57 protein-coding genes (2 of these 57 only partly in view) are annotated in these 57,671 nt (G+C 32.8%); 7 read left to right on the top strand and 50 right to left on the bottom strand.

The window, feature by feature from the left end; genetic code table 11:
- The 8 genes from DM444_RS08425 to DM444_RS08390 form a co-directional block, all read right to left on the bottom strand.
- Positions 1 to 2,480 carry the 5' portion of a PAS domain S-box protein gene (locus DM444_RS08425; protein WP_111285572.1) on the bottom strand. It extends 1,573 nt beyond the left edge of the window, so 2,480 of the gene's 4,053 nt are visible here — the first part of the coding sequence; its start codon is at positions 2,478 to 2,480; its stop codon lies off the left edge, out of view.
- 89 nt (positions 2,481 to 2,569) lie between these two features.
- Positions 2,570 to 3,367, bottom strand: a complete 798-nt coding sequence (locus DM444_RS08420) for a hypothetical protein (protein WP_111285570.1) — start codon at positions 3,365 to 3,367, stop codon at positions 2,570 to 2,572.
- A 120-nt stretch (positions 3,368 to 3,487) separates the two neighbouring features.
- Positions 3,488 to 4,816: an aldehyde dehydrogenase gene (locus DM444_RS08415; RefSeq protein ID WP_111285568.1), complete on the bottom strand. Its 1,329-nt coding sequence runs from the start codon at positions 4,814 to 4,816 to the stop codon at positions 3,488 to 3,490.
- A gap of 76 nt (positions 4,817 to 4,892) precedes the next feature.
- Positions 4,893 to 5,582 (bottom strand): RluA family pseudouridine synthase, encoded by a 690-nt coding sequence (locus tag DM444_RS08410; RefSeq protein ID WP_111285566.1) that lies wholly within the window; start codon positions 5,580 to 5,582, stop codon positions 4,893 to 4,895.
- A gap of 62 nt (positions 5,583 to 5,644) precedes the next feature.
- Complete coding sequence (locus DM444_RS08405) at positions 5,645 to 5,995, bottom strand: four helix bundle protein (RefSeq protein WP_111285564.1); 351 nt, start codon at positions 5,993 to 5,995, stop codon at positions 5,645 to 5,647.
- A 131-nt stretch (positions 5,996 to 6,126) separates the two neighbouring features.
- Positions 6,127 to 6,945, bottom strand: a complete 819-nt coding sequence (panB, locus tag DM444_RS08400; protein ID WP_111285562.1) for a 3-methyl-2-oxobutanoate hydroxymethyltransferase — start codon at positions 6,943 to 6,945, stop codon at positions 6,127 to 6,129.
- A 51-nt stretch (positions 6,946 to 6,996) separates the two neighbouring features.
- Complete coding sequence (locus DM444_RS08395; protein WP_111285560.1) at positions 6,997 to 8,190, bottom strand: SH3 domain-containing protein; 1,194 nt, start codon at positions 8,188 to 8,190, stop codon at positions 6,997 to 6,999.
- A gap of 143 nt (positions 8,191 to 8,333) precedes the next feature.
- A complete protein-coding gene (locus DM444_RS08390; RefSeq protein ID WP_111285558.1) occupies positions 8,334 to 9,761 on the bottom strand; it encodes an L-serine ammonia-lyase in 1,428 nt (475 codons plus the stop codon).
- Positions 9,762 to 10,053: 292 nt separating this feature from the next.
- On the opposite strand from DM444_RS08390, the gene DM444_RS08385 reads away from it, so the two are divergent.
- From DM444_RS08385 to DM444_RS08375, 3 genes are read left to right on the top strand one after another with little or no spacing between them, the layout of a single operon-like run.
- Entirely contained in the window at positions 10,054 to 12,201 is a 2,148-nt protein-coding gene (locus DM444_RS08385) for a cation:proton antiporter (RefSeq protein WP_111285556.1), read from the top strand.
- 12 nt (positions 12,202 to 12,213) lie between these two features.
- Positions 12,214 to 12,663 carry a DUF4348 domain-containing protein gene (locus tag DM444_RS08380; protein ID WP_111285554.1) on the top strand — a complete coding sequence of 150 codons (450 nt, stop codon included), beginning with the start codon at positions 12,214 to 12,216 and terminating at the stop codon, positions 12,661 to 12,663.
- 4 nt (positions 12,664 to 12,667) lie between these two features.
- On the top strand, positions 12,668 to 13,030 hold the full coding sequence (locus tag DM444_RS08375; RefSeq protein WP_111285552.1) for a VOC family protein: 363 nt from the start codon (positions 12,668 to 12,670) through the stop codon (positions 13,028 to 13,030).
- A 109-nt stretch (positions 13,031 to 13,139) separates the two neighbouring features.
- Here the strand turns inward: DM444_RS08375 and DM444_RS08370 are convergent, their stop codons facing one another.
- From DM444_RS08370 to DM444_RS08345, 6 genes are all read right to left on the bottom strand, one after another.
- A complete protein-coding gene (locus tag DM444_RS08370; protein ID WP_111285550.1) occupies positions 13,140 to 13,826 on the bottom strand; it encodes a 2'-5' RNA ligase family protein in 687 nt (228 codons plus the stop codon).
- Positions 13,827 to 13,835: 9 nt separating this feature from the next.
- Positions 13,836 to 14,735: a TlpA family protein disulfide reductase gene (locus DM444_RS08365; protein WP_111285548.1), complete on the bottom strand. Its 900-nt coding sequence runs from the start codon at positions 14,733 to 14,735 to the stop codon at positions 13,836 to 13,838.
- A gap of 44 nt (positions 14,736 to 14,779) precedes the next feature.
- Positions 14,780 to 15,148, bottom strand: coding sequence for an iron chaperone (locus DM444_RS08360; RefSeq protein ID WP_111285546.1), 369 nt, complete (start codon positions 15,146 to 15,148; stop codon positions 14,780 to 14,782).
- 210 nt (positions 15,149 to 15,358) lie between these two features.
- Entirely contained in the window at positions 15,359 to 15,826 is a 468-nt protein-coding gene (locus DM444_RS08355; RefSeq protein WP_111285544.1) for an SRPBCC family protein, read from the bottom strand.
- 189 nt (positions 15,827 to 16,015) lie between these two features.
- On the bottom strand, positions 16,016 to 16,966 hold the full coding sequence (locus tag DM444_RS08350) for a polysaccharide deacetylase family protein (RefSeq protein ID WP_111285542.1): 951 nt from the start codon (positions 16,964 to 16,966) through the stop codon (positions 16,016 to 16,018).
- Between the two features lie 5 nt (positions 16,967 to 16,971).
- Positions 16,972 to 17,364, bottom strand: coding sequence for a DoxX family protein (locus DM444_RS08345; RefSeq protein WP_111285540.1), 393 nt, complete (start codon positions 17,362 to 17,364; stop codon positions 16,972 to 16,974).
- 85 nt (positions 17,365 to 17,449) lie between these two features.
- Here DM444_RS08345 and DM444_RS08340 point away from each other — a divergent pair, with 85 nt between their 5' ends.
- Positions 17,450 to 18,295, top strand: a complete 846-nt coding sequence (locus DM444_RS08340) for a helix-turn-helix domain-containing protein (RefSeq protein ID WP_111285538.1) — start codon at positions 17,450 to 17,452, stop codon at positions 18,293 to 18,295.
- 8 nt (positions 18,296 to 18,303) lie between these two features.
- Here the strand turns inward: DM444_RS08340 and DM444_RS08335 are convergent, their stop codons facing one another.
- The 29 genes from DM444_RS08335 to truA all read right to left on the bottom strand — a co-directional run bounded on the left by DM444_RS08335 (position 18,304) and on the right by truA (position 47,285).
- The gene (locus DM444_RS08335) at positions 18,304 to 18,885 is read right to left on the bottom strand and encodes an LOG family protein (RefSeq protein WP_111285536.1); all 582 of its coding nucleotides are present in this window, start codon (positions 18,883 to 18,885) and stop codon (positions 18,304 to 18,306) included.
- Between the two features lie 73 nt (positions 18,886 to 18,958).
- Complete coding sequence (locus tag DM444_RS08330) at positions 18,959 to 19,480, bottom strand: GNAT family N-acetyltransferase (protein WP_111285534.1); 522 nt, start codon at positions 19,478 to 19,480, stop codon at positions 18,959 to 18,961.
- 22 nt (positions 19,481 to 19,502) lie between these two features.
- Positions 19,503 to 20,627 carry a lactonase family protein gene (locus DM444_RS08325; RefSeq protein WP_111285532.1) on the bottom strand — a complete coding sequence of 375 codons (1,125 nt, stop codon included), beginning with the start codon at positions 20,625 to 20,627 and terminating at the stop codon, positions 19,503 to 19,505.
- A 187-nt stretch (positions 20,628 to 20,814) separates the two neighbouring features.
- Positions 20,815 to 21,918 (bottom strand): MBL fold metallo-hydrolase, encoded by a 1,104-nt coding sequence (locus DM444_RS08320; protein WP_111285530.1) that lies wholly within the window; start codon positions 21,916 to 21,918, stop codon positions 20,815 to 20,817.
- Between the two features lies 1 nt (position 21,919).
- Positions 21,920 to 22,342: a DUF1801 domain-containing protein gene (locus DM444_RS08315; protein ID WP_111285528.1), complete on the bottom strand. Its 423-nt coding sequence runs from the start codon at positions 22,340 to 22,342 to the stop codon at positions 21,920 to 21,922.
- Between the two features lie 5 nt (positions 22,343 to 22,347).
- A complete protein-coding gene (locus DM444_RS08310) occupies positions 22,348 to 23,385 on the bottom strand; it encodes a serine hydrolase domain-containing protein (RefSeq protein ID WP_111285526.1) in 1,038 nt (345 codons plus the stop codon).
- A 121-nt stretch (positions 23,386 to 23,506) separates the two neighbouring features.
- Positions 23,507 to 23,875 carry a nuclear transport factor 2 family protein gene (locus DM444_RS08305; protein ID WP_111285524.1) on the bottom strand — a complete coding sequence of 123 codons (369 nt, stop codon included), beginning with the start codon at positions 23,873 to 23,875 and terminating at the stop codon, positions 23,507 to 23,509.
- A gap of 47 nt (positions 23,876 to 23,922) precedes the next feature.
- On the bottom strand, positions 23,923 to 24,621 hold the full coding sequence (locus tag DM444_RS08300) for a hypothetical protein (protein ID WP_111285522.1): 699 nt from the start codon (positions 24,619 to 24,621) through the stop codon (positions 23,923 to 23,925).
- A gap of 38 nt (positions 24,622 to 24,659) precedes the next feature.
- Positions 24,660 to 25,073 carry a hypothetical protein gene (locus tag DM444_RS08295; protein ID WP_111285520.1) on the bottom strand — a complete coding sequence of 138 codons (414 nt, stop codon included), beginning with the start codon at positions 25,071 to 25,073 and terminating at the stop codon, positions 24,660 to 24,662.
- Positions 25,074 to 25,110: 37 nt separating this feature from the next.
- A complete protein-coding gene (locus DM444_RS08290; protein ID WP_111285518.1) occupies positions 25,111 to 25,599 on the bottom strand; it encodes an SRPBCC family protein in 489 nt (162 codons plus the stop codon).
- Between the two features lie 111 nt (positions 25,600 to 25,710).
- A complete protein-coding gene (locus DM444_RS08285) occupies positions 25,711 to 26,151 on the bottom strand; it encodes a hypothetical protein (RefSeq protein WP_111285516.1) in 441 nt (146 codons plus the stop codon).
- 24 nt (positions 26,152 to 26,175) lie between these two features.
- Positions 26,176 to 26,769, bottom strand: coding sequence for an NAD(P)H-dependent oxidoreductase (locus DM444_RS08280; protein ID WP_111285514.1), 594 nt, complete (start codon positions 26,767 to 26,769; stop codon positions 26,176 to 26,178).
- A gap of 79 nt (positions 26,770 to 26,848) precedes the next feature.
- Positions 26,849 to 27,055 (bottom strand): helix-turn-helix domain-containing protein, encoded by a 207-nt coding sequence (locus tag DM444_RS08275; RefSeq protein ID WP_057116634.1) that lies wholly within the window; start codon positions 27,053 to 27,055, stop codon positions 26,849 to 26,851.
- A 10-nt stretch (positions 27,056 to 27,065) separates the two neighbouring features.
- Positions 27,066 to 27,608 (bottom strand): DUF2975 domain-containing protein, encoded by a 543-nt coding sequence (locus DM444_RS08270; protein ID WP_111285512.1) that lies wholly within the window; start codon positions 27,606 to 27,608, stop codon positions 27,066 to 27,068.
- A gap of 132 nt (positions 27,609 to 27,740) precedes the next feature.
- Positions 27,741 to 28,421 (bottom strand): DUF4919 domain-containing protein, encoded by a 681-nt coding sequence (locus DM444_RS08265; protein ID WP_111285510.1) that lies wholly within the window; start codon positions 28,419 to 28,421, stop codon positions 27,741 to 27,743.
- Positions 28,422 to 28,639: 218 nt separating this feature from the next.
- Complete coding sequence (locus tag DM444_RS08260) at positions 28,640 to 29,311, bottom strand: DUF2625 domain-containing protein (RefSeq protein WP_111285508.1); 672 nt, start codon at positions 29,309 to 29,311, stop codon at positions 28,640 to 28,642.
- 94 nt (positions 29,312 to 29,405) lie between these two features.
- Positions 29,406 to 29,795: a DUF1801 domain-containing protein gene (locus DM444_RS08255; protein ID WP_111285507.1), complete on the bottom strand. Its 390-nt coding sequence runs from the start codon at positions 29,793 to 29,795 to the stop codon at positions 29,406 to 29,408.
- A 63-nt stretch (positions 29,796 to 29,858) separates the two neighbouring features.
- Complete coding sequence (locus DM444_RS08250; RefSeq protein WP_111285505.1) at positions 29,859 to 30,197, bottom strand: n-acetylglutamate synthase; 339 nt, start codon at positions 30,195 to 30,197, stop codon at positions 29,859 to 29,861.
- Between the two features lie 101 nt (positions 30,198 to 30,298).
- On the bottom strand, positions 30,299 to 30,790 hold the full coding sequence (locus tag DM444_RS08245; protein ID WP_111285503.1) for a TPM domain-containing protein: 492 nt from the start codon (positions 30,788 to 30,790) through the stop codon (positions 30,299 to 30,301).
- Positions 30,791 to 30,930: 140 nt separating this feature from the next.
- The gene (locus DM444_RS08240; protein ID WP_111285501.1) at positions 30,931 to 31,680 is read right to left on the bottom strand and encodes a DUF2314 domain-containing protein; all 750 of its coding nucleotides are present in this window, start codon (positions 31,678 to 31,680) and stop codon (positions 30,931 to 30,933) included.
- A gap of 350 nt (positions 31,681 to 32,030) precedes the next feature.
- Positions 32,031 to 33,419 carry a dihydrolipoyl dehydrogenase gene (gene lpdA, locus DM444_RS08235; protein WP_073416603.1) on the bottom strand — a complete coding sequence of 463 codons (1,389 nt, stop codon included), beginning with the start codon at positions 33,417 to 33,419 and terminating at the stop codon, positions 32,031 to 32,033.
- 556 nt (positions 33,420 to 33,975) lie between these two features.
- Positions 33,976 to 34,560, bottom strand: coding sequence for an NUMOD4 domain-containing protein (locus DM444_RS08230; RefSeq protein WP_111285499.1), 585 nt, complete (start codon positions 34,558 to 34,560; stop codon positions 33,976 to 33,978).
- Positions 34,561 to 34,785: 225 nt separating this feature from the next.
- Positions 34,786 to 35,550, bottom strand: coding sequence for a LytR/AlgR family response regulator transcription factor (locus DM444_RS08225; RefSeq protein ID WP_111285497.1), 765 nt, complete (start codon positions 35,548 to 35,550; stop codon positions 34,786 to 34,788).
- 153 nt (positions 35,551 to 35,703) lie between these two features.
- Positions 35,704 to 37,023 (bottom strand): RagB/SusD family nutrient uptake outer membrane protein, encoded by a 1,320-nt coding sequence (locus DM444_RS08220; RefSeq protein WP_111285495.1) that lies wholly within the window; start codon positions 37,021 to 37,023, stop codon positions 35,704 to 35,706.
- A gap of 11 nt (positions 37,024 to 37,034) precedes the next feature.
- Positions 37,035 to 40,373, bottom strand: coding sequence for a SusC/RagA family TonB-linked outer membrane protein (locus DM444_RS08215; RefSeq protein WP_111285493.1), 3,339 nt, complete (start codon positions 40,371 to 40,373; stop codon positions 37,035 to 37,037).
- 15 nt (positions 40,374 to 40,388) lie between these two features.
- Entirely contained in the window at positions 40,389 to 42,986 is a 2,598-nt protein-coding gene (locus DM444_RS08210; protein ID WP_111285491.1) for a zinc-dependent metalloprotease, read from the bottom strand.
- Between the two features lie 85 nt (positions 42,987 to 43,071).
- A complete protein-coding gene (locus DM444_RS08205) occupies positions 43,072 to 44,640 on the bottom strand; it encodes a histidine kinase (RefSeq protein WP_111285489.1) in 1,569 nt (522 codons plus the stop codon).
- A 16-nt stretch (positions 44,641 to 44,656) separates the two neighbouring features.
- Entirely contained in the window at positions 44,657 to 46,411 is a 1,755-nt protein-coding gene (locus DM444_RS08200; RefSeq protein ID WP_111285487.1) for an ABC transporter ATP-binding protein, read from the bottom strand.
- Positions 46,412 to 46,550: 139 nt separating this feature from the next.
- The gene (gene truA / locus DM444_RS08195; protein WP_111285485.1) at positions 46,551 to 47,285 is read right to left on the bottom strand and encodes a tRNA pseudouridine(38-40) synthase TruA; all 735 of its coding nucleotides are present in this window, start codon (positions 47,283 to 47,285) and stop codon (positions 46,551 to 46,553) included.
- Between the two features lie 500 nt (positions 47,286 to 47,785).
- Between truA and DM444_RS08190 the strand changes: the two genes are divergently transcribed.
- Positions 47,786 to 49,702 (top strand): SPFH domain-containing protein, encoded by a 1,917-nt coding sequence (locus DM444_RS08190; RefSeq protein ID WP_111285483.1) that lies wholly within the window; start codon positions 47,786 to 47,788, stop codon positions 49,700 to 49,702.
- 177 nt (positions 49,703 to 49,879) lie between these two features.
- Positions 49,880 to 50,374 carry a metallophosphoesterase family protein gene (locus DM444_RS08185; protein WP_111285481.1) on the top strand — a complete coding sequence of 165 codons (495 nt, stop codon included), beginning with the start codon at positions 49,880 to 49,882 and terminating at the stop codon, positions 50,372 to 50,374.
- On the opposite strand, the gene DM444_RS08180 is transcribed toward DM444_RS08185, so the two are convergent.
- From DM444_RS08180 to DM444_RS08170, 3 genes are all read right to left on the bottom strand, one after another.
- Positions 50,375 to 51,289 (bottom strand): sensor histidine kinase, encoded by a 915-nt coding sequence (locus DM444_RS08180; RefSeq protein ID WP_111285479.1) that lies wholly within the window; start codon positions 51,287 to 51,289, stop codon positions 50,375 to 50,377.
- An 11-nt stretch (positions 51,290 to 51,300) separates the two neighbouring features.
- On the bottom strand, positions 51,301 to 51,960 hold the full coding sequence (locus tag DM444_RS08175) for a response regulator (RefSeq protein WP_111285477.1): 660 nt from the start codon (positions 51,958 to 51,960) through the stop codon (positions 51,301 to 51,303).
- A 146-nt stretch (positions 51,961 to 52,106) separates the two neighbouring features.
- Positions 52,107 to 52,517: a DUF4293 domain-containing protein gene (locus DM444_RS08170; protein WP_008468670.1), complete on the bottom strand. Its 411-nt coding sequence runs from the start codon at positions 52,515 to 52,517 to the stop codon at positions 52,107 to 52,109.
- Positions 52,518 to 52,698: 181 nt separating this feature from the next.
- Here DM444_RS08170 and rho point away from each other — a divergent pair, with 181 nt between their 5' ends.
- Positions 52,699 to 54,552, top strand: coding sequence for a transcription termination factor Rho (gene rho / locus DM444_RS08165; protein WP_111285475.1), 1,854 nt, complete (start codon positions 52,699 to 52,701; stop codon positions 54,550 to 54,552).
- Positions 54,553 to 54,728: 176 nt separating this feature from the next.
- Here the strand turns inward: rho and DM444_RS08160 are convergent, their stop codons facing one another.
- From DM444_RS08160 to DM444_RS08145, 4 genes are all read right to left on the bottom strand, one after another.
- A complete protein-coding gene (locus tag DM444_RS08160) occupies positions 54,729 to 55,745 on the bottom strand; it encodes a M28 family peptidase (RefSeq protein WP_111285473.1) in 1,017 nt (338 codons plus the stop codon).
- 8 nt (positions 55,746 to 55,753) lie between these two features.
- Positions 55,754 to 56,722, bottom strand: coding sequence for a DUF3667 domain-containing protein (locus DM444_RS08155; protein WP_111285471.1), 969 nt, complete (start codon positions 56,720 to 56,722; stop codon positions 55,754 to 55,756).
- A 48-nt stretch (positions 56,723 to 56,770) separates the two neighbouring features.
- The gene (locus DM444_RS08150) at positions 56,771 to 57,544 is read right to left on the bottom strand and encodes a dienelactone hydrolase family protein (RefSeq protein WP_111285469.1); all 774 of its coding nucleotides are present in this window, start codon (positions 57,542 to 57,544) and stop codon (positions 56,771 to 56,773) included.
- A gap of 107 nt (positions 57,545 to 57,651) precedes the next feature.
- Positions 57,652 to 57,671 carry the end of an Lrp/AsnC family transcriptional regulator gene (locus tag DM444_RS08145; protein WP_111285467.1) on the bottom strand. Its footprint extends 433 nt past the window's final position, so the window shows 20 of its 453 coding nt (coding positions 434-453); the start codon falls outside the window, past its right edge — the gene reads right to left on this strand; the stop codon is at positions 57,652 to 57,654.

Here is a 57,671-nt window from a genome sequence, read left to right as displayed (position 1 = left end):
TTACTTTCATTTCGATTTCTTTCTAAGGCAGAAGAAATGTTATTGGCTAATACCTGAAAAATATTGATTTCATCTTCAGACCATTTTTTCTCTTTCGTACAATCGTCAAAACCAATAAAACCAGTAAAAATATCGTTGATGTAAAGCGGTAAAATTAAAATTGATTTGATTTCATTGTCAATTAAAAGTGTTTTGAAAAAGCCTTCTTTTAAATTTTTAGTTAATGTATTTAAGATTTTTTTCTGTGATGCCGCGTCGTAAATTTCCTTTAAATTTTCTTCAGTCATATGTCGCAGCGGCGTGATTTGATGAGTAACACCTTCACGAGACCATTTGTATTTTTGACTGACCGTATTATAAATTGGGTCTTTTTCGTAATAATACATATGATCCACTTTTGCAGCTTTTCCAATGATATTATACGTTTCCTGAAACATTTGATGCGTTGTTTTGCTCAACAGGAATTTTTCAGTACAAGATGAAAGTGCAGATAAAAGCTGACTTTTAAATTCTAATTTTCTTTCTGCTTCCAAACGCATTTGAGACGAAATGGCAAGCGAAATAACATCTGAAATAGTTCTCGCATAATTGATGTCTTCATTATCCCATTCGCGTTTTTGCTCGGTGCTTTCAAAACAAACTACTCCAGCCAATTGTCCGCTCAAGAAAATTGGAACATCTAGCATTGACTTAATATTATTTTTTGTAAAGTAAAGCTTTTGAAATTCAGATGTTTCTAATTTATTGAATACATCTGGTGCATTGATAATGGCTTTGTTGCTTAACGTTTCAAAATAAATAGGATAAGATTCTTTATTTAAAATGTTTTTATCGCTTAAGTTTTGATTGTCAAGACTAAAAAGGTTTTTACAGGTGATTAAATCTTTGTGATATTTCCAGAAACTTACGCGGTTGGCATGACTAATTATAGAAGCTTCTTTAAGAATTAAATCAATTACAGTATTAAGTTTGTCGTATCTGCTGAAATCGGTCGTTGATAATTTTTTGGTCGAATTATTATAAGCTTCGATTTTTTTGAGACGTCTTTTTTTCTCGTTTTCAATATTTTTCTTTTCAGTAATATCCCTTGCAATTCCAGAGAATCCTGCTGTTAATCCTGAATCATTTTTACGAACAATAATCTTTTGTGAAACCCATATTTCTTCTCCGTTTTTCTTTAAAATAGGAATTTCAATTATTGGATAATTGTTTTCATTAAGTACCAGATTTTCGTAGAAATCAACAGCGCTTTTGATGTAATGTTCGTGAATAAAATTAGAATAATGTTTTCCGATAATTTCATTTTCTGCGTAACCAAGAATTGCGATTCCAAATTCATTTATGAATGTAAAATGGCCTTCAGCATCAATTTCGAAAATGATATCGGTTGCAGTTTGAATTAGATTTTTGTATTGATCCTGAACAAGGATTTGTTCTGTAACATCTTGCCCGATACTGATAATTAAATCATCTGAAAATTTTTTGTCTTTCCATTGAATGTATTTGTAATCACCATTTACGGTTTTTAATTTTCTAATGTAAAGCTTATTTTCGTGATTTTTGACAGGATTTAATTTTTTTGCAAATTCAGAATCTTGTGTCAGTTCCCAAAATTTTAATCCCATAACTTGTTCGGGCTGATAACCTAAGATGGGAATTATGGTTTCACTGCAAAACAGTATTTCTCCTTTTTGATTGGATGCAATTGTTAACGAATTTCCTTTATGAACAATTTCACTTGCAAACCTAAAATTGTCTCGATTGTTTAATAAAACGGCATATTTTACCTGATTTATAATGAAAATAAGAATGCAGAAGTTTATCAGTAAAATTGAAGATTTTATAGGAATGAGCTGAAAAGCTACCGTAACAATTAAAAAAGTAAAAGTTAAAGCAACAAAGAACCAATAGATTTTGATTGGTTTAAGTATGCTGTACGAAAAGAAAAAAGAAATTAGAAAAACAATAATCGGGACAACATCACTGGCTAGGGCTACAATATTGTAAGCAACATAGCTCATGTAAATGAAAAAGCAGGAGATGAAAATCTGCTGAATATGATCTCGCAGCCACTTTATTTTATCGGTAATTGCATAAATAACAAGTACAGATATACCAATAGAAACATTTAGCACTAAAAGACTTTTAGGTCTAATTTTGAAAATTTCATTGATGATTTCAATCAGAATTACTGCAATTCCAAAAAATAAAATATAAAGCTGATATTCTCTGCTTATGGTATCTTGTTCTTTCTTTTTTTCGATGAAATAACCAATTTTAGCTTTAATTCTAAAAAACTGATAAACTAACAGCGAAAGAAATGCAAAGAGCGATAATCCTAATACAATAAGTTTAGAATTATTGTAAAAAATAATGTCCGAATTAAACACATACCAACCAGTCATGATTGATTCAAAGGCGCTTCCAAAATAGGAAATTCCCGAAATAACCGATTTGAAAAAACTATAGTCTGCGGCCATAGAATTTGGGGTATGTTGGTTTAGTAAATAGCTTTTTGAAAATTCTTAAAAGAAGTGGTTAGGTTCTCTGAAATTAAGAATTTTCGATTTTAATCTACATTGTATCTTCCAATTGAATCAATTGAATCTTCATCTTCTGATTCTGTTCCAAAAATCGCAAAATAAGTTGCATAAATCATAGAACTATTGAAAACAACAGTAAAAATAACTCCTACACAGCAGGCAATAAAGCCAACCATAGAGCCAATAAAACCTATAATAAAAAATGCAAATATGTTAAGCGGATTTTTAGTAACAATAATAATACTTGATTTTATAGCATCGATAGCTCTCAGGTTTCCGAAAACGATCAAAGGAATTGATAAAAACATGAAATAAGAAACCATAAAAGAAATTACATTCCCTACAAATACAATGTTTAAACTCTCAATCAAATTAGCAAGGGCTGTTCCTAAAAGTGCAGGAATAAAAGCCGCAACGAAAATCTGTCCAAAATAAGGAGATGTATAATAACTAAAAATAGTTGAAACATTAAATTCAACATCTTTATCTGCAGAATCTGCCATTTTCAAAAAACCTGCGCCAAAAGGAGCTGTAATTCCTGCAAGTACAGAAACAGAAACGGTTTGTATTACAAGCTCAATCGCAGTGAATTGTTGATTTTCGAAGTTCTCAATAAAATCTTTAGTCATAACTTGAACACCATAAAAAGCAACCGCTACTCCAATAATAGCGATACAAGCAATAATAGAAAAGACTAAGATAATAAGTCCAGAATAAAGTGCTATTTTTTTATAGTTTTCGAAGGCATGATTAAAAACTGTAGCAAAATCAAGGGAATAGCCATTCTTTTTGATGTCCTCAATTTGGTTAAGTGTCGATTTCATTTTTGCGTAAAGTTGTTTTATAGACTTGTAATATTTGATAAGTATCTTGACGTAAATATAATATTTTTAATCAATTCCGTATCAAAATCTATAAAACATTGCGAAATGTTTTTAACTGATTTAAAGCCAGTCTAAAATTCGTTTTATTGAAGCTAATTTGTCTTTGTATGGCGCATAACGCATAGGTAAATCAAGCCAATTACCTTTTTTTACAATTGGTTTGTGATGAGAAAAAGTATCGAAGCTGCGTTTGCCATGATAAGCACCGATTCCACTGTGTCCAACACCGCCAAAAGGCAGTCTGTTATTAGAAAAATGAACAACTGTATCGTTGATACACCCGCCTCCAAAAGAGTATTTCGAAATTAATTTCTGGGCAAATGAATTATTTTCGCTAAAAATGTAAAATGAAAGAGGTTTCTCATAACGGCTTACGACCTTTTCTATGTCGTTTTCATTTTCATAAACAAGAATCGGCAGGATTGGTCCAAAGATTTCTTCTTTCATAACAGCGCTATCCAAATCTGGCTCTTCAAGAAGAGTAGGAGCAATATAAAGTTTATTGGCATCACTTTCTCCGCCAAATATAATATGTTCATTTTGAATCATATTGGTTAATCGATACCAATTTTTTGTATTTATAATTCTCGCAAAATCAGGTGATTTGTCTATTTTTTTTCCGTAGGCTTTTATGATTTCTTCTATTAAATAAGAAATAAAATTAACCTTCATGTTTTTCTGAATCAGAATATAATCTGGTGCAATGCAAGTCTGGCCTGCGTTGATAAATTTTCCCCAGACAATACGTTTGGCTGCCAGTTTTAAATTGGCGGTTTCATCAACAATACATGGATTTTTTCCGCCTAATTCTAAAGTTACAGGAGTTAAATTTTCAGCTGCGGCTTTAGCAACGATTTTACCGACAGCGACACTTCCAGTAAAAAAGATGTAATCCCAACGTTTTTCCAATAATTTATTAGAAACTTCGACACCACCTTCAAAAACTTCTACATGATTGATATGAAAAGTTTTTTCTATGATTTTAGCAATTATTGCCGATGTGTGCGGAGTAAGTTCAGACGGTTTTAAAACAACTCGGTTTCCAGCGGCAACAGCAGCAACAAGCGGACATAAAGCAAGTTGAAAAGGGTAGTTCCAGGGAGCGATAATTAATACATCGCCATAAGGTTCTTTATGAATATAATCGGAAGAAGGAAAATTAAGAATTGATGGAAAAACACGTTTTGGTTTCGCCCATTTAGTGATGTTTTTAATAACATCTTTAAGTTCCGAAATAACGTAATTCGTTTCGGTTAAAACAGCTTCAAACTCTGGTTTTTTAAAGTCATCATACAAAGCTTTTACAATCAAATCTTCGCTTTTCTGAATATTATACAATAACTTTTTTAGAGTTTCTTTTCGATATCCGATGTCGCTTTTAAAGTCCATTTTTCGATTAGCTTGTTTTTTACTCCCTGCAAGTTAATCGATAAAATTTAAAAAATTAACAATTAAATCATAAAAATCATACAGCATTCCAAATAGAATCGTCTGGAGTAGGAGCAATAATTGTAATGTTTTCTTTCGAAACAGGATGTACAAAAGTCAGTTTTCTAGCATGAAGATGAATTCCGCCATCTGGATTGCTTCGGTCTGCGCCGTATTTTAAATCACCTTTGATTGGAGATCCAATTGCAGTTAGCTGAGCACGAATTTGATGATGACGACCTGTATGTAAATTGATTTCCAACGCCGTATAATTTTGAAGTTCTTTAATTATAGTATAATCCAAACTCGCCAATTTGCTGTCTGGAACTTCTTTTGAATGCGCTTTTGAAGTATTATTTTTTTCGTTTCTTTTTAAATAATGAACCAATTTAGCTTTTGCTTCTTTTGGTTTATTTTTTACAACGGCCCAATACGTTTTTTTAGTTTCACGATTACTAAACAATTCATTCATTCGAGATAAAGCTTTGCTAGTTCGAGCAAAAACCACAATTCCAGTTGTAGGTCGATCCAAACGATGAATTACGCCTAAAAAAACATCTCCAGGTTTATTGTACTTTTCTTTAATGTATTCTTTTACAATATCAGAAAGAGGTTTGTCGCCAGTTTTATCACCTTGTACAATATCACCCACACGTTTGTTAATCACAATTATGTGATTGTCTTCGTGTAAAATTTGGAGATTATTTTTATCTGAAATAATTTTCATATTAGACTGGCTTAGATTTTAGACTGACTTAGACTTCTTAGATGTTAACTTAATACTTTTTTTTATAGTAAAGTCGCTCTAAATCTTGATGTCATTTTAGTAATTTCTTCAAGTAAATTAATTAATTCAAATGTATTTGCTTCATTTATGAATCCTAAATCAGATGATATTAATAGTTGTGTTTCAACTTCATATGCTGATCCAATAGCAATTTCTAAAAATCGAGCGAAATCTTTATTTGAATTCCTTGAAGATCCTTCTGCGATATTTGAAGGAATAGATACAGCAGCTCTTCTTAACTGATTTATTATTCCGAACTTTTCTTCACTTGGAAATGTAGCTGTTATAGAATAAATTTTGGAACAAAACGATCTGCTTTTTTTCCAAATTAACAACTCTTTAAATTGATGCATTTTTTAAAATAATGTTTTTTGGCAATAGCTTAAAAATTTTAATTCTAGACTTCCCAGTTTATGTTTTAAATAATTTTACAACACAAAGTCTAAGAAGTCTAAGTCAGTCTAAAATCTAAGCTAGTCTAATCTTAATATTGTTCTTTTTCGTTCGGGAAATCACTAGACTTAACATCTGCAGCATATTGTCCGATTGCTTTAGTCATTTCTTCGTAAAGATTTAAGTAGCGACGTAAGAAACGTGGACTGAATTCATTATTCATTCCCAACATATCGTGGATTACTAAAACTTGTCCGTCAACTCCGCCTCCAGCTCCAATTCCGATTACAGGAATAGAAATACTTTCTGCAACTTTTTTAGCAAGGTCTGCTGGGATTTTTTCCAAAACTACTGCAAAACATCCAACTTTTTCAAGCATTTGAGCATCTTCAATCAATTTTTCAGCTTCTTCTTCTTCTTTTGCACGAACGCTGTAAGTTCCGAATTTGTAGATAGATTGAGGCGTTAAACCTAAATGCCCCATAACTGGAATTCCAGCATGTAATATTTTTTTGATTGATTCTTTAATTTCTTTTCCGCCTTCTAGTTTTACTGCGTGTCCGCCGCTTTCTTTCATAATTCTAATAGCAGAACGTAAAGCTTCTTTAGGATCAGATTGGTAGCTTCCAAAAGGCAAGTCAACCACAACCAAACCTCTTTCTACAGCGCGAACTACAGAAGAAGCATGATAAATCATTTGATCTAAAGTAATTGGAAGAGTCGTTTCGTGACCAGCCATTACGTTTGATGCCGAATCACCAACTAAAATTACGTCAACACCTGCAGTGTCAACAATTTTCGCCATTGTATAATCGTACGCAGTAAGCATAGAGATTTTTTCTCCGTTGCTTTTCATTTCAATTAATGACTTTGTTGTGATTCTTTTATAATCTTTTTTTGCTACTGACATTTTATTGTTTTTTTGATATTGTAAAAGTATTGAATAATTGTAAAATGGGAATCAGCAATAATAGAATATTTCGACAGAATATATTTTTCCGTCCTTAAATTCTAAGCGAAATTGACTGTCTTCCATTACGATAGTGTAATTATGAGGTGATTTTAGAGAAGCTTCAATATACGTTCCATATTTTTCTATGAAAGCTTTTTCAGACAGCGTATGATCTAAAATTGCGTTTGAGTTTAGAATGAATTTATTGTTTTCATTAATAAAAACTTTAATGATTTCGCCTTTATTTTGTTTTTCATCTACAGATACTTCCAAGTCGGGATAGTAATAAAATAAATCACTTAAATATATTCCGCATTCGTCTGAAATTTGATTTTTCTTGGTTGGATTTCCCATTATCTTAATCAAATCGGTCTGTGAAATAGTAACTGATTTTGTTTTAAAACCTTTTAAAGAATAATATGATTTTTGAGAAAATGCAATAATCTGTTCTGGTAATTTATGGTTTGCCAAAGCTTTCGCCAAAGCCATATTTAATTCGGTTTCAGCAATTAATTTTGGATCGTTGATTTGTTTGACAACTTCATAATATCGCTGATAAGCAGGGATTAACGAAGAATAATCGCTGTTCCAAGCCAATTCTACAATTCGCTCACTTACTGTTTTTCGTTCAGTTAGATTGTTTGTGTCTAGTTTATCAAAATCTTTTAGTAAGGCATCAAAATTAGGTCTTGGGCCAAGAAATTTTCTTAGCGTATATTTTGCATATTCTTCTGTAAAACTACCGTTGATATTTACCCATTCATCAGGATTTAAAGGAATATAATTTACAGCAACAGGATCTCCAGTAAATAGGATTTCTCTAATTTTTGAATTTTTATCGGGTAAAGCTCTCGCTTTCAATCCGGCAGCGAGAATAAAAAGGTGATTTCCGCCATAATAGGCATCACCGCCTTCAATAATTGGATTTTTAGAATCTTTAATTTTTACATCTTTCGCATTCAAACTTTTGGCTACAAATTTCTCTTGAACATAGCCTTCATTCAAATTATCAGCTTGTATTTTGTACCAGCCGTTTTGATTTTCAGATAACATTCGAACTTCTGCTCCATATTTAAAATAGCCTAAAAAATCAGCAGATGAATTTGGTGAAGTATAAAGTCTTGTGTCTGAATTTAGAAAATAACGTTCTTGAGAATGCAGTAGAACAGAACAGAAAAAAAATAAAAAGTAAAGTTTTTTCATGAAGTTGACGTTGTATTTTTCACACAGATTTAAAAAGATTTAAGCCAATATTCGCAGATTTTTTTATTTTGAATCTGCTAAAATCTGCCGAATCTGCGTGAAAAAATCTTTTAATACTTTCCAATCAGTGGCAAAATAATAGTTTAACAATCTGCCATATTTACAGCAATTGCAAGTCCACCTTCTGAGGTTTCTTTGTATTTTGAATTCATATCTTTTGCTGTTTCCCACATCGTGTTGATCACTTTGTCTAAAGGAACTTTAGCATTTTTAGAGTCTGTTTCTAAAGCCAATTCAGCCGCATTTATCGCCTTAATCGCACCCATAGTATTTCTTTCGATACATGGAATCTGAACCAAACCGCCAATTGGATCGCAAGTCAAACCTAAATGATGTTCCATTGCAATTTCGGCAGCCATTAAAACCTGAGCAGGAGTTCCGCCCATTAATTCGCATAAAGCCGCAGCTGCCATTGAAGACGAAACACCAATTTCAGCCTGACATCCGCCCATTGCAGCAGAAATCGTAGAACCTTTTTTGAAAATACTTCCAATTTCGCCCGCAACCATCAAAAATTGTTTGATTTCTTTTTCGCCTGCATCGTGGTTTTCAATCACCATATAATACATTAAAACAGCTGGAATTACACCAGAACTTCCATTGGTTGGAGCAGTAACAACACGGCCTAAAGATGCATTTACTTCATTCACGGCAAGTGCAAAACAGCTAACCCATTTTAAGATTTGGCGAAATTTAACTTCGGTTTTTCTGATTTCTTCCAGCCAGCTTTGCGGATCGGTATAATTAGATAGTCCGATTAGATTTTGATGCATGTCAAAAGCTCTTCTTCGAACGTGAAGTCCGCCAGGTAGAATTCCTTCAGAATGACATCCAATGTACATACATTCCAGCATCGTGTTCCAAATTCGCATTAATTCTGAATGAACCTCTGCTTCAGGACGCATCGAGATTTCATTTTCATATACAATTTCAGAAATCGATTTGTTTTCAGTAACGGTATAATTCAATAATTCAGCTGCATTTTGAATTGGATAAGGAAATGCACATTTTATAACTTCTTTCAGTTTAGCATTTGTACGCTCTTCTTTTACCACAAATCCGCCTCCGATAGAATAAAAAGTAGATTCATATTCAGAATCATCAGATTTATAAGCAGTAAATTTCAATCCATTTGCATGGAAAGGAAGAAAATCTTTATTGAAAACAATGTCTTGAAGAAAAAAGAACGGAATCACTTTTTGGTTACCCAAATTGATTTCGCTAGTCGTTTCGATTTTTTTAATAATTCCTGCAATATCTTCAACCGGAATATATTCAGGATCTTGTCCGCTCAATCCGAGCATTACAGCAAGATCTGTTGCGTGACCCTTTCCAGTCAAAGAAAGCGAACCGTATAAATCGACTTTTACTCTCGTAATGTCATCTAAAATAGCTTCATCTTTCAACTCTTCCAGAAAGCGTTCGGCAGCGCGCCAAGGTCCTAAAGTATGTGAGCTAGAGGGACCAACGCCAATTTTAAGCATATCAAAAACTGAGATACATTCTTCCATTGTTCGTTTTTTGTTAAGACAAAGATAATTGAATAATGCAATGATGATTCATATTTGAATGTTAATCTTGCGTATTTGTTAAAAAAAATATTAAATTTTAATAATTCGGCAACGAAATAAATTTAAATCCTTAATATGCGGTTTACGTAAAAAGTTCGCGTTTTTTCGGTATTTTTGTAAAGAATGATTAGCGCAAAAAGCGCAATCTTTATATTAATACTCTTGGATTTTTGTTTTAATTCTGAAATGTCTTTTTACAAATATTAATACCACAAGAAGATAAAATTACCCTATGATAGAATTTTTCAGACATCTATTACAAGAATTCGAATTACCCCTAAGCAATCCAGTATTGATTTTTTCTTTAATACTTTTTATAATTCTGCTTTCGCCAATTTTACTTAAAAAGATTAATATTCCTGGAATTATCGGGCTTATTATTTCTGGAGTTATCATTGGTCCGCACGGATTAAATATTCTGGCAAAAAACTCTGCAGTTGATTTATTTTCAACAATCGGACTTTTGTATATCATGTTTATTGCAGGTTTAGAATTGGATATGAATGAGTTTAAAGCCAACAGAAATAAGAGTTTGTTATTTGGCTTTTTCACGTTTATTCTACCGCTTTCAATAGGTTTTCCAGTTTGTTTTTATTTATTGAAATATGATTTTAATGCCAGTTTCTTAACCGCAAGTATGTTCGCAACGCACACGCTTGTAGCATATCCGATTGTTAGCAAATTAGGGATTTCTAAAAATCAAGCTGTTGCAATTACAGTTGGCGGAACTATTTTGACAGATACAGCCGTTTTAATTATTCTGGCTGTTATTATGGGAAGCAGTCAAGGAAATCTAAATCAAGCTTTTTGGATTAAATTGTTTATTTCATTGGCAATTTTTTCTGCCATAATGTTTATGATTATTCCGCGTGTAGCAAAATGGTTTTTCAAGAAACTTGAAAGTGAAAAACACGCCCATTATATTTTTGTACTTTCTGTGGTTTTCTTTGCAGCCTTTTTGGCAGAAGTAGCAGGAGTAGAGCCTATTATTGGAGCTTTCGTTGCAGGTTTAGCATTGAATCCATTGATTCCGCATTCTTCTGCTTTGATGAATAGAATTGAGTTTATTGGAAATTCGTTATTCATTCCTTTTTTCTTGATTTCTGTGGGAATGTTAGTCGATGTAAGCGTTATTTTAAGCGGACCAACGGCTTTAATTGTGGCAGGAACTTTAAGTGTTGTAGCAATATTTGGAAAATGGATTGCAGCATTTTTTACTCAAATTGTTTTTAAATATACCAGAACCGAAAGACAGCTTATTTTTGGATTGAGCAGTGCGCACGCAGCGGCAACTTTGGCTGTAATTTTGGTTGGATATAAAGCTAAAATTTTAGATGAAAATATCTTAAACGGAACCATTATCCTAATTCTAATTACGTGTATTGTGGCTTCATTTGCAACAGAAAAAGCGGCAAAGAAAATTGCCATTTGCGAAGAAGAAATTTCACATGAAGACACAGAAAGAGATCAGATTTTAGACGAACATATTTTAATTCCGCTGGCAAAATCTTCAGCGGCAGCGAGTTTGTTGGATTTTGCTCTTTTGATAAAAGATAAAAAATCATCAAATCCGATTACTTTACTAACAATCGTTCCGAATAACAATCAGGCGGAAAAGAACATTTTGAAGTACAGAAAAGCAGTTGATAAATTTGTAGTTCAAGCTTCGGCTTCAGAAGTAAAAATTAATACCATTGCAAGAATCGACCATAATCCTGCAAGTGGAATTGCTAGAACTTCAAAAGAAATCATGTCGGATATTGTGATTGTAGGTTGGCCTAGAAAAACAGGTTTTATTGATAAAATCTTTGGAGAAAATGTAGATTCGATTATCAATAACGTCGATAAAAGTTTGTTTATCTGCAGGTTTCAAAAGAATTTTATTGAAGAAAAAAGATTAGTTTTTATTTGTCCGCCATTTTCAGAAAGAGGAATTGGTTTTCATTTATTAATGCAGAAAGTAAGCCGTTTGGCTCAGGAATTAAGTGTGCCAGTTGTTATTCATGCTGAAGAAAAAACGTTTCAATCTATTCAGCAGATTGCTTCGCATTTAAAATTAAATAGCAAATTTGGATTCAAAAATGTTTCTGATTGGGAAGATTTTGAACTTATTACAGAAGAAATAAAACCAACTGATTTAGTCGTTTTTAATTTGTCTAGAAAAGGCTCTGTTTCTTATCAATCGATCTTTGATAAATTACCACAGAAGTTCGAAAAATATTTTAGTGACAACAATGCGATTTTGGTTTATCCCCATGACGATCGCAAAGAAAGTTCAATGGACGCTTACGAAGATTTTACGTCATCGCCTTTAGCAAAAGGTATTGAAGCTATAGAACAAATTGGACGTGGTTTGGGAAGTATTTTGAAGAAAGGATAAAAATTTAGTTTTATGAAAAGCTGTAAAACGTTTATATTTTCTGCTTTTTGCATCTTTTTTCTAAGTTGTAATAAAAATAAAATAGAAGAATCAAAGCCAGATTCTCAAACAAAAAATAGTATTGAATCAAAGAAAAAAGAAATAGCAGAAAGCTTTGATGAATTCAATAAAAGGTTTCATTCTGATTCTCTTTTTCAAGTTTCGAGAGTTGATTTTCCTATTGAAGGAAAGCACGTTTCTGGTTTTGAACAATACAATTGGTCGCGAAAGAATTGGCAGTTTCAGGCTGTTCCAGTTGCTGAAAAAACGGAATTAGGAGAATATGAACATTCTTTAGTAAAAACGGATACTTTAGTCACAGAAAAATTTTGGATTCCGAATAGTGGTTTTGAAGTTGAAAGGCAGTTTAAGCTAATTAACAATAAATGGTTTTTAATTTATTATAACGACATAAATTTATAGTAATATGAATCGAAAAATAAAATCAATCAGACCCTTTATTGGTTCTAAAAATTTTGAAATCTCAAGAAGTTTTTATCGAGATTTAGGCTTTGAAGAAATTGTTTTAGATGCAAAAATGGCTGTATTTAAAACGGAAGAAATCGCTTTTTATCTTCAAGATTATTACGATAAAAACTGGATCGAAAATACCATGATTTTTGTGGAAGTTGAAAATGTCGAGCTTTATTACAGTGAACTCTTAGCTTTAAATCTTCCTCAAAAATATGAAGGAGTAAAATTAACTCCGATAAAACATTTGGATTGGGGAAGCGAATGTTTTCTGCACGATCCGTCAGGAGTTTTATGGCATTTTGGGAAATTCAAATAAAGCTGGGATTCTATTTTTGCCGCGAATTTCACGAATTTTCATGAATTATTTTTTTATTTACTTCAATAAAATTAGTCGAGATTTGTGAAATTAGTGGCAAGCAAAAAAATCATCTCAAACCAAAATCTCCCAAAACTTTCGTTGTGTTTGTGCGTTGATACCAGTCGTTATAAACCAATTCTAAATTTTTGACGTCGAATTCACCGAAATCATAATCACGGAATTTTTCTGCAATTTCAATTAATTTCTTCGGATTTTGAAGTTTTTCCTGAAAGCGCATAATAGTAGAATGAGCGGCTGAAATTGTATATCGGCTGTCTATACTTTGCTGTAATCCTGAATTTTTGAAATTCTCACGAAGTCTGTTTCGTAAATTATTTAAAGTTTCATCGCTTGGAAATCCTTGAATCATTAAAGCTGAAGGAGAAGCAGTTATTCCTTTAAAATGAATTTTTATTTTATCGACATTAACCAAACTTCTGCAGATTACTTCGATATATTCGTTTGGCGAAATTTGATTTAATGTGAAATTTTCCGAACAAGAAATAATCGACATTACCGTAATGTGAATATCTGAATCTGGATAAAAATATTGCTCTGGTTCTGCTTTTTTTAATTCGTTAATTAAAGTTTGAATATTGGCTTTAATTTCATCATTTGGACGAATAAGAAGCGTAATTCCAAAACGAGAATCAGATTCATTTTTAAGTTCAGCATCTATAGCATATTTTCCTGTCGAAATTGCTTCAGAAGAAGTTTTGTAAAGTTGGTTGTAATGTTCGGTTAAATTGCTCATTAGATTATGTTATTCGGCTTCAAAAATAGTTTTTAATTGCTTTTGCAGATCGTGTTTATTGATTTCTCCACTACCTTTCCATTTCCCAATAATAATGCCGTTTTTGTCGATTAGAACTTTGTGTGGAACACCATTCACAAAATAATCTTTATCGATCGAACTATTATTTTCTAAAATAGAAATGTGTTTCCAAGCTTCAATTTGTTCTTTTGCAATAGCCTTTTTCCATAAATCGGAGTTTTCATCTTTTGTAACGCTAATGATTTCAAATCCTTGCGCTTGATATTTTTTATATAGCTCTTTTATATATGGCAATTCTTCTCTGCAAGGGCCGCACCAACTTGCCCAAAAATCAATTAGAATATATTTTTTACCTTTAAAATTGGCTAGCGAAATAGTTTTGCTGTTTATATCTTTAGCTTCAAAATCTGGTGCAGGACTCCCAACTTTACTTTGTTTAAAATATTTCAGTTTTTCTGCCATTTCAAGTCCTTTCTCAGAATTCTTTATTTCGGGAGTGAAATTTTCGAAAACTTCCACGAAAGTGTCATAAAAATTCATTCCAATAAATCGACCAACATGAATTCGTATTAATTTCAATGCACGAGGCGAATTTGGGTGATTTTTGGCAAAGACAAAATCAAGTTTTAATTCGTTGATATCATTTTGATCTTTTACATTTTCTAGATCATCTAATTGAAGAATTAATTGATTTTTGATGATAGAATCCTTTTCAATTTCAATTTTTGAAACAATCGCTTTTTGCAAACCAAAAATCGAATCACGAATTTTTTTGGTTGGTTTGTGTAATTCTAGAATTTCTTTTTCGATTGCAGCTTCATCTTGAGCAAAACTCATATGACTTGCAAAAAAGATAAAAACTAAAAAAAGAAGGTTTATTTTTTTCATTGAATAAGGTTTTGTTAGCTGCAAGAATTAATGTAAATCTAAAACTATTTCTTTTTTACTTTTTCAAGATTTTCTTTGACTCTAAATTTGACAATTTCAGTAATCAAATCGTAAGGCATTGGATCTTTTAAAGGAAATTGCACTGAACCTTTTCCTGATTTGTATTTTGATAGTTTTTCAGCAAAAGCTTCATGTCCAGAAGGCAGAGCATAAAGTCCGATATGGTTTTTAAAAGCAGCAAAATAAACTACAATTCCATTTTGTTCAAAAGCAGGCATAGAATAACTGATTTTTTCTTTAGCATCTGGCGCAGCTTTCTGAATTGTCATTCGAACTTTCTCTAAAATTTCCTGAACATCATTCGGAAATCCGCCAATGTATTCGTCTATATTTTCAGGTTTTTTAATTTCCATGATTTTTAATACGTGTCTTTAATTTTTAACGCAAAGTGCGCTAAGGTATTTTAATTACGAGACTAAGGAAAATCTATATATTAAGTTCGCAAAGCTTTGTCATATAAGTTTTATCTAAATATGCTTTGTGAACTTTTCATTTTAATGATTCTCAAAAAAACTTCGAGTACTTTGCGTAAATCTTTGCGTTCTTTGCGGTTAAAATAAAGATTACGCTAATCCTTTAGGGAAGCGATCTAAAACTAAATTTAAATGTAAATTATGCTCTAAATAAGCTTTTGCTCCAGCTAGAACCAAAGTAAAACCTTCAGTTGAATTTCTAACCTGATCGATTATTTTATCTGTATCACCATGAAAACCAGAATTGGTAATACTCACAAAAGTTTCATTTTCATTTAATGGACTAAAAATCCATTCTACTAAAGTAATTTCGTCTGGATTTCCCCATTCGATCACAATCTTTTTATTTTCCTGCAAAACAACCGTTTTAACCGAAAGTGAAAAACCATACATTTCCCAAGTCCATTCCGTTTTCTGATTTTCTTCTAATTTTCCTGATCCTTTTGTAAACCAGAAATTACTAGTTATCTGCGGATCAATAAAAGCCTGAAAAACTTCTGAAACAGGTTTCCGAATCAACATTTCGGCTTTTGCAAATTTGTTATTTTCTGTTTTCATTGTTTAGTGTGTAAAATATGAGCTGTTTTTTGTGACTTCTAATTTAAGAAAGAAATTTCGAATAAAGAGAATAAAAAAATCCACACAAGTATTTTTGACCTGTATGGATGTTGTGTTAAAAGTTAAATTCCAATATATAAAATCTCAACTTTCAAAAAAGAGCAAAGCGATTTTTAGAAAACATAAAATCTATTCTCTAATTGTAGTTTTATCGTTTAATGCCATTTCTGCAATTTCGTCTTTTCGTTTAAAGCTTACGCCTTTATGTTGCTGCATGTATTTGATGAGATCGTTTGCTGCTTTTACCATTTGCGGAGTTCCTCCAATACGGTCATGAAAACTAATTGACATTTGTCGGCGTTGTGTCTCACTTTCGATGTATAATTGGTCAAATTCCATTTTAACTTGTTGAAAGAATTGATCTGCCGAAAAGTTTTTACCTTCAATCAGAACAATATCATTGCATCTAAGCGTATAGGGGACGACTGCAAAATCTTTATTTTTTACCTGAATAATAAATGGCTCATCCCGACTAAGATCGTCGATATGATATTTAAAACCAAGTTCCTGTAAAATATCGAGTGTATTTTGTCCTCGGCGTAGCCAGTTTGCATTGTAGCCAACAGGAGTAAAACCAGTAACTTTTTTTATGGCTTCAACACCGTCTTTTATAAACTTTTTTTCTTCGTCATACGGCATGGTGTATTGTGTGCTCCAACTCATACCGTGCGCCGCAGCTTCGTGGCCTCTCTGTACAATTTCTTTTGCCAGTTCTGGATTTTTTAAAACTGCAGTTCCAACCATGTGCGAAGTGACTTTTACACCCAATTTGTCCCAATTGTCGAGCATGCGCGGTATACCTTCTTTGTATCCGTATTCGTACCAAGTTGCAGAAGGAAGGTCTATAAAGCCTTTTTGTATATTTTGAGGAAAAGGACTTTCGGCATTTTGAGGCTGTCCGCCAGCTTCAAACTGCATCGAAATAGACACAACTAATCTAGACCCATCTGCCCATTTTGTTTTTTGGGGAGCGAAAAGAGGTGCATTTTTTGAAACTTCGGAAAAAGCTTCAATAGGATTCATCATACCAACCATACCAATGATTCCAGTTTGCTTAATAAAATTTCTTCTTGAACTCATGATGTTTATTTTTTAATTAAAGCATCAATTGCCCAACTGTTATAATCTGCATAATGCAAAAGCAAAGCAAAAAAAGCGATGTGAATTAATTGTGACGGAATAGCTTCCCAATTCTCAATCATCGAAGTACCAAACAACAAGATGAGCATAACGATTGCTCCTGCAACTAAAGATGGTTTAGTAAAGATACCTAATAATAAGAAAATACCAATTGCAAATTCGGCTATAGGAAGAATGTAACTAAATGGTGTTACGATGATTTTAGGTAGCATTGAATTTTCAAAACTGCCAACCATCCAATTGCTGAAAGTTGCTAGTTTTGGCAGACGGACTAATCCGTGGCCAAACATACTGATGGCGATTGCAAGACGTAATAATAAAAATGAGGTTGTTTCCATATTGATGTGATTTTATAGTACAAAGTTGCAGATAACGGTTTTTTAAAATTTGTACAATCATTGGAATAATTTGTATTTTTGGAAGATGGAAATTAGAAATTTACACCGTCCTTTTGAACTTCAGTTTTTAGAAGTTTTGGAATACGAACCAAAAGAACGTAAAAATACTTTCTTTGAAATGGTATTTGTTCTTGAAGGAAAAGGAACTCAAATTATCAATGATCACCGATTACCGTATAGCAATGATAAGTTTTTTGTCATTTTTCCTCAGGATACACATAGTTTTGAAGTCATTGAGAAAACAAAGTTTTTCTTTTTGCGCTTTAATGACAGTTATCTTAAAACGCAAAACAGCGACTGGATTCAGAAATTGGAGTTTATTTTTCATAACCACAATCATATGCCGGGCTGTATTCTAAAAACGATAATCGACAAACCTTTAGTAAGAGCAATGGTAGAAGCACTTATTAGAGAAGAGAAAAGTCAATTTCCGCAGCAGCAAGAAGTTATAAAGCAAATTATAAATACGATTATAACAATAGCAGCTAGAAATATTTCGCTTATGGCTCCTCTTAGTGTAAATGAGATTAATGCAGTGCCAAGTCTGGATTTACTAAATTATGTTCATGAGAATATTTATCAGCCAGATCAATTAAAAGCATCAAATATGGCATCAGCATTTAATATTTCGCCAAAATACATAAGTGAGTATTTTAAAACTAAAACAGGGCAAAGTATACAGGAATATACAATCGCGTACAAAATAAAATTAATTGAAACCCGACTGAAATATACCAATATGCAAATCAATGAGATTGTGTATGAATTTGGTTTTAGCGATGCAAGCCACTTGAATCGGTTGTTTAAAAAACATAATGGGGTGAATCCAAGTGACTATAAAAAACAGTTTAAAAATGTGGACAGAGTTTAATCTAAAGTCTAAGATTGCTCTTTATTAATCCATTTTACAACAGTTGGCGCAACATAGTTTTTCATTTTATGTAAAAGATCGTCAATAGTTTCGCTAACGATTAACATTTGTTGGTATTCACTTTTTAAGAAACCTTTTTCAACCATAATTTTTGTTAGTTGAATTAAAGAATCATAAAAGCCGTTTATGTTAAGAATTGCAATAGGTTTTTTATGTAGACCCAATTGTTCCCATGTCAGCATTTCAAAAAGTTCTTCTAAAGTTCCAAAACTCCCTGGTAACGCGATTACACCATCACATAATTCATTCATTTTGGTTTTTCTTTCGTGCATACTTTCAACCAAAATTAATTCGGTTAAACCTAAATGTGCAATTTCTTTCGATCTCAGAAAGTTTGGAAGAACGCCAATTACTTTTCCTCCAGCATTTAAAGCTCCATCTGCAACAGCGCCCATTAAACCTACATTTGCACCGCCGTAAACTAATTCTATATTTTGCTCAGCTAAAGTTTTTCCAACTAAAATCGCTTGTTCTTCGTAAATTTTTTCTGTACCAAAACTTGAAGCACAGAATACTGTTATTCTTTTCATTGTTTTTAATTATAAGTTATAAATTATAAATTATGAGTTATGAGTTAGAGAGCAACTTATAATTCATAACTCATCATTTTTTTAGTTCATATTCAAAATATGGAACATCAACACCATTAATAGTAAATGTAAGCTCATTGATTTTTTCTGCTCCCAATTTCAAAACGGCTTTTTGCGAACGGAAATTTTCTGCTCCGATGTGAAAAAGTACCGAATCAACATATTGAAATGCATAATCAATCATTAATTTTTTGTTTGCTTTATTGTACGGGCCACCCCAATATTTTCTTGTAATAAAAGTGTAACCAATTCCAACATTCGATTTTTCGGGATTGTAATCATAGAAACTCGTTGTTCCCATTATTTCATTGGTCTGTTTATCGAGAATTAGAAACGAACCTTTTGTAATTATAATATCAAAAAAAGTTTTAAAACCTTCTTTTGTGTATCGGTCTTTTGCAGGATTCTGTTCCCAAATCAAAGGATCGGAAGCGGCTTCAAATAATCTTTCAAAATGTTTTTCTTCTAATGGAATTAGTTTTGTGATTTCATTTTCTAAGAAATTAGGCTGTAAATTGAAGTTTGATATTTGCATTTTTATGATTTTTAGTTAAAGACTAAATTTTTCTAATCTGCACGCAGGAAACATTTTCCATTTTAATCTGTTTTCCTACTTTTTTAAGTAATCCAGTTTTAAAATCTCTTTTAAAAACCACAACATTTCCAGTTTGCACATTTGATGCAATTAAAAATTTCCCGCTTTCATCAATGGCAAAAATTCGCGGATGTTTTCCTAAAGTAGATTGATAACCAATGTTTTTCAGAAATCCATTTTCAGCAATAGAGAAAATAGCGATATTATTTTCTTTTCCGCGATTGGTAGCGTAAAGAAATTTTCCGTCAGGAGAAATATGAATATCCGAGCTTTCAAAACCTTCTTTTATTTTATCTGGATGCGTTGCAAGGCGTTGGATTTTATTCAAAACACCATTTTCAAAATTGTAAAGGCTGATTTGCCCTGCCATTTCTTCAATACAATATCCCCATTTTTGATTTGGATGAAAAGTAAAATGTCTCGGGCCAGCTTCTAAATCGGTTTTTGTAAATGGATTTTTAGTTTCCACTAAAGGCTTTTTCAGATTTTCGTCAAATGCATAACAGCGAATTTTATCGGCGCCTAAATCGGGTAAAAACAAATAATCGCATTGAGGAGAAAATACGGCAGAATGTACGTGAGATCTGGTTTGACGTTCTTTATGTGTACTTCCGTCCATGTATTGAAAATTCTGGGCAATCGAATCGATTTTTCCATTTTCTAAAATAGGATAAACCGAAACACTTCCTTCTGTATAATTGGCATTGGCAAGCCATTTCCCGTTTTTATGAACAGAAACATAAACTGGATTTTCACCGCCACTTCGCTGACTATTCAAAAAAGTCAATGTTTTTGCCGACGTATTAAATTCAAAACTGCTTACGCTTCCCGCATTTGGTGTTTTGGTATCGGTGCAAACATAAATGTATTTTCCGTTTGGTGAAACCGTTAAATAGGAGGGATTGACAACATTTTTAACCGAAGTAAATTTGGTCAATTTCCCACTCAAAGTATCCAATTGATAAACTTGAATAGCTTCTGCCGTTTTATCTCGATTGTAAGATCCTAAAAAGACATAGGTGTTTTGAGAAAACAAGTTTATTGCTAGTAAAAATACAATTGCGAAATAGTATATTTTTTGTTTCATTTTTAGGTTTCAAGTTTCAAGTTTGAAGTTTCAGGTTTCACGTTTTAAGTGCTGTGTTCGTTGTCAGGCTGAGCGATCCCGAGGCTTCGGGAGAAGCCCAAGTGCCAATTGGAACGCCCTTCTCCCGAAGCCTCGGGATCGCTCAGGGTGACATTACAATTAACAATTAACAATTCATAATTGACCATTAAAGAACCCCTTCCCACCACTGTTTAAATTCTTGTTTGTCATTTTTCAATTCAACTGCTTCACCAATCATTGGAGTAATTAAAGGAATCGGATTTTCAGACAAACTATTCAATTCTGTAACTTTTTTCAAAGGTTCGTCCCAAGCATGAAGAGACAATGAAAACTTAGAAGAATGCACTGGAAACACTCTTTTTGCTTTCAAATCTTTCATGGCTTTTATGACATCTTCGGGCATATTATGAATGTATTTCCACTTCTTGTTGTATTGGCCGTTATCAAGTAGAGCGATGTCAAATGGACCGTATTTTTCACCAATTTCAGCGAAATGAGAATCGTAACCGCTGTCGCCACCCAAATACATCTTAAAATCTTTAGTTTCCAAAACAAAAGAAGTCCAAAGTGTGTTGCATCTTTTAAAACTTCTGCCAGAAAAATGTCTTGAAGGCGTAGTGTGAATCGTTAGATTTTCATCTAATTGGATCGTGCTGTACCAATCTTTTTCGATAATCTTTTCTGATGGAAATCCCCAAAACTCAAAATGAGAACCAACTCCAAGAGCCGTGATGATTTTTTTTGTTTTAGACTTTAATTTTAAAATCGTATCGTAATCCAAATGGTCATAATGATCGTGTGTAATCAATAAATAATCAATTTCTGGAAGATCGTCGACGGAATAAATATCAGAACCTTTAAACGATTTTGTTGTGCCAGGAATAGGAGAGGCGTTTCCGCTGAAAACGGGATCAATTAAAAATCGTTTTCCTTCCAACTGAATAAAATAAGACGAATGTCCAAACCAAACTAAAATATCTTGATCGGGAGTAAGTTCGTGTAAATTGGTTTTTATGGACGGAATCAAATCGGTTGGCGTTTTTCTTTCTACTTTTTTGAAGAAAAATTCAAACAAAACCCCCGCCATACTTTCTCCTTCTGCAAGGTCGGGTGTAAAAGATTGATTTTCAAATTTTCCGTTTTTATATTGAGGCGAATTTTGAATTAAAGTTAATCTTTCGCCAGAAGGAGCTTTTCCGAATTTTGGATGCTGAAGAAATCTGTAAATGGCAAATAATATTAAAAATACGAGAATTAAGAATGTAATCATTTTATTTTGAGGGATATAAATTTTGAGTGTATTGAATAGAAAGCAAAATTATCTTTTTTAAGATTTCGATATCAACATCAGCTAATTTTTTGATGTAAATGCAAGCTTTTGAAGATGTATGTTTTCCTAATTTCGATAAAAGTTCTTCTCTTTTTTCTTCTGGCAAATAGAAATAAACGGTCAATGCTGCTTTTCTTGGCGAAAATCCAGCTAATGGAGCATCGCCTTCATGTCCGCTATCATATTTATAATGATAACTTCCAAAACCAATAATGCTTGGTCCCCACATTTTGGGTTCAAAACCAGATGTTTCCTGTATTATTTTTAGAAGTTCAAAAGCATCATTTCTTTTAACTTCATTTTCGACAGCGTTAATAAAATCAGTAACACTGTTTTGAGTTTCTGTAGTTTTATTTTTTGCCATTTTATTTACTTTTTACTTAATAAATCACTTTTTAAAAGGATGTTTTTGATTTTGAATTCAGAAGCATAAAACAAATTAGAATCTTCTGGCATTTGATTTTCTAAAACAATCAGACTCACATCACTTTCTGGGAAATACAAATTTACACCAGAAAATCCGTCTCCTAAGCCTGTATGTCCAAGATATTTAACAGATTCTTCTTCTACAATTCGAATTCCGTATCCATAAGGTTGTTTTTCTTTTCCGAAGAAATTATGCTGAGATAAAATGGTGTTTTTAGTTAATAATTGATACGATTCGGGTTTCAATATTTTTCCTTTGTGCAGATTATTATTCCAAATGGCAAGATCAGAAACGGTTGAAATAATGCCGTCTGCACCTAAACTTTCATCTGTGATTTGTCTTGAGGTATCAGGTTCCAACTGATTTTTCACATTATAATAACCTTTTGCCAGATTTTGTTCTTTATCTTTTGAATAACAAAAAGTATGATTCATTTTTAATTTCTTAAAAAGCGATTCAGCAACCTCTCTATAGCTTTTTTTAGAACTGAATTCGACAATTTTTGCAACCAGATTAAAACTTAGATTTCCATATTTAAAATCAGTTCCAGGTTTAAAAGCCAACTGTTTTTGTAAATCGATAATTCCGTGCGAGTGATTTAAAAGCTGATGAACCGTTACTGAATCTGCCCAAGTTTGATTTAGTTCTGGCAAATATTTTTTGATTGGAGCATTCAAATCTACTTTTCCTTTTTCTACTTCCAATAAAAGTAAAACGGCAGCAATTAATTTACTGTTGGACATGATTTCAAATTGGGTATCCATTTTTAAAGGTTTTTTGGTTTCGAAATTCGAAAGACCTTCAACTTTTGAATACAGCGTTTTCCCATTTTTAGAAATTAAAACTATACCAGTAAATTTAGGGTTTGAGTTTTGAATTATACTATCAATACTTTTTTTGTAATCCTCTTTTTTCTGAGCTGATGAATTGCAGGAAGCTAAGATTAGAACTAATAAAGAGATTTTGGCGATGAAGTTCATTTATAATTGTTAATGGTGAATTGTAAATTGTTAATGTTTGATGCTTGCTCGATTGATTATGGTTGATATTTTTTATAGTATTCTATAATTAATAATTTACCATTAACAATTCACAATTAAATTAAAACATTCCGTTTTCGTTGATAGAATCTTTAGGAACTGGCTGGCCTAAATCCCAAAGTTCTATAATTTTGTCGTCTTTGAATTTGAGAATATGCACTACTGCAAAACCAATATCTGAAGGAGTTTGTTTGAGATGCGAATGTACCGCAACTAAATTTCCGTCTTCTAAAATATGATGAATTTTAAAAATCTTATTGGGATTTGTTCTGGCAGATTCTTCCATGGCAAGCATAAGCGTTTCGGCATCGCCTTTGAAGTGCGAATTGTGATGTTTGAAGTTCTTTCCCACATATAATCGAAAACCTTCGTGAGAATGTCCTTTTGCTGCCAATTTCAAGAAGTTTTTAGCGATTTCTTTCTTAGTCATAATTCCAGATTTAAAAACAAACTAAGTTATGAAATAAGTAGTAGAAATTAAATAATATTTAAATCGTTAGATTTTAAATAATGATTTTGATTGATGACTTTTTTTGCGTCTGGACTAATCCAGAAATTAGGTCTAAATAGTTTTGCAGTACTTTGGAGTTTTGCTTTATTTGAAATAGCTTTTATATTTTCGATTAAATTATTGAATAAAGTATTAGTAGTAAAGCTATGTGTGTCTACCAAAGATTTGAAATTATCACTTTCAAAACTTACAATTTTTGGATAGGTTAATTCTAAACCAATTGATCCTTCGTTATTCATGTAAGAAATGCTTAAGCTTTCAAAAGTTTTTGAATAAGTCAAATAAAATGGACTGATGTTTATTACAGGTTCAGTTGGTCTAACTAATTTAAAATCATTTGAAACGATTCCTTTTTTATCAATAATATCCTGAAAATTTATTTTACAGAGGTCGTCGGTTATAGATATTCTAATATCCCTTTCAAAAGACCATTGTTCTTTTTTATCAAACTTGTTTTCTCCAGTTAAGACTTCGTTATAATAAGATTTATAGCTGTCAAAAATATATTGCTCATCTGTGTTTTTATAGTTTATTTCAACTCGCGAGCCTGTAATAACAAAGTAATAGTTTAAATCTTGAAAAAGAGATTCAAATTCTTGTGGTGTAATTATGAACTTAAATGTATTCCAGCCTTTTCCTGCACCAAGTCCTCCAAAGTATGACATGTAACTTAAATTAAATTATCGATGTTAAATTGATTCTTCTATTTCTTTTTTACAGCAATTTTAGAAGCTAAATAAGCCATTGGAATGTAAGCGAAAATTAAATCGACAAAACCAAACCAAATTGGTGATGGCAGGGTAAACATGGTTACAATACCGCCAAATAAAAAGAAAGCTCCAATTCCAAAAGCTAATTTTGTTTTATGATGAATTGCGGTTAAAGCTGTCGTTAATGCGCCAGCAAAAGTTCCTAACGCGTGGGCTAAAAATGGAAAAAGAAAATGCTTTGGCTCAAATAAATGCATTGATGCTTTTAAACCTTCAGCAGTAGTAACGTCTGCACCATTTGGCGCTGGAATTATAGAGCCACTAATTAAAATGATGCTCATATTGACAACGCTTCCGATAACAAGACCTGCAATTACGGCCAAAGTATTTCTTAAAAATGGATTCATAGCTTTCGTTTTAATTACTATAACGAAAGTAAGAAAATTATTCTTTTGATGATAATGCTCTTTCTGTTTCTATTTGAGGTTTTCCAGTTGCATTAGGCTGTCCTTTTCCAGTTTCAATTAGTTTTTTCAAACTGTTCTCGATATAATTGGTCCATCCAGCTTTGCAAACGTCAAAACATTCATATTCTGGCACTAAACCAACGTGTGTAAAAATGAGTTTGGTTTTATTATCTTCTTTCGAAATATCAAAAATCGCTGTCGTATTAGTCCATTCCGTATCGTCTTTGGTAAAACTGAAATAATTTTCTTCAATCAGCCACACGATTTTCTGATTCGGAATGACTTCAATCAATTTTATTTTGCAGCGGTGAACGTCTTCATAATGGTATTTAAATTCGTCTCCCTCGTTTGCTGTGTTTCCTTCAATTTCTTCAGACCACCAGCCTCGAACATTTTGTATAGCTTTAAAAACTTCTTCTGGCGATTGATTGACAATTATTGTTGTGGTAAAATCGTGAGTTTCCATAATTAATTGATTTTTAAATTAGTAAAGTAAATTTACAATCTAAAAATCAATTAGTTAAGGTATTTTAAAGACAATTTTAAGGTGCTTTTCGGACAGAATTAAATGTGCTAGTTATTCTCCTAAAAATAGATAAGCTGAACTCAAAATTATGCCAACTAAGATTATAAGACTTAATATAGAAATCAAAAACAGTCTCCATCCTCCAAAAATGCTTCCGCCATTATCCATGTGTTTTTGAATATTTTTTTCTTGGTAGGTATGAATTAAATAAGAAGCTACCGCTGAATAAATTACAGGAAAAATAATTGTTGGAAAGTTTTCAGGAAGACTGAATGCAATAGCAATAATAACGATTGTAAAAGCTCCGGTAATAAGCCAAGTATTTCTAGCTTTTTCAGATTCGTTAAAAGCTTTGAAATTTTCTGCAATGCAATAGCCAGCGACCAACGGACCTCCAAAAAAAGTTGCGGTGCTTATTGCTTTTTTAGAATAAATTTTCTCGGTTGGAATTTCTTCAAAAACAGATTTTTCTGTTGTATCATCTTGTATCATTTGAGGTTAGTTTATTTTTAGGGATTATTTTATTGCTTTAATTTTTTCGGGAATTTGATTAATCAGTTCAAAATGTTTTGCCATGACATTTTCGAGTTCTAAAGTTCCACCTAGAATAATCATTTCCTTTTGGATGAAACGTTTTCCAAGTCGGTCTTCGAGCATTATTTTTTCCATGCTTTGGGCAATTTCAATTTCGTTAAGAAAATCATTCGGATGGCCAGCTGTACAAATTACAAGTCCTAGCGGAATGGTTTTCATTTTTCTGGAAGTTTCATTTTGTCCGTAAGCATATCCAACCGAATAAACACGATCGAACCAGCCTTTTAATTTTGCAGGACAATCGCTCCACCAAACGGGATAAAGGAAAATAATGCAGTCTGCTTTTTCTATTTTTTCTTGTTCGTTCAAAACATCTTGCGGAATCGGAAGTTGTGTTTTCGCAAAACCTTCACGTTCATATTCTGCTTCAGACATATCACTTTCGAAATTGGAAGCATACAAATCTGAGATTTCGATATTCCAATTTTCATTAGCCAAAACAGATTTTAATCTTTCCAAAACCTGAAAAGTGTATGACTTTTTACTTGGATGCGAGTAAACAATTAAAATATTCATTTTTAGACTTTTTAGATTTATAATCGTTCCAAAGTTTAAATCAGTTGTGTACGAAAATACAAATTAAATCGAAATGAAATTATTCTTCTGAAAATTCTAAAATATCACCAGGCTGGCAATCCAAAACTTTGCAGATTGCTTCGAGTGTGCTGAAACGAATGGCTTTTGCTTTTCCTGTTTTTAGAATGGAAAGATTTGATAAAGTTAAATCTACTTTTTCTGAAAGTTCATTTAATGACATTTTTCTTTTTGCCATCATGACGTCTAAGTTTACTATAATAGGCATAATGTTTCGTTTAAATGGTTAAATCAATTTCAGATTGAATTTCGATTCCTCTTTTAAAAATCTGCCCTATTACAAACATGGCAATTGCCATAAAAATCCAGATGCTGTGCCCTTCAAGATTCAGAGATTCTAAAGTTGGGAGTTTTACGCCATTTGAAGCCAGCCAATTATTGAATTTGAAAGCCCAAAAAGAAAACAACCCGATTCCGAAAGCCAAGTAAGAAAGATTAGAAACAAAATGTCCCATTTCGGCAGTGAAAGGCTGTGCAATGTCTAATTTTTTATAATGCAGCATTTTTACAATCAAATAAAACATAATTGCTTTTAGTATGGCTACAATACTGATAAAACAAATTTCTTGAATGTAATAACTTGGACTATAATTGTACAAATCAAGTAAATCAAGAAAACGTGCATTGTATGAATTTATAGTCATTGTATAAATTCCGTTAAAAAGATACATACCAGCTTCTACGCATAAGCCAATAAAAATAATCCATGATAAAATATTCAAAATTTTTAGGATCTGCGGTGTTCCAATTTTAATTTCCATTGTGATCAAGATTAAAAGTTATGCTGCTAAAATAATAAAAATTTATTGATAAACAATAAATAAATAGTTTTTATCAAAAAAAACTCCAACAAATTTAATGTTGGAGTTGCTGTTTTATATTTAAAAATTAGATTATTTGAGTGCTTTCCTTTCGTTTTCTAGCATTTTTTCAATATTAAAATAAATGCCATCTACATTGTAAACTCCTTTTTCAAAACTTAGATAATCGCAGTTTCCTACGAGAGATTGTTCTTTAGAATCGATTTCGAAAAGACTGAGCAAAACATATTCATGATCGACCATTAAGACATGAAAACCTGTTTCACATTTTTTTCCGTCGCCAGATGAGAGAATGACATTCATAATACTATGAAATCTAAAAGAAGTAATTTTTGCTGCTGTTTCGTCGCCTTTTAAATGATAAATGTAGGCAAGGAAATTAAGCTGTTTTAAGTCAAACGGAAAATCGTTTAAGGAATGATTAGACAATTTAATAATTTCATCATAATCTGAAGTTTCGAGTTTCTCTTTATTGTAATATGTGCGAAGTTTTTCTTCATCAGGAGATGTCCAAAATGCATTGTATTTGGGTTGAAAAACATAGCCTAAATACAAATGACGGTATTCATCATGTGATAAAAGGGTATCATTTTTCATGAGTCTTTCCATTAATTTTGGATAGAAAAACTTTGAATTTTTGTCGTTAATTTCTTTTTCGATTGATTTATAATCTGGAGTTGTAAAACCAATTTCTTGTGAATGTAATTGAATTCCGAGACAAAAAAGGAGAAGGATAAAAATTTGTTTTAGCATGATTTAGAGTGTTTTTGGTTGTAGTTATGATCTTACTAAAATACAAATTATATTAGAACAAAAATGTTCTTATGAAAACAGATGGGTGAGGATGGGAGCGGCATCTCCCGATTTAGAAAAACAAGGTTTTTTAGCCGTAGTTTTTGTTAATCGGGAATTTAGCGCACAGCCTGACCCGGAGGGACACGCCAGATAAATTAAACTATTATGTATTTGGATTAATGCCCAAGCTGTTTTTTTAAATCTAAATTAAGGCTGTATTGTTCCTCAGCAGAAATCATTTTTCTTTGAACTTTGTTGATATCGCTTCCTTCTTCGGTCCATAGGAAAGGATAAAAATTAAAAACTTGATCGCCTTGTAATGCAGCAAGATCTTTTTTCCAGTTTTCCCAACGGCTGCCAGAATAATATTTATCTAAATCATTATTAAAACAAAATTCTAAAAACTCAGAATAGGTAATATCAAGTTGTTCGTATTCTAAATTATCTGGTGCAAAATAATATACTTTTCCAAGATCGGTTCCAAATGCACCGCCATTCAATATATAAAAACCGCCCAAAGCATCATCGGCAATTAAAAGGTAAGAAGGAGCTTCTCCAAATTCTTTAAAAGATTTTCCTTTGTTCCAATCTGGAAGACTTCGGTTAAGTTTGGCGCTTCCAGAACCTAGAATTCTGATCCATCCATTGTCGATTAAAATTCCGCCAGTTTTATATACAATAGCGCCCATTGGCGAGCTGGTTGTAACTTGGGTGTGATACAAAGCATCTTTGGCTTTTTGAGGATCTGCGGGAAGAATTTCTACTTTGTTTTTGGCAGTATTTGTCCATTCTTTTACTAATTTCCATCCAGAATCTGTTTGATCTATGAGTTCGTTTACTGGTCGCATTTTTGTTTGTGAAAAGGTTGTAGAGGTTAAAAAAATAAAGGCGATTAGGGGAAAAAATTTCATTTTTGGGTTGTATTTGTTTTTGGTTAATAGGTTATTTTAGTCGAAGCAGAACTCCTTTTCGTTTGACAATATTTTTATAATCCCATTGAATTTCTATGCTTTTTCCGAGCCAGCGTTTCAAGTCTTCTTCGTTAATTTGATTAACGTTTGTATAACGCATTTCGGCAGCTTTAAACGAACCTTCGTTTTGTAGTTTTTCTTCTTCAAAAGATTGTCCGCTCCAGAAAAACAATCTGACAGAACCTTTTAATTTACTATATCCTACAATCGGATTTCCGTCTAGAAACCAAACCGGATGCGCATGCCAGATTTTGTTTTCGGCTTCAATTAAGTTCTTGTCTATTATGTTATAAAGAAGATCGCAGATTTCTTTATCTTCAGCTGTCTGAGAATTATTATAAGTCTGAATTTCTGATTTCATAATAATTGATTTTTAGTGAGTTACTGATTTTTGATAAAGTTATAAAAGATCTCAGGATTATTTTTATTGTTCTTCAATTACAGAATTTCCTTTTGATTGGTCGCCAGATGTCCATTGCCAGGTTTCATGAAGTCTGATTTTTCCATTTTCTAAAATTTCAGGTTTTGAATGGCAAATTCCAGTCATTAATTCGCCTTTTTCATTTACTTGATGGTATCTCATTTCGATATTACCTTCTTTATCCACCAATCCAATTAAATGACCTTTTATGATTTTTCCGCCTGAATATTCTGCACTTAAAATATTTCCTTCTTGTTTATAAAGAAAAGCGGTTTCATTAGAAGTTTCTCCGTTTTCGCTGTTGCTTACAGGTTTGAAAATCTTATTGTTATAATTGATCATTTTAGTACTGGTTAAAAAGTCAAGTTATTATTTTTATTGTAGAGAATGTATTTTGAATACAAAAACATCCGACCTGTTTATACAAATCGGATGTTGTCGTTTTATTCTATTTTTTTAACTAATTGCTGTGAGCCTACAAGTAGACCTTTGTAATAATCACCTTTTTTAAGTTCTGGAACTACATAAGTTGAAATGATGTCTTTCATTTCCTGATCGCTCATTTTGACACGTATTTTATCAACGCCTTGAACTTGAATTTGTCTTAATTGCTTGCTTATTACAATAAGAATTGAAGTGTCGATTTTTAACTGAGTCAGTAAGTATTTGTCCAGTTCTAAAGAATAATCGGTTAGATCTGTATGCGGGCTTATTGAAGAAGTAGTTACAATAAGGATTTTACTTTTTGTTTTGGCTTCACTAGTTTTTAAAAATTCGCTTAAAGTTTTCACCTGACTAGGAGTCATAATTTTTTCAAAATCATTTACATAATCGTAGGATGGGGCAAAAATAGTTTTTGTTTCTGGTTTTGTTTGTGCAGAAAGGGAACTAGATATAAGAAGAACAATTGTAAATAGGAACAATAATTTTTTCATGGCTTATAGTTTTGGGCACGGCAAAAGTAAGTCTTTATTATTAAAAATTAATGCTGAATTTGTTATGAAAAATCACTATTTATTTCTAATAAAATCAATAAAAAAAATCCGATTTTAAATTAAATCGGATTTTTGGTTTCTTATTGAAGTAATGGAAGTAAATGATCCCATTTTAGTTCTTTGGCAAAATCTAATGCTGTTTTACCGCTTTCAGTTTTTGCATTTTTATCTGCGCCAGATTCTAACAAAACTTCAACTGAAGTCTGATTTCCTGCTATGGTTTCGCGATGTAAAAAAGTATATCCCAATTCATCTTGATGCGTTATTTCTTCAGGATTGTTTTTTACAAAATCGATAAGACTTTCTTTCATGTTTTTGCTCATCGGATGTTCAACTAGATTTTCTGGTTTTTCCTTTTGTTCGTTAACGACCAGAATATCATTAAAATCCCCAAAATCTAATCCCCATGCTTCATCATGAGAAGCTCTTTCGTCTTCGCTCATTTCAGAACGCATGGCTTGGATTGTAAATGCACCATAAGTTTGACCATTAATCGCAAACAACCAGTCGCTAATTTGATTTATTGGAATTGCAATTTCGTCTCCGTTATTTACATTAGTTAGTTCTTCGGGATCGTTTACTAAAACACCGTAGATATTTTCTCCATCAAAATTTACATCGTTAATCCACATATGTTCTACTACGGTTTCATTGTCAATTTCTTGAGTAAAAGCTAGTTTTACGCAAGCAACATGCAATCCTGGAATTATTCGTCTGTATTCCCAAGATAATTCTCTCCAGAAGTATTTAAAGGTTTCCTGAGCTTTTTTATAAGCTTCGATCATTTTTGGATTTTCTCCGTCGGCGTAGAATATTTTTGTTTCTTTCATAAAAGGGCATATTTATAATGAATTATAAAAGTAATCTTTTTATTACTTTGGAAGAAATGATATTTAAGGATTTATGAGGTTCATTTGAAGACAAAGTATTAGTCATTTCGACCGAAGGGAGAAATCTTCTCGAGAAACTCCTCAAAGTAGGGTGATTAGCAAATATTTTTATACTGCTGCTTGCCAATTTTTGTCGAGTTACTTGTGGAGATTTCTCCTTACGTCGAAATGACAAAACTAGATGGTTATCTTAGATACTTTAAATATGTTGGAATAAAAAAATCCGACTTGTTTTCACAAATCGGATTTTATAAATTGAGAATTATATATAACCGTAAAACGGTATATTTTTACAAATGAATTACTTCGCCGTAAGCATCAGCAACAGCTTCCATAACAGCCTCGCTCATTGTTGGGTGAGGGTGGATAGATTTAAGGATTTCGTGACCAGTAGTTTCAAGTTTACGAGCTACAACTGCCTCAGCAATCATATCTGTAACACCAGCACCAATCATGTGACATCCTAACCATTCTCCGTATTTAGCATCGAAAATTACTTTTACGAATCCATCAGCATTTCCAGCAGCTTTTGCTTTTCCAGAAGCTGAGAATGGGAATTTACCAATTTTTAATTCGTAACCTTTTTCTTTAGCTTGTTTTTCAGTTAAACCAACAGAAGCGATTTCTGGAGTTGCATAAGTACAACCAGGAACGTTTCCGTAATCGATTGGGTCTACGTGTAAACCTTTAATTTTTTCAACACAGTTGATTCCTTCAGCAGAAGCTACGTGAGCTAAAGCTTGACCAGGAGTAACGTCTCCAATTGCGTAGTATCCTGGAATGTTAGTTTCGTTGTAAGCGTTTACTAAGATTTTATCTCTGTCAACAGCGATTCCAACTTCTTCTAATCCGATGTTTTCAATGTTTGTTTTGATTCCAACTGCAGAAAGAACGATATCAGCTTCTAAAACTTCTTCTCCTTTTGCCGTTTTAACGAATGCTTTAACTCCTGCACCTGTTGTGTCAATACGCTCAACAGAAGAGTTAGTCATTACTTTAATTCCTGATTTTTTCAAAGAACGCTCAAATTGTTTTGAGATATCTTCGTCTTCTACAGGAACTACGTTTGGCATAAATTCTACGATAGTAACATCAGTTCCCATTGAGTTGTAGAAGTGAGCGAACTCAACTCCAATTGCTCCAGAACCAACAATAATCATAGATTTTGGTTGAGTTGGCAATGTCATTGCCTGACGGTATCCAATTACTTTTACACCATCTTGAGGTAAGTTTGGTAACTCACGAGAACGAGCACCAGTTGCGATGATAATGTGGTCAGCGCTATATTCTGTAACTTTATTGTCTTTATCAGTAACGTCAAGTTTTTTTCCTGGTTTTAGTTTTCCAAAACCTTCGATAACGTCAATTTTGTTTTTTTTCATTAAGAATTGAACTCCTTTGCTCATTCCTTCTGCAACACCACGGCTGCGTTGAATAACTGCTGGGAAATCTTTATCGAATTCAGAAACTTTCAATCCGTAGTCAGAAGCGTGTTTAAGGTAATCAAAAACTTGAGCAGATTTTAGAAGCGCTTTTGTAGGGATACATCCCCAGTTAAGGCAAACTCCACCAAGATTTTCTTTTTCTACTACAGCAGTTTTAAAACCTAATTGTGAAGCTCTAATCGCAGTTACATATCCTCCAGGACCACTTCCTAAAACAATAACGTCGTATTTCATTTTTTTTGTTTTTAGTATTAACTATCGAAAAATGAATTTTAAAATTCCGAAAACTCATCTTTCGATTTATTCTTTTGTTATTTGTGATTGCGAATTTAAGGATTTATTTTAAATGAACACCTGAAAATTTGTTTTTAAAGACACAGATTTTGGTCTTTTCACAGAAACCGAAGTAATTGTGAATTGTAAATTGTGAATTATGAAGTGATTTTTGCTATTTAGTGAAAAGTGAATAGTAATTAGTGAATAGTAATTAGTGAATCTTGATTAGTGATTAGTGATTAGTGATTAGTGATTAGTGATTAGTGAAAAGTGATTAGTGATTAGTGATAAGTTGTTTTGAAAATTAATATAAAGAATAAGCCACAGATTATTAGGATTAAAATGATTTTTTCAAATCTTTGTTAATCTGTATAATCTGTGGCTATTATAATTTTGTTATTCTGAGTGTCCGAAACTTTGGGAGAAGAGCTTTATGCGGAGCTTCGACTTCGCTCAGCCTGACAATTAGCAATTAATAATTCACAATTAACCATCAACAATTAACCATTCACCATTAAATCTTCACGTGTCCCCAGTTTTCTCCGCTGGCAATTCTTCTGATTTGCATTTCGCTTACGCCGAATTGTTTTGCAATCATTTTAAGACGTGTTTTTTGTTCAGGTCTTGCAAGGATTTTTTTGATTAACATCACTTTTGTAGTTGTTAATTTTCGTCCGTCGGCTTTAAGATTGTGTTCGATCAGATTCTTTTTGGCCTGAATAACGCGTGGACTTTTTCGGCTATGAGCCATCATTTCTTGTTTGGTTGCCCAGCGTAAATTGCTTACATCATCGTTAGCTCTGTTGTAATCTAAATGCAGAACATAAGTTTGATCTTCGGAATCTTTTGGAATAAAATATTGGGCAACTAATTTATATAGGAAGAGATATTTGTTTACGATTTTATCGTCTTTTTTAACCTTAAAACGGAAAGTTGGGTAACCATCGCTTAATCCGCCTTTTAAGATGCGTCCGTTTTCAATTTCGTCTGTAAAACTTATTAGTCGACCTCTGTTTGAAATGGCATATCGTAATTGTAATGAGGCATTTATTTCTATTTCTTTAAACTGTTCATTTGGATAAAATCTATTTTGTGGCATTTTCTTTTACATTTGATTTCTATACTCTCAAAGATAAATAATAAACCAAAAATTTCTGCTATCTTATTGATAGTGAACGGGCAATTTTATGATTTCTATAACGCTATTTTAACGTTTAAACGTGTTTTTGACAGTTTTTAGTCGGATTTTAAATCACAATTTATCAAAAGTGCAGTTTTTTAATTTTTGAAAACTGCGAAAATTTATAGCTAAATAATTATTAATTTATTGGTCAAGCCAATTTTTGAAATTATTTATTTCCTTCTTACTGATAAAAATAGCGTCAGATTCGGCTGCAGGAACCGTTAAAATCAATTCCACTTTCTGATTGGAATGTTTTACAACTTCTTTAATCGTGTTTCGATGAACGATATATTTTCGATTTATTTTAAAGAAATTAAAAGCATCTAAACTGTTTATAATTTCGGTTAATGTATTATTGTATAAATAGCTATTTCCAGATTTTACATGGACAAAAAGATGCTTTCCTGTGGCTGAAAAATAGGTGATTTCACTTTCGTTAATAGAAATCAATTTATAGCCGTGATTTACTAAGAAATGACGCTGTATTTTATTCGATTCTGGATTTTCTATTGCGACTAAAGATTGAAGCGTAGAATCGCTATTAAAACTTTCTTTTATATTTCTGAATTTCTGAAGCGCTTCTAATAATTCTTCTTCTTCAAATGGTTTTAAAAGATAATCGATCGTAAAATGTTTGAAAACAGAAATAGCGTAAGAATCATAAGCCGTGATAAAAATAACAGGGCAGGCGATAATGGTTTTTTCGAAAATGTCGAGACTTTTTCCATCACCTAAATGAATATCCATAAATGCTAAGTCGACTTTGTTTTCGCTAAAAAAAACAACTGCTTCTTTTACAGATTTTAAAACGCTAATTTCTGCAATCTGTAAAATATCTTGCTGTTCTAAAATAGATTTTAGATAGCTAGAAGCTAGGTATTCGTCTTCGACAATAGCAATTCTCATTTTATAAACATTTTGGAGTGTTCAATTATGCGGCAAAGATAATTCAGTAATTATTATTCGCAATAAAGTGAGCATTTTGTTATTGGGATTTATATAAAAAAAGGCCCAGCTTAAAAAAACTGGACCTTTTAAAAAAAACAATTCTAGGTAAAATTATAGATTGGGATTGTTCAATCTCGCATTTGCAGGATAAATGATTGTATAACGCGGATCGTTTTGTATCAAAGTATAATCGGTACCATTGATAGTGTGTACGATTTGTTTTTGAGATGTTCTTCTCAAATCGAACCAACGGTGTCCTTCAACTGCAAATTCACGTTGTCTTTCTGCCAAAATGAAGTTTGTTAAATCTGCTGCGTTCATTGCGTTAACTGCGATTTCAAGCGCTATATATCCTGCTGATGTATATCTGTTTTTAGCGAAAGCTAAAACAGTAGTTTTGGCATCAGCGATATTATTTAACTGCACTTGTGTTTCTGCTTTTGTCAAATACAATTCAGAAGTTCTAAGCGTACATTTTTGGTCATCGTTACCACCTTTTTGAATTCTGAAACGGCTTCCGCTTGCTAAGAAGTAAAGAGGAAAACGTAAATCTGTTGTTCTGTCGTAAGCAGCAATTAACTCAGACGAAGCGTATGAAGCTCCCTTCATTCTGTTAATGTATCCATCTTCTAAAGCTAAAATAGATTCTTTTGAATCGTATTTTGTTGCAAATACAGAAGTAGCTTTTAAATCAACTAGATTGTTGTTGATTGCCAACGCTTTATTTGCAGCATCTAAAGATTTCTGCCATTGCTTTTGGTGTAAGTAAACACGGCTTTCTAAGCTGTACAATGCAACTTTTGAAAAACGATAATTTAAACCTTTTGTCTGTGAATTTAAATTGATAAGTTTTTCAGCTTCCTGAGTGTCAGAAATAATTTGATTGTAAATTACTTCAACACTTTGAGGAACGTAAACCTGCTCTAAGTCAATTTCTAAAGCCAATGGAACTCCTTTGTCTGAAGAAGCAGTTGTAGCGTTGTATGGTTTTCCAAAAAGGTTAACCAAATCAAAATAAGCCATTGCTCTTAAAGCATAAGCTTCTCCAATTAATTGATTTCTTTCTTCAGAAGCAGCTACTTTTTTTGATGCTTCATTGATTACTACATTCGTATAGAAAATTACATTGTATAAATCCTGATATTGGAAATCTCTTGTAATACGGTCAGGATTGGCATCTTTCCAGATAAAAATGTCTTTGTAAATATTAAGATCTTCACTAAAATCATCCAATGTCAATTCATCTGTACGAAGTGTTGTCAATGTTTTGTGTTCTGGATATTTTGAATATCCAGTTGTTAATACCGCACGAAATTGTTCTTGTGTTTCTGGAATAACACGCCCAACAGGTGTTATATCCAGATAATCATCGCAGCTTGTTACTGCAATTGCTGCAGTAAAAAGTAATATGTATTTTGAGATTTTTTTCATCTTTAATTGTATTAGAAAGTTACATTACATCCAATAGTGAATGATTTAGGAACTGGCTGTGCATAAATGTTTCCGTAAGTTTCAGGATCAAAATATCCTTTAAAGTCAGAACTGATTACAAATAAGTTTCTTGCTTCAACGTTAAGTCTGATGCTTTGGATGTTGATGTGATCTGTAAATGCTTTAGGGAATGTATAGCCTAAACGCATACTGCTCAATCTCATATAACTCATTTCGCTAACCCATGTATCTAAGTAATTATTCCAGTTTAATGGAGTAGCTGATGAGAACCATTGATATGCCATCCAAGAATCTCCTGTTCCAGAATCTTTACCTGTAATTCCTGGTAAATTAGAAGAAGTGTTGGTTGGTGACCAAGCATTCAAAATATCAGTAGAATAATTTTGTCCTCTGTCTACTTCAGTTCCACTGTACGGAGGTGTTCTTACAACAGTCTGTTTCAAATTAAATGCAGCAGCAACTGTAAAATCAAAATTATGTACTTGAATTGTATTAGTAATACCTCCAGTGAATTTAGGATCTCTATCACCTAAGTAAACAAATAAATCTCTATACTCTGCTGGTGTTAAAGATGATTCTGTAAGTTCTCCAGGGAAGAAATCAGCATAAGGATCGTACAATTTGAAGAAAGTTTGAGCATTTACTGTTTCACCGTTTTTATTAACAAATAAAGGATAACCATTTTCGTCTATACCGTTTGTTCTTAATCCAAAAACCGCATTTACAGGACGACCTTCTCTGCTTGGAAGTAAATCAGTATCACGAACTTCAATTCTATCTACATTACTTTTGTTATGAGAAAAGTTAATGCTTGTATTCCATTTAAAGTTTGGACGGTCAATGTTTCTTGTAGACAAAGTGATTTCATAACCTTTGTTGCTTACTTGTGCCCAGTTCATGTTGCTGTACTCAAAACCGTTTTCGAACGGAACTGCTCTCAAACCAATTAAGTCAGTACTTTTTCTTCCGTATAAATCAGTTACAATGCTGATACGGTTGTTGAATAAGCCAAGATCCATACCTAAGTTGGTATTAGTAGTTTTTTCCCAACGCAATTTGTCGTTTGGTGGAGTTTCAACAGAAATGGTTTGTTCTGTTTGTCCAGGTAAAATGGTTGTATTGCTGTATCTTCCCATTACAAAAGGAGAAGTGTTTTTATCAATATTACCTTGTAAACCGTAAGAAGCACGTAATCTTAAGTTAGAAAGTGTTAAGTTGTCTTTTAAGAAATCTTCTTCAGAAACTGCCCATGAAGCAGAAGTTGACCAAAGTGGCAAATATTTGTATTTTGGATCTACACCAAATAAATCTGAACCATCATATCTCACACTTCCAAATACGCTGTATTTTCTATTGTAAGTATAAGAAGCTGTAGCAAAAAATGAAGCAAAAGCATTTTCGTTTTCAGATTTCTGATACGTTCTGTATATCGCATCATTAGCAAAAGAGCTATTTGGGAACATAATTGGCTTAGTAGTCAAAGTGTTTTTATCAAATCCAAAACCTTTTGTTGCAATAGTAGTTGTATAATTTCTTCTTAACTCATTACCAACCATAGCCTCAACTTCGTGTTTTTCTCCAAAAGTTTTAGAGTAATTCACCATTGTTTTTAGATTGTATTGGAAAAAGTCAGTGTTTGCGTTTTGGATAATACCGCCTTCAGGTAAAAAGTAATTATAAGCTCCGTTTGCAAAGTAACGAGATCTTTCTTTTTCTTTTCTAGTATAATAAGTGTCTTTATCTGCAAATTTTTCGCTAGAAGTATTGTCCAATTGTAAACCTAATTGAGAGGTTACTTTTAAATCTCTAGTGATTTTATATTCAGCATCTAATAAAGCTTTTACGGCTCTTGTTTTTAAATCGTAAGAAGTGTTTGCTCTTTCTTCTAAAATATTAAAAGGAACATAACGTTCTGAGTAACCCACAATATCTTGATCATATTTATAACTTCCGTCTGCATTATAAGGAGTCAAATATGGATTTACGTTTCTTGAATAGTTACTAGGGCTTGTGTAAGCATCTGTATCTGATAAGTAAGAAGTAGTTTTGTTTTCAGAACCAAAGATTCCAACTCCAACTTTGAATTTATCTGTAATTTCGAAATTGTTTTTCAAAGTTAAATTGTAACGTTTGAAACCAGTTCCAATAGTAGTTCCTTTTTCATCATAATATCCTAAAGAGAAATAGTAATCAGATTTTTCTCCACCTCCAGATAAACTTAAACCGTGTTGCGTGTTGATTGCAGTTTGGTAAATTAAATTACCCCAGTTTGTATTGTTGTTTCTTAAATCATTAATTGATTGTTGTGTAGCAGGGCTTAACGCAGAAAATCCTCCTGCTCTATAAGCTGCCAACTCATTTGATCCGTTTAGGATACGAGAAATTTCTCCAACATTGTCTCTGTATGTTAAATCAGAACGGCTTGCAAGGTCAAGTTCGAAATCAACTTTTTGGCTTGCATTCATTAAATTTAATTTAGAGAAATCAGGTCTTTGAGTGATAAAAGTATTGGTGTTGAAATTAATCACCATTTTACCAGCTTTACCTTTTTTAGTCGTAACAACGATTACACCGTTTGCAGCACGAGCACCGTAAATAGCAGTTGCAGCAGCATCTTTTAAGATTGTAATATCTTTAATATCATCTGGATTTAAACCTGCAATAGAAAAGTTATTCAATTGATCAATATTGTCTTTGTCGTAGTTTTTAGGAACGTCATTTCCTTCTAATGGTAAACCATCTAATACCCATAAAGGATCTTGAGTTCCACTTAAAGAAGCTGTACCTCTAATTCTAATTTTAGCTGGTGCTCCAGGTGCTCCAGATGGAGTAGAAACAGCAACCCCCGCAATTTGTCCTACCAATAATTGGTCAATACTAGAAACCCCAGTTTGCTGAATAGCCGACATATCTATTTTAGAAACGGCAGCAGTAAGTTTTCTTTTCTCAATTTTTTGGTAACCTGTTACAACAACCTCTTGAAGTTTTGCTGTTTCAGATGTTAAGTTAATAGTATAGTTTTTTTGAGCATCTAATTCAAGAGTATACGATTTGTATCCCATGAAAGTAACTCTCAAAGAAGTAACGTTTTTTCCGATTTTCAAAGTGAATTTACCATCGAAATCTGATGTAGTTCCAATTGCTTCACTATGAATAATACCTGCCATAGCAGTTTTGTTTGAAATAGAATTATTCTCAACGAAGATTGACGCGCCAGGAATTGGCGCCAAGTCTGCTTCATCTTGAATGATACCCGTAATAGTTCGGGATTCCTGCGAGTATCCTGCGATGGCCAGGAACAGCAGTAAGGCATGTAAAATTTTCTTCATGTTTTGGGTTGTGTATTAAAAGGTTGTATTATTTAGGGCTTTATCGATTCGTTGTATCAAATCGCAGTAATGGTTTTGGGTAGATTGATCTCCTGTGCTCTTTTTTGTTTTTAATAATTGAAGGACTTTTGATAATTCTCCTTTTTTATCTGAGGTTACTTCTGTAACTCTTTTTAAAAAATAGTTATTAATGTTTCTTGCCATATGTTCATCATCTACAGAACATAAATGAGGCATTTGTAATGTTTCCTGTATTTGGATTGTTTTTTTAACATCTGTTTTTTCAAATAATTTATTTGTCGAAACAATTAAAACATCTACATAATTTTTCTGTGTCATTCGCTCCAGAATGCTAAGTGATTTGTTTTGAATAGTACCTGCAAAAACACTTTGGTGTAATTTTTTAAACAAATCATTTACGGTAAAAACGGGTTCGCTGGTTTTATTTCGCTGGTATAATTCATTTTCTGTCATTCGAAGCAAACGGTCATCGAATAATAAACTATACATAACATCATATTGTAATTCTCTTGCCAGCGTGTAAGGAGTGTACTCATAAGGTCCAATAGGAGAATCTTTCAGCGGATTCGTTTTGTCTAAAATGTCATTGAAAAACAACCATTGCGGAATTGTAATTACATTTTTAATTAAATAATCGGTTGCTTTTTTCTGCATTGATGCAGGAACTGGAACATAACTTTGTTTGTTATCACCGTGAACCGTTGTGTTTAAATAAACACCGCCAACATTGGCTACTACATGATGATTGTACATGTGCCATTGTCCAATAGTTCCAATATACAGTTTACCAGTTTCGTGGTAAGGTTTATCTTTGTCGTATGTCCAGTTTATGATATTATCTACAACACGTTTTAAGTTTTTCAAACCGTATTCGCTTGCTTTTACAGCATCGTTTCCTAAGTCTTCAGACTGTGAACGAGGATCAATTGCAGGACCTAGCTGCTGCTCACCGTAAAAATAAATAGGGTCATTTTGATGTTTTGTAACTAAGGCGTTTAGTTTAGCTGTTTCGTTTTCGTTAGGCGAATACCATCTGTAACCCCATTCTATTGCATATTTATCATATTCTCCAATTTTTGGAGTAATAACTGTGACATTATCTTCTGGTTGTGCGACATAATTGTATCGGGCATAATCCATAATAGAAGGAGCAGTGCCTCCCATTTTTGCTGTGAATTCTTTAGAACGTAAAGATTCTACATCATAAGCAAAAGAAGAACCCATATTATGTTTTAGACCAAAAGTATGACCCACTTCGTGAGATGAAACAAAACGAATTGCTTCTCCCATGTGCTCATCGCTAAATGTATTGCCGCGTGCTTTTGGATCAATTGGTCCAGTCTGAATACGCATCCAGCTTTGAAGCGAAGTCATTACATTATGCCACCAGATAATATCGGCCTCGATAATTTCACCGCTTCTAGGATCAACCACAGATGGTCCCATTGCGTTTGATTTTGGAGATGCGGCATACGTAATAACAGAATAACGTACATCATCAATGTCAAAATCTAAATCTTGTTCAGTAGGTTCTTTTGCAATAACAGCATTTTTAAATCCGGCTTTTTCAAAAGCTGCCTGCCAATCGTGTACCCCATCAATGATGTTTTTTCTCCATTGTTTTGGAGTTGATGGATCGATGTAATAAACGATTGGTTTTTTCGGCTCTACTAATTCACCTTTCGAATAACGTTCTTCATCCTCTTTTTTTGGTTCTAAACGCCAGCGGGTAATCAATTCTTTTTCAAGCATTGCCTGCTGTGCATCGGCAAAGTACCAATGCTTTTCAGTAAAAAAACCAATTCTTTGGTCAGAAAAACGAGGTTTCATTGGAGTTTTATCCAATAAAATAATATTAGTTGTCACACCAAGCGTAATAGGTACTGAGGCACCTCCATCGCTAAGTGAAGTTGTCATTTGTGATTTTACAACAATGTTTTTAGGAAAAGATTTTAATCCTTCTATATAAGATAAATCAGATTTTACAGAACCGCTTAAACCAATGTTGCCCATTACATCATTAAAACTTTTTTGTTTTCCGTCAAAAATCTTATTTACTTTAATTACAACAGCGCTCGAATCGTTGTTTTTGGTTTCGATATCAAAAACTTCAATAATAGATTCGGAGAAATTATTAATTACAGATGCTGTGATGGCATCTTCTTTAGGAGAAGAAACTTTAGGCTGATATGTCTTTACCCAGACTTTCTTTGCAATAGTATCTTTATAAAAGGAAATAACTTTATTTTCATAATTCATTCCTTTATTTAATCCGGCTTCATTTATATCGTAAGGAACCTGAGATAATTTGTTTACAATTAGAAATTCTCTTTTAAACAAACTGTCCTGAATTTCAAAATAAACATCGGTTTTAACTTGGATGATATTGAATAGTCCTTTTTTTACAGAACCTTTTTTTATTAGGTCACTATATTTTTTGCCTTTTTTGGCGTCAGTAGAATCTTTTTTAATTTCAGTTGTCTCTTCTTTTTTGTCTTTCTTTTTCTTTTGAGAATGAACAGTAAGAGGTGCTAATAATAATAGGAGTATGCAAAATATTATCAAATTATGCAGGAATGCCTTTTCCTTCATCAGATGTTAAGTTTAGGTTAATTTTTGGCCGAAACTATTCGATTTTAGTTCAGCAAAAAAACAAAAAGGAGTGAGTGGCTTTTTTTTAGGAGTGAATGGATATTAATGGAAGAATACAGATAAAAACGCCGTCTTTTTCTGATGTTTTAAAATCGGTTTTTGAATAATAATTGTAAATACTTTTCAGGTAATTTAACCCAAATTTAGTACTTGGTTCAGCGGTCAATTTCTTTTGAAGATTGTTGCTGATGATTACCTGATCTTCTTTAATCAGGATTTTTGTAGTTAAAGGACTTTCTTGAGTGGCAGCATTATGCTTAATAGCATTTTCTACCGCAATCTGAAAGGCTAGATAGGGGATGTGTTTGTTTAAAGCAGTTTGGTTTTCGATTTCTATAGAGAAGAATAATTCTTCTTTAAAACGAGTCTGCTGTAAAAAGATATATTTTTCTATAAATAAAAGTTCATCCTTTAAAGGAACAATGTTCTTTTCTGGCGGATCAATTAAATAGCGATAAATTCGAGATAAGTTTAGTGTGAATTTCTGCGCCGTTTTCACATCGCTTCCAACCAACATATAAAGCGAGTTCAACGAATTAAATAAAAAATGCGGATTTATCTGCTCTTTTAAATGCTGAAGCTGAATCAGTGCTTTTTCTTTTACAATTTTTTCGTTCTCAACTAAAAGTCGGTTTTTTTCTTTAATCGCAATTCCTTTTTCTCTATACGCACGTCTGTTTACATAAGAGAATAAATAGAAAATCAACAACAACATTACAGTTGTAATCGAATAAATCCAAGTTGAATATTTCTTAATTAACGTTACATTTTCATCAACAAATATTTTTGGAAAATCTACACATATATACCACGACAGATTTTGTATATCTATTTTTTTTGTAAAACGAATAACATCCATTTTCAAAAATTCAGACATTGTCACTGTTTTTACATAATCCTTCTTTTTGCTGAATATAGTATCAAAAGGTTGTGTAGAAGAAAACTTGTAAACGTTTTTTCCAATAAGATCAGATTCTGGATGATAAACACATCTTCCAGATTGATCAAAAACAAAAGCATAATTACCAGTTGTTTTGTCGGCGGTAGAAATATAATCGTGAAGTTTCTTTAAATTGATATCGTAACCATAACGCACGGTTAAATTTTTTGAAGCGAGTTTGAAATAAATTCTCCAAATTTGTTCTTTTCCCTGCGAAATAACCGTTTTGATATGGTCTTTGTTTTTATTTTGGAGAATAAAATCTTTCGCCTCTTTTTTCATGACATCTGAAATAGAGTCAATCCCAAACTGAACTTCACCGTCATTAATCTGAAACCAATTGTTATCGACTAATAAATTGGTGCCTTGAACTGAAGATAAAACTTGTAAGTTAGAAGCTAGATTCTCTGGCTTACTAATTTTTAAAACATGTTTAATTCTGTTTTCCTGTTCCAGAAGTTTCGAAAACTCTTGCGACAGGAATTCGTGCTTTTTAATAAAATTACGTTGTGCTAGATCTTCATTTGCTTTTTCTGTAAGATCAGTAATTAAATTACTTAATATGTATACAGAAGAAACCGTAATAAGAATAGAAGCGATAACGTAAATTACGAAAGCGCGTTGAGATTTTATTTTTTTTAATCTAAATTTCAAGAAGTACCATTATGACTTAGTTCGCCACGGCGAATTGCGAGTCATATAAATTTTTATAGTAACCATCAGTTTTAAGCAATAATTCCTGATGCGTTCCTTGTTCAACAATCAATCCTTTATCCATCACCACAATCTTATCTGCATTTACAATTGTTGCTAATCTATGTGCAATAATAATCGAAGTTCTTCCTTTTGTAATCGTTTCTGTCGCACGCTGAATCATTTCTTCAGAATACGTATCGATAGAAGAAGTCGCTTCGTCCAAAATCAAAATACTCGGATTACTTACATAAGAACGTAAAAAAGCAATAAGCTGGCGTTGTCCTGAAGAAAGCATGACACCTCGCTCTTTTACATCAAAATCATAATTATCTGGCAGATTCATAATAAAATCATGAACACCAATTTTCTTCGCAGCATCAATTACTTTATCTCGAGTAATTTCTGGATTGTGCAAAGTGATATTGTTATAAATCGTATCGGCAAATAAAAACACATCTTGCAAAACAACAGCAATTTGTTTTCTTAAAGAAGCTAAAGTATAGTTTTCGATATTTTCTCCGTCAATACAAATCGTTCCGCTATTGATTTCATAAAAACGATTCAATAAATTAATAATGGTAGATTTTCCAGCACCCGTAGAACCTACAATGGCAATAGTTTGTCCAGCCGAAACTGATAAATCAATTCCTTTTATAACTTCTTCTTCTGGAATGTAGCTGAAACGAACGTCTTTAAAATCAATTCTTCCATCAAAAACTGGCGCTTCAATTGTTCCTGTATCTTGAATATGATCTTGTGTGTCAATAATATCAAAGACACGATTGGCAGCGATCATTCCTAATTGCATCTCGTTAAATTTATCCGCAATTTGTCTTAACGGATTAAAAAGCATTCCGATAAACATGGTGTATGAAAATAAATCTCCGAAAGTCGTAAAATGATCTCCGTTTAAAATTCTGAAACCACCATAAACAACAACCAAACCTAAAGTTATGGATGAAATAATATCGGCAATCGGGAAAAAGATCGAGTTGTACAAAATCGTCTTAATCCAAGCAACTCTATGTTTGTTATTGATTTCTTTAAAGTTTTCGGCTTCGATTTTTTCACGGTTAAAAAGCTGTACGATTTTCATACCCGTTACACGTTCCTGAACAAATGAGTTCATGTTGGCAATTTGAGTTCTTACTTCTTCAAAAGCGACCTGCATTTTACGCTGGAAAATTCTTGTAATGTAAACCAGAATGGGCATTGCAATCACGACAATCCAAGTCAGTTTCCAGTTCATGTAAAACATAAAAAGAAGTACCACAACCATTTTCATCAAATCGCTTATAATCATAAATAAACCTTGACTGAAAATACGTGCAATCGATTCAATATCTGAAACGGCTCTCGTAACCAATTGACCAACGGGAACCAAATCAAAATACTTCATTCTGAAACTCAAAATGTGCTGAAAAAGTTTGGTTCGAATATCTTTTACAATATCTTGTCCGAGCCAGTTTGCCCAATAAACAAAGTAGAATTGAGAAAAAACCTCCATCAATAAAACTACTCCCATCAAAATGATATACATCAGTAATCCCATTTTATCGTGAGTTTTGATGTAACCATCGACCGTTTCTTTAAGTAAATAAGGACGAAGGGCAGCAAAGATAGATAGCGAAATGGCAAATAGGATTACGCCATAATAGCGCCATTTATAAGGGCGAGTATATTTTAGAATTCGTTTGAATAATCCAGTATCGAATGCTTTTGCTTTCATTTTTTTTAATTGGCTTTAGGCAATAAGCTTTAGGCAATAGGCTTAGCGCTTAAAACCTCTTGCTTATAGCTTACCGCTATATTTCTTTAAGCTTTAGGCTTTAGGCAAAAGTTTGGAGCTTATTGCCTACAGCTTATAGCTATAAATATTCGTAATCTATTTTGGTTAAATATAAACCATGCGCAGGAACCGAAAATCCTGCTTTTTCTCTGCTTTTGCTGGCAATAATGTTTTCAAAATCAATTAAAGTGATTTTCTTTAAACCGATATTGATTAAAGTGCCGACAATGGCGCGAACCATATTTCTTAAAAACCGATTTGCCGAAATGGTAAAAATCAGTTTTCCGTTTTCTTGTTTCCAGTATGCCTCAAAAATCGTGCAATCAAATGTGTTTACGTCAGTATTAACTTTTGAAAAACATTGAAAATCGGTATGCTTCAATAATAGTTGAGCAGCTTCATTCATCAAGCCAACATCCAATTTTTGCGTAACATACCAGCTCAGTTCCTGTAAAAACGGATTTTTTACTGTATTGATATGATATTCATAAGTTCTTTTTGTGGCATCAAATCTGCAATGTGCCTCATCGTGAACTAAAATAACATCAAAAATCGCAATGTCTTTTGGTAAATAAGAATTCAGTTTATGAATTAAAACCGGAATATCTAAGGTTTTTTCTGTGTCAAAATGACCGTACATTTCACTCGCATGAACACCAGTATCTGTTCTTCCAGCACCCATGATGCTGATAGTTTCATTTAATAAAACCGAAAAAGCTTTATTTAAAGTTTCTTGAACTGAAGAAGCATTCGGCTGTATTTGCCAGCCATGATAATGTGTTCCGTTATAAGCGAATTGAATAAAATATCTCATTTTAAGGGACAGAGGTTCTGAAGGGCAAAGGTATGAAAAAAAGCTTCTAAGATGCTAAGATGCTAAGGTTCTAAGTTTTCTTTTAGTAACAAAGTTACAAAGGTTCAGAATTGTAATGGTTTTTGCGTTCTGCATATCTGTAGAGACGCACTGTAGTGCGTCTAACATGAGATTGGAAAAAATTGTACTTAATATATAGGTATAATATTTTCGGTATATTTTTAAATCAATAAACATCCATTTCAATAAAATCTAAAAACAAAAACTTAGTTCCTTAGTATGTTAGCGTCTCAGAAACTTTGTTAAAATCCATTAAAACCCAAAATGCAAATCATAGTTTGTTCAGCTAAAAATCATGTCAGAAATTGACAATTCCAACGATATATTCGGAATCATTTTTTAACATTTTTGGTCAGAAAATTCCAAATGTTAATTTTTAAAATTTTTCATTTTAACAGTTCGTATTTCTCCTATGTTTGTACAACTAAATATCAAAAACTATGAATGAAATTACTTCTTATTGGTGGATAATTTTAATCTTATTCGCTATCATTTTTTACAAATTTATTTTGCGTGTTTTCTTCGGAATGGTAATGGTTCCTGAGGATAAAATTGGTTTAGTTACCAAAAAATTCGTTCTGTTTGGCGCAGACAGATCATTGCCTGATGGGCGTATTATAGCGACAAAAGGCGAAGCTGGTTTTCAGGCACAAACGCTTGCTCCAGGTTTATATTGGGGAATGTGGATTTGGCAATATTCAATCGATATGACTGGATTTACCATTATTCCAGAAGGTAAAATCGGATTGGTTTTAAGTAAAGACGGAAAAGAAATTCCAACTGGACGAATCTTAGCAAGAAAAGTAGAATGTGACAATTTTCAAGATGCTACCTCTTTCTTGAACAATGGCGGACAAAAAGGTCGTCAGACTGCATTTATTACGACGGGATCATATCGTATTAATACATTCTTGTTTGAAATTGTTATTGCAGATCAAATCAAGATTTATGAAAACATGATTGGTATTGTAACTGCGCTTGATGGAGAGCCGATTCCGCAAGGTCAGATTGCAGGAAAATTTGTTGATGATCACAATAATTTTCAGGACTTCGATAAGTTTTTAGAGCATGGCGGAAATCGTGGTTTACAGCCTCAAGTTATGCTAGCAGGTTCTTACTATATTAATACGTGGGGAATCTTGATCGAACAAAATCCAATGACAGATGTGCCAATTGGTTATGTTGGAGTTGTGATTTCGTATATTGGAGAAGATGGTCAGGATGTTACAGGAGATACTTTCAAACACGGAAATATTGTTTCAAAAGGACAGCGAGGTGTTTGGATGGAGCCTTTTGGACCAGGAAAATATGCTTTGAATAAATATACAACGAAGTTAGAACCTGTTCCAACGACAAATTTGGTTTTAAACTGGGCTAATGCAAGAAGCGAGTCGCATGATTTGGATAAAAATTTATCTACGATAACAGTACGTTCAAAAGATGGTTTCCCATTTAATTTAGATGTGGCGCAAATCATTCACGTTCCAGCTGCCGAAGCTCCAAAAGTAATTGCTCGTTTTGGAAGTATGAATAATTTGGTTTCTCAAGTTTTAGAACCGACAATTGGTAACTATTTCAGAAACTCAGCTCAAGACAGCGATGTAATTTCATTCTTAACAACAAGAAAAGAACGTCAAGAATCGGCTAAAAACCATATTAAATTAGTTCTTGATGAATATAATGTAAATGCAGTCGATACTTTGATTGGAGATATTGTGCCACCAGATTCGCTGATGAAAACGTTGACAGACCGAAAATTGGCAGAAGAAGAGCAAAAAACATATCAAACGCAAAGAATGGCGCAGGAACAGCGTCAGGGGATGGAAAAAGAAACCGCAATTGCAGATATGCAGAAAGAAATTGTTCGTGCTTCGCAAAGTGTTGAAATCGCACAAAGAACTGCAGATGCAACTGTAAAGAAAGCTGAAGGAGATGCGACAAGTTTGAAATTGAATGTAAATGCTGAAGCAGAAGCAACAAAAATGCGTGCAAATGCAGAAGCAGAAGCGACAAAAGCTAGAGCAGGAGCACAAGCGGAAGCAACAAGACTGAACGCGAGCGCAGAAGCTGAAAAAATCTCAAAAACAGGTTTGGCTGAAGCGGAGAAAATTATGGCAATTGGTAAATCAACTGCTGAAGCTTATCAATTGCAAGTTAGTGCGATGGGCGGAGACAACTTTACCCGTTATAAAGTAACTGAGGAAATTGGTAAAGGAAACATCAAAGTAATTCCAGATGTGTTGATTTCAGGAAACGGCGGATCTGACGGTTCAATCAGTGGTTTGTTAGGATTGAAATTAATGGAAATGATGGATACCAAAGATTTAAAAGAAGGTAAAAATCCTAAAAAACAATAATCATTTAATAATTATTACATTAGAAATCCGATTTGCGAAAGTAAATCGGATTTTTTTGTTTGAGGAAGTATATCATTACACTAGAAAAACTCAGAATCTTAGCAACTCAGAATCTTAGCGTCTTTTAAAAAAAACCTTTGTACCTTTGTTACGATGAACCTTTGAACCTTAAAAAAATTGACTAAAATTCTCCTTCTCTCAGATACTCACAGCCATATTGATGATACAATTTTAAAATATGTTGCTCAGGCAGATGAAGTCTGGCATGCCGGAGATATTGGAGATTTGACGGTTACTGATACCATTAAAAAACTAAAACCTTTAAGAGCGGTTTACGGAAATATTGATGATGCAAAAGCAAGATTAGAATTCCCGTTAAACAATCGTTTTTCGTGTGAAAACGTGTCGGTTTGGATTACGCATATTGGAGGTTATCCAGGAAAATACAATCAGAATGTTAGGGAAGAATTGGCTCTGAATCCGCCAAAATTATTTATTTGTGGACATTCTCATATCTTGAAAGTCATGTTTGATAAAAAGAATAATTTATTGCACATGAATCCTGGCGCGGCAGGAAAAAGTGGTTTTCATAAAGTAAGAACTATGCTTCGATTTGTAATTGATGATGACAAAATCAAAGATTTGGAAATTGTCGAAATAGGAGCGAAGTAATTAATGCGGCAAAGGAATCTGAATTTTTATTTTAGTTCCCTCATTTTCTTTTGAAACTATAGATAAAGATCCTTTGTATTTTTTTACTCGAGCTCTAATTCGGTTTAAACCAAAACCTTCTACGTCTTTTAATTTTCTAGTTTTAAAGCCAATTCCGTCATCATGAATGTGCAAAATCAGTTGATTGTATTTTTCAGAGAGAGTGAGTTTTGCTTTTTTAGCACTACTGTGTTTTATGATATTGCTGAATAATTCACTGACAATGAAATAGATTTTCATTTCAAATTTCTCAACATATCTTCTGCTAGTTGGAATCGAGCTTGAAAATTCAAATTCAATAGCAGAATTAGAGTTTTTCTCGCACAAATCTTCTAAGGCATAAATCAATCCAAAACGAACCAAAAGTGACGGAACAAGATCGTGAGACATATCTCGCAAAAGCTCATGCACTTCTGATAAAATAACTCTTGCTTTCTCAATCTCGTTGGATTTTATGTCATGTTGTGCTGTAAAAGTATTTAAATGCAATCCAGCAGAAGACAGTAATGAATTGATATTGTCGTGCAGAAAGGAGGCGATCTTTTTACGCTCGACTTCTTGAGAATCGATGCTAGAATTAATAATGTTGAGAAGAATTTTCTGCTTGGTATCTTTTCGTTTTATTTTCTGTTTTAGCTTATTGTTTTGGTACAAAAAGTAAAATAAAAGAAAAATGATTACGACTAGTATAATAGATAAACTGACTATTTTTTTATTTCGTAACTGATCTGATTTACTTACTTGATTAAGTGTTGTTTTGCTGCCAATTTGTGTTTGAAGAGCTTTGGTGTTTATGCTATCTTTTGATTTAGCAATGACAGTTCCTTCAACAGCAAAAAGTAATAGCAGAGAGGTAAAGAATTTAAAACCAAACATAAAAGCAATTTTTAAGAATTAATCAAATTGTTTTTAAGGGAGTATTTTACTAAGCCAATTGTACTTTTAATATTTAGTTTTTTCATAATGTTTTTGCGATGGGTTTCAACAGTATGCGAACTAATAAAAAGTTTTTCACTGATTTCTTTTCCGCTGTATTCTAAAGCAATTAAAGTTATGATTTCAATTTCACGCGGACTTAAAATCGGATTTTCTATAACGGCATTTTGGTTTAATTTCGGATTGTCTTTAAAGGTGTTAAATATCTTTTCTCGCACTGCATCACTAAAATATTCCTGTCCTTGATAAACGGCTTCAACAGCTTCGATAATATTTTCTCCTGCGCAGTTTTTTGTTAAGTAACCTTTTGCGCCTAATTTCATGACTTCTTTAATAATCTTCAAATCATCATAACTCGATAAAATAATGACTTTGCAAGGAGATTGATTTGTTTTGAATTCTTTTAAAGTCTCAATTCCATCTTTTTTAGGCATACTGATATCAAGAATTAAAACATCGGCATTATCCATTAAAACATCATTATATACAGTGGTTCCGTCAAGTGAGCTGCCTGCCACTTCAAAGTTTGGAACTGTTTTTAATAAGTTGGAAAGGCCATCAATTAAAACCTGATGATCATCTGCAAGATGAATCCTTATTTTTGGTATCATGATTATTTGAATTTGAAAAATACAAATTTATCATGCAAATCACATTTTAATAGGCTCTTTAGGTCTGATTTATACTAGAATAGGGCAAAAAAAAACCCGAATTAAATTCGGGTTCTTCTTCGCACAAATAAACTAAGTTTATAGGTTTACCTCAAACGATCAACAGATTTTACAAGATCTTCATCCTTTTTGATGGCCTTATTAGCTAAAACTAATAACACGATAGCAACAATTGGCATGAACATCCCAATACCTTTCTCAGAGACCTCAGTCCCTCCAGATAAATTTAGTGATCGATATACAAATAATCCTAATAAAATTAAATTTAATATTATATTAAGTCTGTTTAACACAAACTGATTTTGTCTCTTTTTAAATGAAATTATACTGATAATGCTAAGCATAGTTGTTAAACCTAATAAAACAGTATAAAGCTGATCCTGCATAAAAAAGAACGGCTTTCCTGCACTTGTTGTCCAAAGCGGAACAAAAAGCATTAAAATGCCAGTTGCAGCAAATGCTAGAAATAAATATACAGTCTGAATTCTTTGTATCATGGTCTAAAAATGTTTTACAAAAATATATTTTCTTTTTTTAAAATACTATTGTATGATAAAATTTTATTCGTATTATTGCATCATAATACCGTAAGCACTTCATACTGCGGTCAATTCAAATTAATTATCTACCTATTCTTTTTACAGTATTCCTTAAAATAATTAAATTCATAGAACATTCATGTTTGATATTTCTGCATTAAAAGAAATGAAGCTTGCTGAGCTTCAAGAAATAGCTAAGTTAGCTAAAACAATAAAGATTAATGGTGTCAAAAAAGAGACTTTAATTAGTCAGATTTTAGCACACCAAGAAAGTACTCTTGCGCCTGCTGAAGCTCCTCAAACAGAAGCAGTTTCTGAAGTTAAAGATGAAAAACCGAAACGCGCTAGAATTGCACCGGCAAAAACAAAAGCAGCAAATACCAAAAATACACCTGTTTTAGAATTTGATAAAGTAGAGGAAACTGTTCAAAGTAATGATATAGCTGAAACAGCACAGCCAATTGCAGAAGTGGCGACTGTAGAAGCACAGGAAAACAAAGCACCAGCAGCAAAAAAAGAGCCTAAAGTTGTAAAATTTAGTAAATCGGCATACGAGAAGAAAGTAGCTCTTAAAAAGGAAAAAGAAGCTGTAAAAGAAATTACTGCTGAAGAAGTTACAGAATCAATTCCGTCAGAATTAACTCCGTCAGAATCAATTGTTTCTGAAGCAACAGCCGAAACAGCTGAAAAAACTCCACAATCTGCTCCTGCAAAAAAGATCAATCCGAATCAAAATAAAAACCAGAACCAAAATCAAAACCCGAATCAGAACCAAAATCAGAGCGGGAATGGCAATGGAAACGGAAATCACAATAATCAAAACCCAAATCACAAGAATAAAAAGAATAACAATAACTTCAGAGATTCAGACTTTGAATTTGACGGAATTATTGAAAGTGAAGGTGTTTTAGAAATGATGCCGGACGGTTACGGATTTTTACGTTCATCAGATTATAATTATTTAGCTTCTCCAGATGATATTTATTTGTCAACTTCACAAATCAGATTATTTGGTTTAAAAACCGGAGATACTGTAAAAGGAGTGGTTCGCCCTCCAAAAGAAGGTGAGAAGTTTTTCCCATTGGTTCGTGTTTTAAAAATCAATGGACATGATCCGCAAGTTGTTCGCGATAGAGTTTCTTTCGAACACTTGACTCCAGTTTTTCCTTCTGAAAAATTCAAACTTGCCGAAAAAGGCAGTTCTATTTCAACAAGAATTATAGATTTGTTTTCACCAATAGGTAAAGGTCAGCGTGGTATGATCGTTGCGCAGCCTAAAACTGGTAAAACAATGCTTCTTAAAGATATTGCAAATGCAATTGCAGCCAACCATCCAGAAGTTTATTTGATTGTTCTTCTTATTGACGAACGTCCTGAGGAGGTTACAGATATGCAAAGAAGTGTTCGTGGTGAAGTTATTGCTTCTACTTTTGATAGAGAACCACAAGAACACGTAAAAATCGCTAACATCGTATTGGAAAAAGCAAAACGTTTAGTAGAATGCGGCCACGATGTTGTGATTTTATTAGACTCTATTACACGTTTAGCAAGAGCTTATAACACGGTTCAGCCAGCATCTGGAAAAGTATTAAGTGGAGGTGTTGATGCAAATGCATTACAAAAACCAAAACGTTTCTTTGGAGCGGCTAGAAATGTAGAAAACGGTGGTTCTTTAAGTATTATCGCAACTGCATTAACAGAAACTGGTTCTAAAATGGACGAAGTTATCTTCGAAGAATTTAAAGGAACTGGTAACATGGAATTACAATTAGATCGTAAGATAGCTAATAAACGTATTTTCCCTGCAATCGATCTTACATCATCTAGTACACGTCGTGATGACTTATTATTAGACGAAAAAACATTACAAAGAATGTGGATTATGCGTAAATATCTATCAGATATGAACCCAGTAGAATCTATGGATTTCGTAAACGATCGTTTCAAGAAAACAAAGAATAACGAAGAGTTTTTGATTTCGATGAATGACTGATTTTAAGTTGCTAAGGTTCTAAGATGCTAAGATTCTAAGGTTTTTAGCTTTGAGTAAATTAGTAAATCAAAAAATATATGACAAAAAAAGGATGAGTTTTACTCATCCTTTTTTTATTATCGTTCCCTAAAAGAAAACTTAGAATCTTAGCATCTTAGACTTAGTATCTTAAAAAATTATTTTTTATCAACTACCGGTCTATTTTCTCTATTAGCTAAATCCCAAGCTACTACGAAAGCTAGTTTTGTTCTTTTGGTTAAAGCGTCGTATTCAATTTTTTGAGGTTCGTCACCTTTTCCGTGGTAATCTTCATGAACACCATTGAAGAAGAAAACAGCTGGGATACCGTTTTTAGCGAAATTATAGTGGTCAGAACGCTCGTAGAAATGGTTTGGATCTTTTGGATCATTAAATTTAAAATCTAAGTCCATTTTGATGTATTTTTCGTTTTGGGCTACAACCGCATTGTGTAAATCAGAAGATAATCTGTCAGCACCAATTACATAAACGTAGTTGTTTGTGTTTGAATGCTCAACATCGCGACGTCCGATCATGTCGATGTTGATGTCGGCAATTGTATTCGCGATTGGGAATAATGGATTTTCAGAATAATAACGCGATCCGTGTAAGCCATGCTCTTCACCAGTTACATGAAGAAACAAAATAGAACGTTTTGGTCCGTGCCCCTCTTTTTTAGCTTTAGCAAAAGCTTTAGCCATTTCAATAACCGCTACAGTTCCAGAACCATCATCATCAGCACCATTGTAAACTTCACCATCTTTAATTCCAACGTGATCGTAATGTGCAGAAATTACCAAAACTTCATTTGGTTTTTCTGAACCTTCAATATAAGCCCAGATATTTTCAGAATCTGGAAGGTTTTGATTACGTCTTGAATTCATAAATGCAGCAGGAACTGGCTGGTAGAAGTCTGAAGCTCCTTTTGGAAAAGAAATTCCGCTTTTTTTGTATTGTTCGATCATGTAAAGACCTGCTTTTTTCTGTCCTGCTGAACCAGTTTCGCGGCCTTCCATTTCGTCAGAAGCAACAGTGTAAAGCATCTTCTTAAGATCTTTTTCGCTGATAGCTTTAACATATTTTGACGGATCAGAATTGTCTTTGGATGCAGTTGACTGCGCAGTTTTACAAGAATACGCAGAGACAACTAATAATAAAAGGAGTAATTTTTTCATTCCTATAGTTAGTGTAAATTAATAAATGTGTAAAGAACGTAAAAGGTCAGTAAAAATAGAATAAAAAGAGAGTTTATTATAAATAATAAGAAGCTTTTCGCAAAAGAAACTATTCTTGACTCGCCATAAAAACGATGGTGTGCTGGATAAAAATAATAGCACATCCAAATGGTTCCTGCAAATGTTGTAATTGATGATATAAAAGACAGCGGACTATCTTCGCCAAAAAGACCTATAACTCTTTCAATGATAAACATGATGAGGAAAATCAGTAAAAGGAAAGAGAAATAGTGGAGTGTGAAAATTCCGTGATCAAAATAATACCATCTTTTTTTGTTATGAAAAATCCATAAGAAAAAAGCAAAAAACGGCATGATTATAAAGAGAATTTTAGGCAGATTGTGAAAAAACGATTCTACGAATTTTTCGTAAATCTCTTTTTTGGTGTATTTTTCTGTTACGTGTATTGCTTTTTCAGAAATCCAATAAGAAGAAGCATTCAACTTCTCACTTTCTTTTCCATATTTTTGAATCGAATCAAGTTCTTTTATCGTTTTAAAATGAAAGTACCTTTTGTCTTCCTTTTTACTTATACTATCTGTAGCTTTAGCAATTTCTTTGTTCAGTGCTTCTTCACTTTTATCAATTTGTTCGTTTACATTATTTGGGAACATTGAAATCAATAAAAATGTAATAAAACTGATGAAAATGTAAAGTCGAACTGGCGCTAGATAAGACAAACGTTTTCCAGAAAGGTATTCTTTAGTAAGAGTTGAAGGCTTGAACAGCAGATTTTTTATTGTTTTCCAAAAAGCATTTTCATAATGCGTCAAATCTTCAAAGAAATGAATAAATAAATGATGAAAAGTCTTTCGGCTGTCGCTGTTTTCCTGTCCGCAATTTGGACAGAATTTTTGTTCTACAACATGTCTGCAGTTTAAACAAGTTTTATCCTCTCGAATTTTATTATGTGACATTGAGCTGGTTTGATTAATTTGTTTTTGGTAGGGTTGAGTTATGTGGTATTATTTCTTCAGGACTTCATTTAAGAAAAGTTGTAAATGGTCAAAAGATCTTTTTGCAGCAACAGCATTATATGCGGCACCTTTAGAATTATCGTTTCCTGCTTCAGGATTTGTAAAAGAGTGAACAGAATTTGCATAATAAATCATTTGCCAATCTGCTTTAGAATCACGCATTTCTTGTTGAAATGATGCGATTTCATCTTTTGGCACAAATGGATCATCAGCACCATGACAGATTAAAACTTTTGTATTGATTGTTTCTGTTTTTCTGCTGGCATCTTTTCCTAAACCACCATGAAATGAAGCGATTCCCTTTACATTCAAATGTCCGCGGGCAGCTTCCAAAACTCCAGTTCCTCCAAAACAATATCCAATAGCGACAATGTTATCTGCATTAGCTCCAGCTTTTACTAATTCTTTCAAAGCAGCGTCGATGCGTTTTTGGTAAGCTTCATAATTTGTTTTATAAAAACCAGCTTGTTTCCCTGCTTCGCCAGTATTTTTTGGATAATTTCCTTCGCCGTAGATATCAGCGATAAAAACGTGATAACCAAGTTTAGATAATTCTTCTGCAATTCCTTTTGATGCATTGTCAATTCCTAGCCACGCAGGTAAAAGTAAGATTCCAGGATTGTTACTGCTTTTTTTAGCAGATTTTATAAATAAGCCATTAAGTTGCTGGCTTCCTTCAGTGTATTTTACAGGTTTTAATTGCGCGCTCATAAGGTTAGAAAATAAGATTGCACTGAATAAAATTAGGACCGTATTTTTCATAATTCTACAATTTTTAACAAATATCAGAAATATTATGTTACAAAAAAACCTCACAAGTAATTTCTTGTGAGGTTTGTAACGAATATTTTAAAACCAAAATATATTCTTTATAATGATATATTTCTTT

Source organism: Flavobacterium ginsenosidimutans (assembly GCF_003254625.1).
Lineage (GTDB): Bacteria > Bacteroidota > Bacteroidia > Flavobacteriales > Flavobacteriaceae > Flavobacterium > Flavobacterium ginsenosidimutans.
Note: the sequence above shows the minus strand (reverse complement) of the source record. Positions and strands in the feature narration are given on the sequence as shown.

Coding starts and splice junctions, on each gene's coding strand:
- DM444_RS08420 (WP_111285570.1), bottom strand. CDS start 3,367: ATGAAATCGACACTTAACCAAATTGAGGACATCAAAAAGAATGGCTAT.
- DM444_RS08415 (WP_111285568.1), bottom strand. CDS start 4,816: ATGGACTTTAAAAGCGACATCGGATATCGAAAAGAAACTCTAAAAAAG.
- DM444_RS08410 (WP_111285566.1), bottom strand. CDS start 5,582: ATGAAAATTATTTCAGATAAAAATAATCTCCAAATTTTACACGAAGAC.
- DM444_RS08405 (WP_111285564.1), bottom strand. CDS start 5,995: ATGCATCAATTTAAAGAGTTGTTAATTTGGAAAAAAAGCAGATCGTTT.
- panB (WP_111285562.1), bottom strand. CDS start 6,945: ATGTCAGTAGCAAAAAAAGATTATAAAAGAATCACAACAAAGTCATTA.
- DM444_RS08395 (WP_111285560.1), bottom strand. CDS start 8,190: ATGAAAAAACTTTACTTTTTATTTTTTTTCTGTTCTGTTCTACTGCAT.
- DM444_RS08390 (WP_111285558.1), bottom strand. CDS start 9,761: ATGGAAGAATGTATCTCAGTTTTTGATATGCTTAAAATTGGCGTTGGT.
- DM444_RS08385 (WP_111285556.1), top strand. CDS start 10,054: ATGATAGAATTTTTCAGACATCTATTACAAGAATTCGAATTACCCCTA.
- DM444_RS08380 (WP_111285554.1), top strand. CDS start 12,214: ATGAAAAGCTGTAAAACGTTTATATTTTCTGCTTTTTGCATCTTTTTT.
- DM444_RS08375 (WP_111285552.1), top strand. CDS start 12,668: ATGAATCGAAAAATAAAATCAATCAGACCCTTTATTGGTTCTAAAAAT.
- DM444_RS08370 (WP_111285550.1), bottom strand. CDS start 13,826: ATGAGCAATTTAACCGAACATTACAACCAACTTTACAAAACTTCTTCT.
- DM444_RS08365 (WP_111285548.1), bottom strand. CDS start 14,735: ATGAAAAAAATAAACCTTCTTTTTTTAGTTTTTATCTTTTTTGCAAGT.
- DM444_RS08360 (WP_111285546.1), bottom strand. CDS start 15,148: ATGGAAATTAAAAAACCTGAAAATATAGACGAATACATTGGCGGATTT.
- DM444_RS08355 (WP_111285544.1), bottom strand. CDS start 15,826: ATGAAAACAGAAAATAACAAATTTGCAAAAGCCGAAATGTTGATTCGG.
- DM444_RS08350 (WP_111285542.1), bottom strand. CDS start 16,966: ATGAGTTCAAGAAGAAATTTTATTAAGCAAACTGGAATCATTGGTATG.
- DM444_RS08345 (WP_111285540.1), bottom strand. CDS start 17,364: ATGGAAACAACCTCATTTTTATTATTACGTCTTGCAATCGCCATCAGT.
- DM444_RS08340 (WP_111285538.1), top strand. CDS start 17,450: ATGGAAATTAGAAATTTACACCGTCCTTTTGAACTTCAGTTTTTAGAA.
- DM444_RS08335 (WP_111285536.1), bottom strand. CDS start 18,885: ATGAAAAGAATAACAGTATTCTGTGCTTCAAGTTTTGGTACAGAAAAA.
- DM444_RS08330 (WP_111285534.1), bottom strand. CDS start 19,480: ATGCAAATATCAAACTTCAATTTACAGCCTAATTTCTTAGAAAATGAA.
- DM444_RS08325 (WP_111285532.1), bottom strand. CDS start 20,627: ATGAAACAAAAAATATACTATTTCGCAATTGTATTTTTACTAGCAATA.
- DM444_RS08320 (WP_111285530.1), bottom strand. CDS start 21,918: ATGATTACATTCTTAATTCTCGTATTTTTAATATTATTTGCCATTTAC.
- DM444_RS08315 (WP_111285528.1), bottom strand. CDS start 22,342: ATGGCAAAAAATAAAACTACAGAAACTCAAAACAGTGTTACTGATTTT.
- DM444_RS08310 (WP_111285526.1), bottom strand. CDS start 23,385: ATGAACTTCATCGCCAAAATCTCTTTATTAGTTCTAATCTTAGCTTCC.
- DM444_RS08305 (WP_111285524.1), bottom strand. CDS start 23,875: ATGACTAAGAAAGAAATCGCTAAAAACTTCTTGAAATTGGCAGCAAAA.
- DM444_RS08300 (WP_111285522.1), bottom strand. CDS start 24,621: ATGTCATACTTTGGAGGACTTGGTGCAGGAAAAGGCTGGAATACATTT.
- DM444_RS08295 (WP_111285520.1), bottom strand. CDS start 25,073: ATGAATCCATTTTTAAGAAATACTTTGGCCGTAATTGCAGGTCTTGTT.
- DM444_RS08290 (WP_111285518.1), bottom strand. CDS start 25,599: ATGGAAACTCACGATTTTACCACAACAATAATTGTCAATCAATCGCCA.
- DM444_RS08285 (WP_111285516.1), bottom strand. CDS start 26,151: ATGATACAAGATGATACAACAGAAAAATCTGTTTTTGAAGAAATTCCA.
- DM444_RS08280 (WP_111285514.1), bottom strand. CDS start 26,769: ATGAATATTTTAATTGTTTACTCGCATCCAAGTAAAAAGTCATACACT.
- DM444_RS08275 (WP_057116634.1), bottom strand. CDS start 27,055: ATGCCTATTATAGTAAACTTAGACGTCATGATGGCAAAAAGAAAAATG.
- DM444_RS08270 (WP_111285512.1), bottom strand. CDS start 27,608: ATGGAAATTAAAATTGGAACACCGCAGATCCTAAAAATTTTGAATATT.
- DM444_RS08265 (WP_111285510.1), bottom strand. CDS start 28,421: ATGCTAAAACAAATTTTTATCCTTCTCCTTTTTTGTCTCGGAATTCAA.
- DM444_RS08260 (WP_111285508.1), bottom strand. CDS start 29,311: ATGCGACCAGTAAACGAACTCATAGATCAAACAGATTCTGGATGGAAA.
- DM444_RS08255 (WP_111285507.1), bottom strand. CDS start 29,795: ATGAAATCAGAAATTCAGACTTATAATAATTCTCAGACAGCTGAAGAT.
- DM444_RS08250 (WP_111285505.1), bottom strand. CDS start 30,197: ATGATCAATTATAACAATAAGATTTTCAAACCTGTAAGCAACAGCGAA.
- DM444_RS08245 (WP_111285503.1), bottom strand. CDS start 30,790: ATGAAAAAATTATTGTTCCTATTTACAATTGTTCTTCTTATATCTAGT.
- DM444_RS08240 (WP_111285501.1), bottom strand. CDS start 31,680: ATGAAAGAAACAAAAATATTCTACGCCGACGGAGAAAATCCAAAAATG.
- lpdA (WP_073416603.1), bottom strand. CDS start 33,419: ATGAAATACGACGTTATTGTTTTAGGAAGTGGTCCTGGAGGATATGTA.
- DM444_RS08230 (WP_111285499.1), bottom strand. CDS start 34,560: ATGCCACAAAATAGATTTTATCCAAATGAACAGTTTAAAGAAATAGAA.
- DM444_RS08225 (WP_111285497.1), bottom strand. CDS start 35,550: ATGAGAATTGCTATTGTCGAAGACGAATACCTAGCTTCTAGCTATCTA.
- DM444_RS08220 (WP_111285495.1), bottom strand. CDS start 37,023: ATGAAAAAAATCTCAAAATACATATTACTTTTTACTGCAGCAATTGCA.
- DM444_RS08215 (WP_111285493.1), bottom strand. CDS start 40,373: ATGAAGAAAATTTTACATGCCTTACTGCTGTTCCTGGCCATCGCAGGA.
- DM444_RS08210 (WP_111285491.1), bottom strand. CDS start 42,986: ATGAAGGAAAAGGCATTCCTGCATAATTTGATAATATTTTGCATACTC.
- DM444_RS08200 (WP_111285487.1), bottom strand. CDS start 46,411: ATGAAAGCAAAAGCATTCGATACTGGATTATTCAAACGAATTCTAAAA.
- truA (WP_111285485.1), bottom strand. CDS start 47,285: ATGAGATATTTTATTCAATTCGCTTATAACGGAACACATTATCATGGC.
- DM444_RS08190 (WP_111285483.1), top strand. CDS start 47,786: ATGAATGAAATTACTTCTTATTGGTGGATAATTTTAATCTTATTCGCT.
- DM444_RS08180 (WP_111285479.1), bottom strand. CDS start 51,289: ATGTTTGGTTTTAAATTCTTTACCTCTCTGCTATTACTTTTTGCTGTT.
- DM444_RS08175 (WP_111285477.1), bottom strand. CDS start 51,960: ATGATACCAAAAATAAGGATTCATCTTGCAGATGATCATCAGGTTTTA.
- DM444_RS08170 (WP_008468670.1), bottom strand. CDS start 52,517: ATGATACAAAGAATTCAGACTGTATATTTATTTCTAGCATTTGCTGCA.
- rho (WP_111285475.1), top strand. CDS start 52,699: ATGTTTGATATTTCTGCATTAAAAGAAATGAAGCTTGCTGAGCTTCAA.
- DM444_RS08160 (WP_111285473.1), bottom strand. CDS start 55,745: ATGAAAAAATTACTCCTTTTATTATTAGTTGTCTCTGCGTATTCTTGT.
- DM444_RS08155 (WP_111285471.1), bottom strand. CDS start 56,722: ATGTCACATAATAAAATTCGAGAGGATAAAACTTGTTTAAACTGCAGA.
- DM444_RS08150 (WP_111285469.1), bottom strand. CDS start 57,544: ATGAAAAATACGGTCCTAATTTTATTCAGTGCAATCTTATTTTCTAAC.